The sequence below is a fragment of the Hymenobacter sedentarius genome, assembly GCF_001507645.1.
GTDB lineage: Bacteria > Bacteroidota > Bacteroidia > Cytophagales > Hymenobacteraceae > Hymenobacter > Hymenobacter sedentarius.
This window is the reverse complement of record NZ_CP013909.1, coordinates 3,845,153-3,902,823: the sequence shown is the minus strand read 5'-3', so window position 1 is coordinate 3,902,823 and position 57,671 is coordinate 3,845,153. Positions and strand designations below refer to the sequence as shown.

Sequence of the window (57,671 nt, the reverse complement as noted above, 5' to 3'; positions counted from 1 at the left end):
TCAACACTTTGCCGCCATCGGCGACTATGGCTACGCCAGTACGTCGGAGGCCGACGTGGCCCGGCTAGTAAAAAGCTGGAACCCCGATTTCATCATCACCCTGGGCGACAACAACTACGACCAGGGCGCGGCCAGCACCATCGATGCCAATATCGGGCAGTATTACCACGAGTTTATCGGCGCTTACAAGGGGGCGTATGGGAGCGGCTCGCCCACCAACCGCTTTTTTCCGGCCTTGGGCAACCACGACACCAGTGCCGGCGGCGGGGTGCCCTACACCGACTATTTTACCCTGCCCGGCAATGAGCGGTACTACAGCTTTGTGCGCGGCCAGGTGCAGTTCTTTGTGCTGAACAGCGAGCCCACCGAGGCCGACGGCACCAGCAGCACCTCCACGCAGGCCCTGTGGCTCAAGGCGGAGCAGGCAGCCTCTACGGCTCCGTGGAAGGTGGTGTACTTCCACGAGCCGCCGTATTCGTCGGGCTCGCACGGCAGCAACCTGGGCATGCGCTGGCCCTTTCAGGAGTGGGGCGCCTCGCTGGTGCTGGCCGGGCACGACCATCACTACGAGCGTCTGGTGGTGGGCGGGCTTACGTATTGCGTCAACGGGCTGGGCGGGCGCAGCATCTACGGTGTTACCAATGCCATCGGCGGCAGCATGGTGCGCTACAATGCCGACTACGGGGCGCAGCTGTTCGACGCCGGCCCCGACAGCCTCCGCGTGCGTTTCTACACCCGCACCGGGCTCCTAGTCGATTCCTTTACCCTCCGGCCCGGCCTGAGCGCCGAGCCGCGGCTGCTGGCCGTGTACCCGACGCCCTTTGAAGAAAACGCCCGGGTTGAGTTTTCGCTGCCCGGCGATGACGAGGTGGAAATCAGGCTGCTGAATGCCCTGGGCCAACAGGTGGCCGTGCTGCAGCAGGGCCGCTTGCGGGCCGGCCACCACGAGGTGGGCTACTCGCGGGGCGGCCTGGCGGCCGGCCTCTACTTTGTGCAGCTTCGAAGCGGCCATTATACGCCCGTGAGGCGCACGGTGGCCCGCTAACGCGGGAGCTCCGCCCGACGCTGGTGGCGAAAAAGCCCGAGCAGGCAAAGATTCTGGGGAGTTGCAGCAGCTGGCGCGCCCGCCCAGATGGTAGCAAGCTTTGCTAAAATATTTTGCTAAACGCGACAAGGATTTGGGCCGCAGATTTCTAACTTGGCATCCCTTTCCACCCATTTATCGGTCCTCATTCGCCTATGCTCCAGACTACTATCCTGCCACCCACGCCCGCGCTGAACCGGGCGGTTGCATCCCGCGTGCAAGCCATCGATGTGGTGCGGGGCCTGGTAATGATTATCATGGCCCTCGACCACGTGCGCGAGCTTTGGAGCCCGACCACGGTGCGGCCCGAAGACGTGGCCCACGCATCGGCGCTGCTGTTTTTTACGCGTTGGGTCACGCATTTCTGCGCGCCCACGTTCGTGTTTCTCTCGGGCACCAGCATCTTTCTCTACCAGGAAAAGCAGCCGGGCCGGGCCCAGGTAAGCCGGTTTCTGCTCACGCGCGGCCTGTGGCTGGTGGTGCTGGAGCTGGTGGTTATCAACTTCATGCTGCAGTGGGGCTACAATTTGCTTTTGCTGCAGGTTATCTGGGCCATTGGCTGGGGCATGGTGGTGCTGGCGGGCCTTATCTGGCTGCCGCGCGGGCTGCTGGCGGCGCTGGCGTTTGTCATCATTGCGGGGCACAACCTGCTACCCGTCATCCAGCCCGTCACTTCTACTAATGCGGTGTGGGCGCTGCTGCACAACACGCCGTTTGTGCTGCCGGTGCCGCCGCTGCCGCCCTTGCTGGTGGCGTATTCCATTGGGCCGTGGCTGGGCGTGATGCTAGCCGGCTACCTCATTGGGCCGTGGTTCCGGCGGCCGCTGCCGCAGCGCAAGCGGCTGTTGCGCCTGGCAGGGGCGGGGCTGCTGGTGCTGTTTGTGGCGCTGCGGGCCACCAATTGGTACGGCGACCCCAGCCCCTGGAGCGTGCAGCCGCGGGGCCTGGCCTACACGGTGCTGTCGTTTATCAACGTCACCAAATACCCGCCGTCGCTGCTGTTTCTGTGCCTCACGCTGGGGGTGGCGCTGCTCTTGCTGAGCGGCGTCGAAAGTGCTGCCAACCGGCTCAGCCAGGTGCTGCGCACCTTTGGGCAGGTGCCGTTTTTCTACTACCTGATGCACTTGCTGCTCATCAGCGGCGCGGCCTGGGTCTGGACCACCTTCGCGTTTGGCAAGCCCTTCAACTTCTCGTTTGCCTCCGTTAAGGATTGGCCAGCGGGGTACCAGCCCAGCCTGGCGCGGGCATACCTGGTGTGGGCCTCGGTGGTGGTGCTGCTCTACTTGCCGTGCCGGTGGTACCAGGGTTTCAAGCAGCGGCATTCCTACTGGTGGCTGTCGTACTTGTAAGCCCCACGTAGCGAGAACGGCTATTTCACTGGCGCGGTGCGCACGGTGCCCGTGGCTTTGTCTACCTCGAAGCGGGCGCTATTGGGCATCCGCTGGGCCCAGTCGGTGCGCGGCACCAGCACTTGCCACGTGGTTTCATTATCGTTTACGCGGGCCGAATCGAGCACGTAGCGCTTGGCATTGGGCTGGCTTTGGAGGTAGCGTCCCACGGCCGCCCGTGCCTCGGCCTGGGAAAGCGGCGCGGCCGGTTGCGTGGCGTCGGGTTGGGCTGAAACCGTGGTGGGCGGCGTTTGCTGGCAGCCGGCGAGGGCTATTACTAGCACGAGGGCGAAGGGCTTGTGCATGAACGTAGGGGAGGAGTACGGGCGAGGGCAACTGTAGCTAGGGCACCAGCAGGGCCTGGCTTTCCAGGACTTGGATGCCGCGGGCTTGCATGTCGGCGAGGGCCGCCTGAAAGCCTTCGGCGCTGATGGGCCGGGTGGCGTCGGTGATGAAATGGGTGGCAAAGCCTTCGGCCTGGGCATCGAGCGCCGAAAAGTACACGCAGAAGTCGCCGGCCAGCCCAACCAGATACACCTCGGTGGCGCCGCGGCCGCGCAGGTAGTCGGCCAGGCCGGTGGATTTGCGGTGGCCGTTGTCGTAAAACGCGCTGTAGGAATCAATCTCCAGCGCCATGCCCTTGCGGAAAATAGCCTCGATGCGCCGGGTGTCGAGGGCCGGGTGCAGGTCGGTGCCGGTGGTCTCCTGCACGCAGTGGTCGGGCCAGAGCGTCTGGGGCAGGCCGTGCAGCTCAATATGGTTGAACGGCTCGTGGCCGGCGTGGCTGCTGGCAAAGCTCTCGTGGCCCACCGGGTGCCAGTCCTGGCTGGCCACCACCAGATCAAAGAGCGGCTGTAGCGCGTTCACGAGCGGAATAATGGCGTCGCCATCGGGCACGGCCAAGCGGCCGCCGGGCACAAAATCGTTTTGAATGTCGATGAGCAGGAGGGCTTTCATGGGATGCGTGCTGGCCAGGGCCTGCTAAACTCAAGTATGGCGCGGCGGGTTACGTCTACGCGCTTACTCATTCATTAGCAATTAACCCGCACATGCCCGACCTTCATCATCAAACAGTGCTCGTTACCGGAGCTACCTCCGGCATTGGCAAAGTAACGGCCACCGAGCTTGCCAGCATGGGCGCCCACGTGGTGCTGCTGGCCCGCAACGCCGCGAAGGCCGAGGCCACGCAGCAGGAAATCAAAGCCGCCGCCGGGCACGACCACGTCGACGTGCTGCTGGCCGATTTGGCCGACCTGGAGCAGGTGCGCCGGGCCGCGGCCGAGTTCAACGCCCGCTACCCCCGGCTGGACGTGCTGGTGAACAACGCCGGGCTGATTTTTGGGGCCGAGCGCCAGCTTTCCGCCGATGGCAACGAGCTGGGCCTGGCCACCAACCACCTGGGGCCGTTCCTGCTCACGGCCTTGCTGCTCAAGAAGCTGCAGGCCAGCCCCGCCGCCCGCGTGGTAAATCTGGCCTCGCTGGCTCACAAATTTGCCAAGCCCAACCTGGCCGATATCCAATCGGCGCAGCACTACAGCGCCGCGCGGGTTTACGCCAACACCAAGCTCTACAACATCATGTTCACGCAGGAGCTGGCCCGCCGCCTGCGCGCCCACGGCATCGGCCACGTGACCACCAATGCCGTGCACCCCGGCGCGGTGGCCAGCAACTTCGGCGACAGCGCCGGCGGATGGCTGGGCAAGCTCACGCAGCTGGCCCGCCCGTTTATGCTCTCGGTGGAAAAAGGCGCCGAAACGAGCATTTTCCTGGCCTCGTCCCCCGAGGTAGCGAACGTGAGCGGCGGCTACTTTGCCAAGAAAAAAGCCGTGCCCGTGCAGCACCCCTTTAACACGCCCGAGCACGCCCGGCAGCTCTGGAAACTGAGCGAGCAGTTGACGGGTACGTCGGTTCTGGCGTAATTAGCTGTCGCAACTTGCTTGCCCAACCGCCATTGTCCGCCTATGTCTGCCACCGTTGACCTTGCCGCCTACACCGCCCGCATTGGCTACCAGGGCCCGCTCACGCACTCGCTCGACACGCTTGTGGGGCTGCACCTGGCGCAGGCGTTCAGCATCCCCTTCGAGAACCTCGACATTCACCTCAACCGCCCTATCGGCCTCGACCCGGCCAGCCTTATGCAGAAGCTAGTGCAGGAGAAACGCGGCGGCTACTGCTACGAGCTCAACGGCTTGTTTCGGCTGGTTCTGCAGCAGCTGGGCTTTCGGGTGACGTGCCTGGTGGGCCGCAACCTGCTGGCGGGCCCGCCGCTGCGGCCCCGCGCGCACCAGGTGCTGCTGGTGGAAGTAGCCGGGCAGCCCTGGCTGGTAGACCTGGGCTTTGGCACCAACGGCCTGATTGAGCCAATTCCCCTGGAAGCTGGCCCGGAGCACCGCCAGTTTTTCGATGCCTACCGCCTGCAAGCCGCGCCCCAGCACAACTTTCACCTGCAGCTGCACATGCAGGGCCAGTGGCAAAGCCTCTACACGTTTACGCTCGACGAGGCCCAGCCCAGCGACTACCAGATGATGAATTTCTATTATTCGCAGTCGCCAGATTCACCGTTTCGCAAGCAGCGCATCACCACCCTGGCCGCCCCGGATTTTCGTGCCAGCCTTGTCGATACCGAGCTGAAAATCCGGCGGCCCGATGGCTCCATTACCGCCACTACCCTGGCCGATGCAGGTGCCTACGCCCAGGCCCTGGAAACCCATTTTGGCATTCGTCTGCCCGCGCCATTGCCCGTTTAGCTCATATCGATAAGCGTCGGGTACTGCAGCCCCTAGGGGCGACATCTCGGTAGTAAGGAGGAAATAAAAAAGTTAAGCCCCAGCGGGGTGACACTCGTTGGACGAGTGCCGCCCCGCTGGGGCTTTAGAATTCAATGGAGCTGTGGTTTCTACCGATATGACGCCCTAACGGGTACGACCCCGCTGGGGCTAAGCCCCGTGCTACTTCGCGCTGCTGGGGTCAACCGTGTTCAGCACATCCGCCCAATCGGCTTCTGTTTTGGGGCTTTTCGCGGCGACGGCCGTTTTCAGGGCAGCGGCGAGGGTGGGGGCGGCGGCTTGCAGGGGCTTGAGGGCCAGCTTTACCGGCACCAGGCTGCCTGCGGCAGAGCGCAGGTAGTACACGGTTTTGTCTTCGATTTCGTCGTAGCGCTGGTCGGTGCTGTAGGCCCCCTGGTAGTTCGCTTTCTTCAGCGTCTTGATGTAGTGTTTTAGCAGGGAGTACTGGCCTTCGTGCAGCACTTCCACATAGTCGGTGCGGTGCTTTTCGAGTGGCGCATCCGAGAAGCGGCGAAACACGCGCTGCCGGGCGGGGCCAAAAGGCGTGGCGGGCTCCTGCAGCACAAAGCGCACCACCTGGCGGTCGTCGAGCTGAAGCGAATCCTTGGGCCGGGCTAACGTGCGCATCAGCAAGCGGTGGTCGAGCACGTCGTATTTGAGCGGCACTGGCGCCAGGGGCGTGTTGGTGTTCAGGGTGATAAGGGCAGGCAGCCAGCGGTTGTCGGCATAGGGCGAGCCCTTTAACCCATAGCTTTCGCCCCGGGGCAATACCGCAGGAGCACCGGCCACCAACGCGTTTAGGTTGGCTTGGGCCGCGACGCCACCCGATTGGCTACCCTGCTGCGCGTGAGCGGTAGCGCCAGTCAGCAAAAGGCCCAGCAGCGGTAATAGTCGAAAGTTCATGGGAATGAGAAACATCAGAAGTAGAAATGCAGGCTCAATTTATAGCTTTTTTTCTTGATTGGCCGCCGTTTTCCAGCTCCATGCAAGTACCAGGCCGTGGGCTTTAGCTACGCTGCTTTCTCAGCGGCGGGGTGCAGGGCACGCCACTCGTCTTCCAGGATGCCCATCTCAATGAGCGACCAGTATTCGTCGCCGTGCCGCACCACGTCGCGCAGCACACCTTCCTGCGTAAATCCGGCTTTCAGGTAGCAGTTGATGGCCGCGTGGTTGAAGTCGTATACACCGAGGCTGATGCGGTGCAGCTTCAGGTCCTCAAACCCAATGCGCAGCAAGGCCTTTACCATGCCCTGACAGATGCCCCGGCGGCGCTCCGTCGACTTTCCCACCAGCACGCGGGTGATGCGCCCGGCCCGGTCGCGCTGGCTGATGCCGCCCAGCGAGATATGGCCCACCGTAACGCCCGTTTTGGACTCCACGGCTTTGTAAATAAACACGTTGGGGTCGGTGAAGTTGTTGGCGTCTTCCACGTACCAGTTGAGGCTGGCTTGGGTGAGGGGAAACGAAAACATCGAGCCGCTCCACTCTTTCATAAGCCGTTCGTCGTCGACCCAAGCCATGAGTTCGCTGAAATCGGCCGGGGTGAAGGGTTCTAATTCAATCATAAAAAGCGCGTAGCGCGTAAGATTAGTTGCAGCAATAAGCCCGAAAGATAAGTCCCCGGCCGGGCTCCCCGCTCAACTCTCTGCCGCCGTTACTTGTTAGCGGCCAACTTCCACTTACCACCCTTTCCTTTCATGAACTTATCCAACAACACGGTTCTGCTCACCGGCGGCGCTTCCGGTATTGGGCTGGCCCTGGCCGCCCGCTTTTTGCAGGCCGGCAGCCAGGTTATTATCTGCGGCCGCCGGGCCGACAAACTCGCCGAAGCCCAGCAGCTCTACCCGGCCCTCATCACCCGCGAGTGCGACGTGGCCAACGTGGCCGAACGCGTAGAGCTGGTACGTTGGGCCACTGCCAACTACCCGCGCCTCAACGTGCTGGTAAACAATGCCGGTATTCAAAACCGCATTCAGCTGGCCGACAGCCCCGGGGACTGGGAGACCCTCCGCCAGGAAATCACCATCAATGTGGAGGCACCCATACACCTGGCCATGCTGCTCATTCCGCACCTGCGCGAGCAGCCCCAGGCCGCCATTATCAACGTCACGTCGGGCTTGTCGTTTGCGCCTGCGGCATTTGCGCCCATCTACAGCGCCACCAAGGCCGCGCTGCACTCGTTCACGCTGTCGTTGCGCCACCAGCTGCAGCCCACCGGTATTTCGGTGCTTGAAATTGTACCGCCGGCCGTCAATACCGACCTCGGCGGGCCCGGGCTACACACCTTCGGCGCGCCCGTCAACGAGTTTGCCGATTCCGTGATGGCGCGCCTGGCCGCTGGCGAGCACGAAGTAGGCTTTGGCACGTCGGAGCAAGCCCGCCTGGCCTCCCGCGCCGAATTGGACGAGCGGTTTCGGCTCATTAACAACCGATAAAATAGCGCAATCGTCTGTCATGCAGAGCGCAGCGTAGCATCTTCTCACGCCACAACGAATCGTTCAGCGGCGATAAGATGCTTCGCTGCGCTCTGCATGACAGACGATTTGCGTCCTTACGCCTCCAATTTCAGGGCTTGGCGGCTGCGCTCACGCACTTCAGCAGTGAGAGCCGGGTCGTTGGCTAGGTGCTTGCCGAAAGATGGTACCAACTGCCGGAATCGCGCCTGCCATTCAGGAGTGGAAGCCCGGTCGGGGAAGCACTTTTGCACCAAATCTAGCATGATGGCCACGGCGGTGCTAGCGCCCGGCGAAGCCCCAAGCAGCGCCGACATAGAGCCGTCTGCCGAGGTAACCATCTCGGTGCCGAATTCGAGCACGCCGCCCTTCTTTTTGTCCTTTTTGATGACCTGCACACGCTGGCCGGCCACTTCCAGCTGCCAGTCGTCGGGGTTGGCTTTGGGGTAATACTCGCGCAGGGCGGCGGTGCGCTCCTCAGGCGATTGCAGCACCTGCCCAATGAGGTAGCGGGTAAGGCCCAGGTTGCGCGCCCCGGCGTAGAGCAGTGGCCGGATGTTGCCCAGCTCAATGGAGCGGAACAAATCGGTGTAAGAGCCCTTCTTCAAGAACTTGGTGCTGAAGCCCGCGTAGGGCCCAAAGAGCAGCTCTTTGCGGCCGTTTATCTGGCGGGTGTCGAGGTGGGGCATCGACATGGGCGGCGAGCCCACGGCGGGCTTGCCGTACACCTTGGCTTCGTGCCGGGCAATCACGGCGGGGTTTTGGCACTTCAGCCACTGCCCGCTCACGGGAAAGCCGCCAAAGCCATTGGCCTCCGGAATATCGGTTTTTTCGAGCAGCGGTAGCGTGCCGCCGCCGGCCCCAATAAATACGAAGCGGGCCCGCACAATGCGGCTCTCGTCGGTAGCCAGGTTGCGCACCTTGATGCGCCAGATGCCGTCGTCTTTGCGGCGGAAGTCTTCCACTTCGTGGCCCAGGTTCAAATCTACCCCGGGCAGGCTCTTCAGGTAATTGGACAGGCAGCGGGTGAGGGAGCCAAAGTTGACATCGGTGCCGATGGGCATGCGCGTGGCGGCTACCGGCACGGTGGGGTCGCGGCCGTCCATCACCAGCGGTATCCAGGCGGCAATCTGGGCGGGGTCGTCGCTGAATTCCATGCCCTGGAAAAGAGGAGAGCCCAGCAGGGCCGTGTGGCGCTTGCGCAGGTATTCGACGTTGGCCGCGCCCCACACAAAGCTCATGTGCGGAATGGTGCGAATGAAGGAAGTGGGGTCGGGCAGCAGGCCGTCCTGCACCAGCGTGGCCCAAAACTGCTTGCTTAGCTCAAACTGCTCGGCAATTTTATCGGCCTTGCTGATGTCGATGGAGCCGTCGGGGCGCTCGGGGGTGTAGTTGAGCTCACAAAACGCCGAGTGGCCGGTGCCGGCATTGTTCCAGGCGTCGGAGCTTTCGGCTGCTACGGCGTCGAGGCGCTCGTAGCCGGCAATGGTTACGTTGGGGTCCAGGGCTTTGAGCAGCACGCCCAGCGTGGCGCTCATGATGCCCGCGCCGATAATGACGACATCGGTGACGGGTTTGGTGGGGTCTTGGTCCGTAGGAGTCATAGAAATGGAAATAGAAGGGCCGCAGGCAATACGAGCGATAACGGGCAAGGGCTGTTGGTTGACGAAAAAAACCGGCACACTACCTTGCAGCACCCATATCACTCCCCTCCTTAGCTAAGGAGGGGATGTTCGAACCGCAGGTTCGGACGGGGGTGGTTGGAGTCGTTGCACGATACCCGAACGATTCCAGCTCAACTCGTTCTGGCATCGTTCAACGCCCACAACCACCCCAGCTCAACTTAGCAGTTGAGCATCCCCTCCTTGGTAAGGAAGGGAGTTTTCGTTCTCTCGTTCTTCCTCCCATGCCCGACCTCGATTTGCCGCTGCTGCCCCTGCCCACACGCCCCGACCCGGCTAACACCGCGGCGCCCCGACTGCTCATTATTTACACCGGCGGCACGGTGGGCATGGCTGTGAATCGAAGCGGCGAGCTGGTGCCCATGCAGTTCGGGCGCCTCGACCACAAGATGCCCGAGCTGGCTCGCCTGCCTTTTCAGCTAGAATTGCTCAGCCTGCCCGCGCCCATCGACAGCAGCAACGTAACGCCCGGCGACTGGCTGTTTCTGGCTCAACTCATCGGCCGGCACTACGCCGATTTCGATGGCTTTGTGGTGCTGCACGGCACCGATACCATGGCGTATTCGGCCGCGGCCCTAAGCTATGTGCTCGAGCACCTGGGCAAGCCGGTGGTATTCACCGGAGCGCAGGTGCCGGTGGGGGCCAACCGCTCGGATGCCCAGCGCAACCTCGTGACGGCGCTGGAAATTGCGGCGGCCCGCCACCCCCGCGCCCACACCGTGCGCGTGCCGGAGGTGTGTGTGTTTTTCAACGACGTGCTCATTCGCGGCACCCGCGCCAAAAAAGTGGAGAGCCAGCAGTTTGCCGCGTTCAAAAGCGAAAACTACCCGCCGCTGGCCCGGGCCGGCATCAGCCTGGAGTTCGACGACAAAAGCATTCGCCTGCTGCCTGGCGCTCACCTGAAAGTGCACACCAACCTGGAAACCGGCGTCGCCGTCCTGCGCTTGTTTCCGGGCATCACCGAAGCCGTGGTAAGTGCTATTCTGGGCATCCCGGGCCTGCGGGGCTGCGTGCTCGAAACCTACGGCTCGGGCAACGCGCCCACGGCGCCGTGGTTTTTGAAATGCCTGGCCGATGCCCGCGCCCGCGGCGTGTGGCTGCTCAACGTGAGCCAGTGCGAAGAGGGCCGCGTGGTGCAGGGCAAGTACGAAACCAGCGCGCACTTCACCGAGCTGGGCATCGTGGGCGGCGACGATATCACGACCGAAGCCGCCGTGACGAAGCTCATGTTTGTGCTGGGGCTGGGGCTGGGGGAGGAGCGTACCCGGCAGCTGCTGGGCCAGGACCTGCGCGGCGAAATCACGCCCTGATTTTTAGCTGTCACTTGTTGGTTGTCAGTTGTCGGGCCGGGTGAAGCGCACAAAACTGGCAACTAACAACCAACAACTGCCAACTGCGCTCTATCTTTGCCCCATCAACCACCATCCTTGAGGGGTGTCCGAGTGGTCGAAGGAGCACGCCTGGAAAGTGTGTATGGCTCAAAAGGTCATCGTGGGTTCGAATCCCATCCCCTCAACAAAAAGCCCGTTTCCATTGTGGAGACGGGCTTTTTTATTGTGCTAATTAGGCAGCTCCCTTAAGTTGAGCTACTTGAATCACAGTTTCCGAATTCTTAGCTTGTACCCGTGCCAACGTCAGCTCTCCAGGCGCTTACCACTGGGTATATAGCTTGAGAATCTCATTGCTATGGGAGGGCACGGGACGAGCGCGGCCCAGTGCTGCCTAACCGACGACGAAACCCGCCAGAGAAGGGCCACGACTCCGTTCACTCGCAAGTCGCCCAATGTGGAGGTTACCGCGGAGCTCGGGCCAAGGTGCAAGCGCCCAAAACCCATTACCTTGCCCGCATATAAGCTCCAACCTGCGCCCTTCCTTATGGCCTCTTCCCCAACCTTGGCAACCGCTTCCGGTGCCATCGAAAAAGACAACAAGCGCATCACCACCGGCTGGACGTTCTACGACTGGGCCAACTCGGTGTATCCGCTGGTGATTACCAGCTCAATTTTCCCGATTTACTGGTCCAGCGTCATCAAGCAGATAACGCACACCGATAGCGGCCAGACCCCGGTCGACTTTCTGGGGATGAAGGTGCCCGGCTCGTCGCTGCTGAACTACGCCATCTCGGCTTCCTTTCTGCTGATTGCCCTCGTCAGCCCGTTTCTCACGTCGCTGGCCGACTTTTCGGGCCGCAAGAAGCTGTTCCTGCAAATCTTCTGCTACATCGGGGCCGCTTCGTGCGCGGGGCTGTTCTTCTTTTCGCCGGCCACGCTCACGCTCTCCACGTTCGTGTTTGTGGCGGCCACGGTGGGCTTCTCGGGCAGCATCGTGTTCTACAACTCCTACCTGCCCGAAATCAGCACCGAAGCGAAGTTCGACTCCCTCTCGGCCAAAGGCTTTTCGATGGGCTACATCGGGTCGGTCATTCTGCTGATTATCTGCCTGGTGATAAACCAGTTTCACGATAAAGTGGGCATCACCGGGGAGCGCGCCGCGCAGCTGTCGTTTCTGCTCACCGGCCTGTGGTGGGCTGGCTTCGCGCAGATTCCCTTCTTCACGCTGCCGCCCGACCGCGGCCGCCCCGCCGATGCGCCCGCTGCGGAAGGCGGTTGGGTGCTCAACGGTTTTCGTGAGCTGGGCAAGGTATGGAAACAGCTGGAGCAGCTGCCCAACGTCAAGAAATTCCTGCTAGCTTACTTCACCTACAACATGGGCGTGCAAACGGTGATGTACGTGGCCACCCTCTTTGGTACCGACGAGCTGCACCTCGAATCGGGCGCGCTGATTCTCACCATTCTGCTATTGCAGGTGGTGGCCATCGCGGGCGCTTACCTGTTTGCCAAGCTCTCCGAGCGCATCGGCAACACGCGGGCCCTGAGCTGGTCGGTGTTCATCTGGATGCTGATTTGCATTGCCGGCTACTTCGTGCAGGCCGGTTGGAGCTTCTACACGCTGGCGGCCATCATCGGCCTTACTATGGGAGCCATTCAGAGCCTGAGCCGCTCGACTTATTCGAAGATTATTCCCGAAAACACGCCCAACTCGGCTGCCTTTTTCAGCTTTTTCGACGTGACCGAGAAGCTGAGCATCGTCATCGGCACGGCCACGTTCGGCATCATCAACCAGATAATGGGCTCGATGCGCTACAGCCTGCTGGCCCTGATAGTATTCTTCATTCTGGGGCTGATTTTCCTGTTGCAGCTCCGCGGCAAAAAGCTGCGCGAAGACTCGCTGGGCCCCATTGTGCTGCCCGGCCCGCCGCCCGCCTCGGCGGCCGCCGAAATGGGCGTGCCCATGGCCCGTTAGCCATTGGTTTTGTGCTTACTTCGCAGCTCTTAGCCCAATTTCCAATACCTCATGCACACCTCTTCCATCCAGCAAAACATCCTCGCCGAGCTCGACCACGAACTGGCCCAAACCCGCAAAACACTCGAACGGGTGCCCTTCGACCAGGCCGACTACAAGCCCCACCCCAAGAGCATGTCGCTGTGGCAGCTAGCTACCCACGTTGTGAACCTGCTGGCCTTCAATACCCTGTTTGTACAGCTCGATTCGCGCGACTTCCTCGACCCCAACGCACCAAAGCCCGGTCCCACGCCCACCAGCCACGACGAGCTGCTCGCCCGCTTCGACGAGTACAGCGCCACCCTGCGTCAGGCCTTGCACGGGAGCGACGACGAAAAGCTGACGCATAATTTCAAGCTGCACCGCGGCGAGCACACCATCATGGAGATGCCCAAGGGCGCGGCAGTGCGCATCATGGGACTCAACCACAGCATACATCACCGCGGCCAGCTCACGGTGTATTTGCGGCTGCTGGATATTCCCGTTCCCGGCCTCTACGGGCCCAGCGCCGACGAGAAGTAGAACATTTGCTCATGTCATTACGAGCGCAGCGTGGCAATCCGTCCTGGTCTCAGCGACCAGCCTTTTAATGTAAAAAGCCCCGGCTCAAATGTGAGTCGGGACTTTTTAACTAAAGGGCGTTATCACTTCTCGGGGCTGGTCGCAGGGAGAGGAAAGATTGCCGCGCTGCGCTCGCAATGACAGGCGAGCCTCCAGGCAATGACCGGCGCCTACTTACGCTCAAATACCTGCTGGCCGCCAATCCAGGTTTGCAGCACCTTGGCATCGCGCAGCTGCTCGTTCGGGGCCGTCAGCAAATCGGTCCGCATCACCACGAAATCGGCCAGCATGCCGGGCTTGATTTGGCCCTTGCGCTTCTCTTCGAAGCCGGCGTGGGCGGCCCAGGTGGTCATGCCGCGCAGGGCGTCGGGGCGACTGATGGCGTTTTCCATCTGGAAGCCGCCTTTGGGGAAGTTTTTGGCATCCTGCCGGGCCACGGCCGAGTGGAAGCCATACAGCGGGTTGATGTCTTCCACGGGAAAGTCGGAGCCCAGGGCCAGCTGGCCGTATTGCTTCAGCAGCTCCCGGTAGGCGTAGGCCGTTTTGAGGCGGGCGGTGCCCAGGCGCTCGCCGGCCCAATACATGTCGGAAGTGGCGTGGGTGGGCTGCACCGAGGGCACGATGCCAAACTGCCCGAACTTGGGCATGTCGGCCGGGGTGATGACCTGGGCGTGCTCGATGCGCCAGCGGCGGTCTTTCTGGCCCTTCAGCGCCTCGCCGTAGATATTGAGGATAACCCGGTTGGCGGAGTCGCCGATGGCGTGGGTGTTCATCTGGAATTTCGACGCGGCCAGCTCCTTGGCCAGGGCGCGGTATTCCTTCACGGTGGAAAGCAAAAACCCTGTTTCCTTGGGCCGGTCGGCATAGGGTTCCACCAGGCAGGCCCCGCGGGAGCCCAGCGCCCCATCGGCGTACACCTTGAAGGAGTTTACCGTGAGTTGGTCGGTGAGAATTGGGCCGTTTTTCAGGTAATAAGCCCGGTTGGATGGGGTGGGGGCCATCATGGCGTAGAGCCGCAGCTTGAGCTTGCCCTGCTGCTGCAACGCGGCCATCTGGTCGATGTTGGCCTTGTCGAGGCCGGCATCGGCGAGGCTGGTGAGGCCCACGGCCAGGCAGTTTTGCTGGCCTTGCAGCAGCAGCTGGTTGGCTTCGGCCGCGGAGGGGGCTGGGATGTCTTTGCCGACCAGGCGGGTGGCGTTGTCGACAAGCAGGCCGGTGAGGCGGCCCTGGGCATCGCGCGTGATGGTGCCCCCGCTAATAGGCGTAGCGGCCGTAATGCCGGCCAGGTCCAGGGCCTTTTGGTTGACGAGGGCAGCGTGGCCATCGACGCGGGTGATAGCCACCGGCACATCGGGAAACAGCCGGTCCAGCGCGTCTTTGGTAGGGAACTGCTTGTTTGGCCAGTCGTTCTGATCCCAGCCGCGGCCTAAGAGCCAGGCCGCCTGCGGAAACTTCTGGCGGTGCGCTTGCAGCTTCTGCAGCACGTCTTCCCAGGAAGTGGTGCCCACCAGATTGGCGGAGCTCAGGCCCAGCGAATAGCGGTAGAAGTGGCAGTGCGCATCGTAGAAGCCGGGGTAGATAAATTGCCCCTTGGCATCAACTTCCTTCGTGGCGGCGTACCGGCCCTTTAGGTCATCGGAGCTGCCCACGGCCACAAACTTGCCGTCTTTCACCGCAAAAGCCTGGGCTTTGGAAAAGGTCGAATCAACGGTGTAAACCGTAGCGTTGGTAACGAGCAAATCCACGGGCTCGCGCTTGGCTTGGCAGCCAGCCAGGGCGCCCAGCGCAAGCACGGAAATGCCCGCTTTCTGCCGCAACAGATTGGTAAAGTTTCTCATGGGAAACTGAGTGTTTTGGAAATAAAAAAAACGTCATGCTGAGCGAAGCCAAAGCATCTCGCGTGCAATACTAATCTGAATTAGTTACGCGGTAAAGATGCTTCGGCTTCGCTCAGCATGACGTTCAGAGTTGAGCCAGCTTCAGACGAAGCCTTACTCGAAGCGCATGTGCTTCACCGACTCGCCCGAAAACTGCAGCTCCTGCAGCGACTCGATGCCGATTTGCAGGTGGCGCTTCACATAATCGGTAGTCACTTTTGAGTCCGACTCCGAGGTTTTCACGCCTTCGGGGGTCATGGGGTTGTCGCTCACCAGCAGCAGGGCGCCGTGGGGAATGTCGTTCATGAAGCCGACCACGAAAATGGTGGCGGTTTCCATGTCGACGGCCATGGCGCGCACCCGGCGCAAGTAGTCCTTAAACTCGGTGTCGTGTTCCCACACGCGGCGGTTGGTGGTGTACACGGTGCCGGTGAAGTAATCAAGCTCGTGCTTTTTAATCATCGACGACACGGCGCGCTGCAGGCGGAAGGAGGGCAGCGCCGGAATTTCCTTGGGCAGGTAGTCGTCGGAAGTACCGTCGCCGCGAATGGCCGCGATGGGCAGCACCAGGTCGCCAAGCTTGGTTTTTTTCAGCCCACCACACTTGCCCAGAAACAGCGCCGCCTTGGGCTTGATGGCCGAGAGCAGGTCCATCACCGTGGCGGCCATGGGCGAGCCCATGCCGAAGTTGATGATGGTGATGCCGTTGGCCGTGGCCGTTTGCATGGGCTTGTCGAGGCCCCGCACTTCACATTCGAACTGCTCGGCAAACATGTACACGTAGTTGCTGAAGTTGGTGAGCAGGATGTACTGCCCAAACTCATTCAGCGGCACGCCGGTGTAGCGCGGCAGCCAGTTGTTAACAATTTCTTCTTTGGTCTTCATAAGGAGTGACGGGGTGGTTGAGCGACTGAGTGAGGGGTGGAAGAAAGGACGCAAAACCCGAAGTCACTCAGTCGCTCAGCTACTCAGTCACTCGATTTGGCCCCGTACCTTTGGAGGTGATGCAAGCTCTGGACCTGCCGCCTTTCGACGCCAAACTTACGCAATCGGCCACGAACCAACCACTCATCTGGGACGGACTGCGGCGCAAGCACGTCGTGCTCACGCCCGAGGAATGGGTGCGCCAGCACGTCGTGCATTACCTCACCGGCCACCTGGGCTACCCGCGTGGCCTGCTGGCCCTGGAGCGCGGCCTGCGCTACAACCAGCGCCAGAAGCGCACCGACCTGCTGGCGCTGGATGCCGCCGGCCAGCCCCTGCTGCTGGTGGAGTGCAAAGCGCCAGCCGTGCCCATCACGGCCGCCGTGGCTCACCAAGCCACCACCTACAACCAAACCATTGGCGCCCCGCTGCTGCTGCTCACAAACGGCCTGGTGCACTACTGCTGGCGCGTGAACTTTGAGAAGCGCACCAACGAGCGCCTAGAGGAAATCCCGCCGTTTGCTGTGGCGGTGCGGCTGTAGTTTGCAGATTTTAGCTCAATTACTGTTTTCTGTGCTTTGATTTCGTGAGATGGTTCTTGAACTTGTTCTGGACAGTAGAGCGGATTAGCAGCAACAGTAAGCTCTGACGAGATGCTGTTTAGGAAACGATGATTCTGATTTACTACTTGTAAAAGTTATGACCCTGGAATATTCTTTTATTTAATTATAAATAGCTTGTGGAAAAACTGTTGTGTGGCTAAAGTGTGGTTGGAAAAGTCTGAAGAGCCAGTCGATTGCCTGGTGCGCACACTGAGGCTCCAATAGATTTGAAAACTTATATGCTAAAGCGCTGCCTTACTCCCCATCCCTCCATGAAAAAGTCCCTCTTGTTGCTGCCCTGGTGGGTGTTAATGGGCTGTCACAAGAAAGACCCAAATCCCGCGGAGCAACTGCCTGTGGCCTCCCAGACCGGAGCGAACACCTTCGGCTGCCTCGTCAACGGTCAGCCCTGGACCCCGAAGGGAAACAATGGCTCGTCCAACTACAGCGTGTCCTACGATAGAACGTACAAAAATGGCACCCTCAACGTGGGCACGTATCGCTACATTGGCACCGGCGCGAATGACTATCAACTCGTCGGCTTCTATGCGGATAGCATCCCCGCCCCGGGCACTTATTCCTTGGCTATTGTCAATCACCACGAAGGAATTTTCCTCGACAGAACTAAAACCTGCCAATTTCCCGGCAATGACGCTTATTACCGCAAAGGCAGCCTGACCATCACCCGCTTGGATGTGCAAGCCGGTATCATTTCGGGCACGTTCGCCTTTACCCTCTACAAGCCCGGCTGCGATTCTATTCGCGTGACCAGCGGACGCTTCGACAAGAAACTCTAAGCGGCAGCTGTGTCGCGTGCTTACTGGTCCAGGAAGGCGGTCCAGAAATTGAGCTAAAATTTGAGTCGACTGTTTCAATAATCCCCTTGGGCTGAACAACAAAAACGCCGACCGTGAATAACACAGTCGGCGTTTTGTTTGTGAGAGCTGCAGTTATTACTGTATCAGGCTGCTGTTAGCATGATACACTCCAGAGCGTAGTCAACCGTTCTGCTGGAGTTGAATTGTAAAGGCTTTGGAACAGCTTTTTAAGCCGTTGCTCAACTTTGTTAATTCCAGCCGCCACCCAAGGCCCGATACACATTGACCGTGGCATTGAGCTGCTGCATTTTGGTTTCGATAAGGTCAAACTTTGATTCCAGGGCGTCGCGCTGGGTGAACAGCACTTCGGTGTAATCGGCCCGGGCAGAGCGGAAGAGGCTGTTGGAAATTTCTACCGATTGATTCAGCGCGGCTACTTCCTTGGCTTTGGCATCGTAGCTTTTTGCCAGGTTGCCGATGCTGGCGAGCTGATTGGAAACCTCGACATAAGCATTCAGAACGGTCTTTTCGTACTTGTACACCGCCTGGGTTTGCTGGGCATTGGCGTTGTAATAGAAGGCCTTGATGCCGTTGCGGTTAAACAACGGCGCTACCAAATCGCCACCCAACGAATACAGCACGGATTCGGGAGTGGAGATGAGCAGAGCAGGGTTGAAAGCGGCCAGCCCCAGGCCACCGGTGAGGCGTAGCGACGGATAAAAGTTGGTACGGGCCACCTGCACGTCCAGCTTAGCGGCTACCAACAGCTGTTCGGCCTGCCGGATATCGGGGCGGTTGGTCAGCAATTGGGTGGGCATGCCGGCCGTGATTACGTTCGGCACCAAATCGTTGAACGACTCGTCGTTGCGCGCCACCGGCTGCGGGTACCGGCCAGCCAGGTAGTTGAGCTTATTCTCGGTCTCGACGATGCTTTGCTGGAGCTTGTATTGCAGGCTTTTGGTGTGCTGCACCTGGGCCTCAAAGCGTTTTACGGCCAGCTCCGTGGCGCGCGCCGATTCCTTCTGGAGCTTCACCAGCTCCAGCGCGTTGCTCTGAATGCCGATGTTCTGCTTCACAATGGCCAGCTGATTATCAAGCGCCAGCAGCTCATAATACGAGTTGGCAATCTCCGCAATCAGGTTCGTCATCATGAAGTTCTTGCCCTCCACCGAGGCCAGGTACCGCATGGCCGCGGCCTTCTTCGCGTTGCGCAGCTTGTGCCAGATATCGACCTCCCAGGTGGCAAAAGCGCCCAGCTGGAAGTTGGTGAGCGGGTCGGGCGTGCGGCGGTTTTCCTTGATGTCGACCTGCTCCTCGGTAGCGCCTTGCAGCGTGTAGCGGCCCACCTTCTCCACATCGGCCCGGCCCCCTATGCTCACGAAAGGCAAGTACTCGCCACTGCGAGCGCGGACTTCGTTGCGGGCAATTTCGATTTCCTGCAGCGTGATGTTCAGCTCCTGGTTGTTTTGCAGGGCTGTTTCAATCAGGCTTTTCAGGTTGGGGTCGGTGAAAAACTGCTTCCACTTCACCCGGGCCATGTTGGCGCTGTCCGGGCTGGCGGCGGTGGCCGTGGAATAGCTGGCCGGCGTGTTGCGGCTTTCGTTTTTCACCACCAGCTCCGGCGTTTTGCAGGCGCCCACGGCTAAGGCTAGGCCGGCGGCGCTTAGGCATTGATAAATGCGTTTCTTAAGCATAAGGCTCTGTTTCTTCAATTAGTACGCGAGGCTCAACACCTTCGAAAATCGGGGATTCGTTTTCGTCCCGAATCAATTTGTGGTCGCCGGCCAGGGTGCCGAAGAAGTAGTACAAGCCGGGGATGATGATAACCCCGAACACGGTGCCGAACAGCATGCCGCCGAGCGCCGAGGTACCGATAGTACGGTTGCCGATGGCACCGGCGCCGGTGGCCACCACCAGCGGAATCAGGCCGGCGATGAAGGCAAAGGAGGTCATCAGAATCGGGCGGAAACGCACCCGGGCGCCTTCAATGGCCGCATCGCGGACCGACATCCCTTCGGCGTGTTTCTGGGCGGCGAATTCCACAATCAGTACGGCGTTCTTGCCCAGCAAGCCCACCAGCATCACGAGGCCCACCTGCGCATAGATGTCATTGGCCAGGCCCATCATTTTGATGAACAGGAACGACCCGAAGACCCCGGCTATCAACGAGAATACCACGGCCAGCGGCAGCAGGAAGCTTTCGTACTGCGCCGCGAGCACCAGGTACACAAATAGCAGCACGACCAGGAAAATAACGGTGGCTTCGTTGCCGCGCGACACTTCGTCTTTCGACAGGCCGCCCCAGTCGATGTCGTAGCCGCGGGGCAGGGTCTTGGCGGCTTCCTGCACCGCTTTGATGGCCTCGCCGCTGCTGTAGCCAGCGGCGGCACCGCCCCGGATGGAGGCCGTGGTGTACATGTTGTAGCGGTTGATTTCGTTGGCGCCCTGGGACTTCACGATTTTCATGAAGGCCGAGAACGGCACCATTTCGCCTTTGTCGTTTTTCGCCCACATGTTCAGGATGTCCTGGGGCAGCTTGCGGTATTCCGGCGAAGCTTGCACGTACACCTTGAAAAAGCGCTGGTACTTGATGAAGCCCAGCTCGTACGTCGAGCCCACCATGATGGAAAGCGTGTTCATGGCGTTGCCGATGCTCACGCCTTTCTGCATGGCCAGCTCGTTGTCAATCTTGAGCTCGTACTGCGGGTAGTCGGCCGAGAAGAAGGTGAACAGGCCGGCCAGCTCCTTGCGCTTCTTGAGCTGGGTCATGAACTCCTCGTTCACCTTTTCCAGCGCCTTGTAGTCGCCCGTGTTGGTTTTGTCGAGCAGCTGGAGCTGGAATCCGCCCGCGGCGCCGTAGCCCGGTACTGCCGGTGGCTCGAAGAATTCGATGGTCGCACCCGGAATCTGCTTGGCCTTTTTCTCCAGCGCCCCGATGATGTCGGCGATGGATTCCTTGCGCTCCGACCACGGCTTGAGGTCAATCATACAAGTGCCCGCGTTGGAGCCGCGGCCTTCGGTCAATACTTCGTAGCCCGCCAGCGTGGAAATGTTGGCGATGCCGGGCACGTCTTTGGCCAGCTGCGAAAGGCGCTGAGACACGGCATTGGTTTGCTCCAGCGTGGTGCCGGGCGGCGTTTGCACAATGGCGTAAATCAGGCCCTGGTCTTCGCTGGGAATAAAGCCGGCCGGCAGCCGGGCTGTGACGGCCCAGATGCCCAGGCCAAACAAAAGCAGCATGGCGAAGGTGATGAGCCGGTTGGCCACAATCTTCTCCAGCAGGCCGGTGTAGCTGTTGGTGAGTTTTTCAAACCCGCGGTTGAACCAGTCGAAGAAGCGCTGCATGGGCGTTTTCTTCTTGGGCTGGCCGTGGTTGTTTTTCAGAATCATGGCGCAGAGCACCGGCGTCAGCGTGAGGGCAACGAGGCCGGAAATCACGATGGCCGTGGCCATGGTGATGGAGAACTGGCGGTAGAAAATGCCCACCGGGCCGCTCATGAACGACACCGGCACAAACACGGCCGTCATCATGATGGTGATGGCGATAATGGCCCCGCTGATTTCGCCCACCACCTTCTTCACGGCGTTGTAGGGCGAGAGGTGCTCTTCCTCCATTTTGGCGTGCACGGCTTCAATCACCACAATGGCGTTGTCGACCACAATACCAATCGAGAGCACCAATGCAAACAGCGTAATCATGTTGATGGTGAGGCCGAACGCCTGCATGGCCATAAACGAGCCGATGAGCGACACCGGCACGGCCAGCGCGGGAATCAGCGTCGAGCGCCAGTCGCCCAGGAACAGGTACACCACCAGCGCCACCAGAATAAAGGCGTCGCGCAGGGTGTGGATTACGTTCTCAATCGAAGCGTCGAGGAAGTTCGACACGTCGTAGCTGATTTTGTAATCCATGCCGGGCGGGAAGCTGGTTTTCTTCAGCTCCTCCAGCTTGGCTTTCACTTCTTTAATTACGTCGCTGGCGTTCGAGCCATAGGTCTGCTTCAGCACGATGGCCGCCGACGGGTACTGGTTGAGGTTGGAGTAGATGTCGTAGAACTCCGAGCCCAGCTCCACGTTGGCCACGTCGCGCAGGTGCAGGCTCTCGCCGTTGGCATTGGCCTTGAGGATGACGTTTTTATACTGCTCCACGTCGTTGAAGCGGCCGGTATAGCTCAACACGTACTCCAACGACTGCGCCTGCTGGCCGTCGGAGCGGCCGATGCGGCCCGGCGAGCCGATAACGCTCTGCTCGCCCAGGGCTTTCATGATGTCATCAACCGAGATGTTGTAGGCGCGCATCCGGTCGGGCTTGAGCCACACGCGCATGGCGTACTGCCGGCTGCCCAGAATGCTGGCCCGGCCGATACCGCTCAGGCGCTGCAGCTCGGGTATCATGTTCACCCCGGCGAAGTTGAACAGGTACTTCATGTCGGTGTTCTTGTCCTTGCTGTACAAGTTCACATACATCAGCATGTTGGGCACCACGCGGTTTACTACCACGCCTTCGCGCTGCACCAGCTCGGGCAAGCGGTTGAGCACCTGCGCAATGCGGGTGTTCACGTTCACCACAGCTTGGTCGGGGTCCGTGCCGAGGTTGAAGACAATCTGGATGTTGGCTTCGCCGGCGCTCACAGCGTCGGAGGTCATGTACTTCATGCCCGGCACGCCGTTCACGGCCTGTTCCAGCGGAATCAGCACCGACTCGGTGAGCACCTTGGCACTGGCGCCGGGGTACGCGGCCGCCACCATGACCATGGGTGGCGAAATCTCCGGAAACTGGGACGTAGGCAGTTTCATGATGGCCAGCCCGCCCATGAGCAGGATGACAATCGAAATAACAATGGCGAATACTGGCCTACGAATGAATTTACTAAACATATTCTGGCTGGTTTTTTATAGGAAAAGGTGCCGAAAGGGCTTGATGCTGAGCGCCGCGAACCAGAGGTCGGCGTAGCCAAACATCTCGCTCACGCCTTTTGTCATGCTGAGCCTGCGAAGCATCTTATCGCCGCAGAACAAGTCGTTGGGCCGTGATAAGATGCTTCCTGCGTCGGCATGACAGACGATTGGAGTACTGCCGTCCGCGAGATGCTTGGCTACGCCGACCTCTGGTCCGCGGCGCTCAGCATGACGGCCTGTTTCAGGATTACAAGACCTTACTCGCTGTACACTTTCAGGTGCGAGAGGACCGACTGCGGGGCCTTAAAGTCGAAGCTCACCTTGTCGCCGTCCTTCACCTTGCGCAGGCCTTCCAGCAGTATCTTCTCGGTGGCGGCCAGGCCGCTTTTGATGACGTACAGGTCGGGCATTTCCGAGGCGATGCCGATTTCCCGCTGGTGCACCACGTTTTTGTTGTCGACCACGTAGACGTATTTCTTCTCCAGAATTTCGAACGTGGCTTTCTGCGGAATTAGCAGGGCATTCTTCATGGGCACCGTCATGAGCACGCTGCCGGTTTCGCCGTTGCGCAACAGCCCGTCGGGGTTGGGGAAGGTGGCCCGGAAGGCGATGTTGCCGGTTTCGTTGTTGAAGTCAGCTTCGATGGTTTGCACCACGCCGGGCTGGTTGAATACCTCGTTGTTGGCCATCAGCAGCTTCACTTTCTGGGCGCTGTCGCTGGCTTTGGCGTGGGCTTTATAAGCCAGGTATTCGGCTTCCGGCACATTGTAGTACACCCACATTTTGCTGTTGTCGGAGAGCGTCGTCAGCAAGTCGCCCTCATCCACCAGGCTACCCAGTCGGCCCTGGAAATGGTCCATGATGCCGCTAAACGGGGCTTTCACGGTGGTGAACTGCAGGTGCGTCTGGGCCAGCGATACGTCGGCATTGGCCTTGTCGTATTTGGCCTGGGCCAGCGCCAGCTCGCTCTTGGAGACAATGTTCTTGTCGGCCAGCTTTTTGGTGTTGTCGTATTCCAGCCCCACGTAGTTGGCTTCGGCCTGCGACTTCTTCAGCTCGGCCTGGTACACCGTGGGCTTAATCTGAAACATGAGCTGCCCTTGCTTCACGTGTTGCCCCTCGTCGACAAAAATCTTTTCCAGGTACCCTTTCTCCAAGGCCCGCAGCTCAATCCGCTGGATGGAGTGAATCTGGGCGACGTACTCTTTGGTAACGGTCGTGTCTTTCTGCAAGGGGCTGGTGGCTACCAGCTTAATCTGCTCTTCAACTTCCTTTTTTTCTTCCGAGCAGCCGGTTGTGTAAACCAAAACACCGCAGCTCAGCAGCATGAACATTCTTTTCATAAGAACCTTGGGTAATAAAACAGGCAATAGGTTAGGCATAGGATATTTTATTCCGGGCAGGGGCTTGCCCGGTGAATGGCTTACCCGTGATGTATGGAGGGGCTTGGGCCAATTGGCTGGTTAGGCTAGCGGGCTGTTGATTGGGCTGGTGACTGACTGATGGGCATCGGTGCCGCGCTTCGCCATTCATCAACTTTCCAGGACTGACTAACTCGGATTCGTACATGCGTAGAAGTGGGCTTTGCTCAAGTAGCAACAAGCCAATAGTTGCCGGCAAAAGCGCCGGTGTCAATCCAAGCCGGGAAAGCAAATCGAGGGGTGGGAGTGCCGATGCTGCGCCGCTATTGCCGTGGGTTGACGGCACAAACCAAGGCGCCGTGGCATGAAGCGGATATGAAGCAATGCTTAAATGCATTCGATTTTTTCCTGCATCTATAGCTTCCAGTGAAAGCTTTTGCCTTGGATAGTGCTCGCCTTCAGCTGGCTAGGTCTGCCTTGGCAAACCTGCCGGGCCGACGAGCTTTTTTGAAAGGCGGTGCGTCGGCGTGCCTACCCGAAACGTTGGAGCCTGCGTCATCTTACTGTTGCACTTCTCTATTAGCTTGAAAGCACAAAGGTGCGGGGCCGTATTAACGTGGGGTTGGAATGAGATTAGAGTTTCTAATCTGGGCGATTCGCTTGCTTATTCCTCACAGCCAGAATTTAAACTCCGTGCCTTCCTCAACTACCGATTTGGCGGCAACGCCGCCGTGGAGCTCGGCCACGCGCTGCACCAGGCTCAGCCCCACGCCGTTGCCGCTAAAGCGGGTGCGCTCGGCCTCGGCCCGATACATCGGCTCGAAGATGTGTGGCAACGCATCGGCGCCGATGCCGGGGCCGGTGTCGCGCACGGTATAAATGCCGCCGCCTGGGCTGGCCGCCAGGCTCACCAGCACGGGGGAGCCGGCAAGCGAGTACTTGCAGGCATCGTCGAGCAGGTTGATGAGGGCCAGGGTGAGCAGCTCGGCTTGGGCCCGGGCCTGGCAGTCCTCCACGGCGTCGGCAGGTACAGCTCGATGGCAGTGGCGGGGTAGCGGCGCTGCACCGGCTTGAAGGCGTGGCCCGCAAACAGGTTGGCCAACGCGATAACCATCGCCAAGCACAATATAGTGGTAATAAGCAAGTTGTTGCGCAGGCGCTTTAGCGCCTCCTGGCCAAACTTGTCTTTGGTCGTTACCACCACTACGAACCGTTCGGTGCCGCTTGGTTGTACAGCGCTATGCCCTGCGCCAGCCCCTGGCTTAAGTGCACCCGCCCGGCCGTGCGTGCCCGCTCCAAAAAGCGGGGCGTGATAACCAGCTCAGAATTGGGCCGGCTGGCATACACCAGCTTGTTGGCTTCGTTGTAGATAGCCTCGTACTAATTTTGCTGAGTACGCCCCAAATGCCAAGTGAATTATCTATAAAAATCTATTGCAATTGTGTTAAAATCTATTTACTTTAGACTATTCAAATAAAAAAGTGGCTTCCCATTCTAGGCACGGAGGCTGCTGCTTGTGACCTCGAGCACTGCCCAGCTACATCGGGTAGTCTAGGCTGCGTTGCTGGGCTACGCGGTAGTACGGATTTCTGCATCTGGCATTGCCTGATTAAGGCAATGGGAGCCAGGGCTATGCCTAATGCTTTCCCACGAATCTACTTCGGTGGGCGTTTGGCGCAGCGTGGCGCCCCGTTGGGCTAGCACCGAGCGTAGTCAAGCATCAAAAGATAGGGTGCCTCACCAATGGCATTAAGGGCCGGGTGCGAATAATTTTTAACAGAACCTATAACCTCCAAAACCTAATTACTATGAGAAAGCTAACTCATTTAACCGTTTCACTAACCCGGATGGCGCTGCTCGTGGGGCTGGGATTTATTGCCCCTTCCTGCTCGCAGCAGGAAATAGCAGAGCCCAAGTTGCAAAGCGCAACTGAAGAAGCAGCTAAAGCCGACAAAACCAAAACGTTTTATGGGCCGGCAGTGCCACTGGGCCAGGGCGTAGGCCGGGCGTGGGTGATGGTAGATGCCACCGGGACCCCGCTGTCTATCGGGGTTGACTTATCGGCCAAGTCGGTGCTGAACCAGGGAACAACTCAGGTGGATTATGTTTTTCAACTTCCTAAGCAAGTGGCCGTGCCTCCCTTCGACCATATTGAGCTGGGCTGGAACCCGCAGGGGCACGAGCCGGAGCATGTGTATGACGTGCCCCATTTTGACCTGCATTTCTATATGATACCCTCTTCCGTGCAGGCTACCATCCCATTTCTGGCACCCCCGGCCATGGATGTGGCACTCGCACCAAAATACGTAGCTCCTGCTTACATACTAACCCCCGGCTTGGTGCCCAATATGGGCGCCCATTTAGTGGATGTCTTATCTGCTGAATTTCAGCCCGGCGGGGTTTTTACGAAGACCTTCATTTATGGAAGCTACAAGGGCAATCTGATTTTCCTGGAGCCCATGTTTACGCTTGCTTACCTGAGCGAGCAGAAAACGGAAACGACTCCCATCCGGCAGCCATCCGCATTTCAGCGAGCCGGTTATTATCCCACCAGCTACACCATCAGCTACGACGATTCACCGAAGCAATACCATATATCGCTGGATAACCTGACGTATCACCGAGCGAACTAAGCGGTTGAAGGAGAGCGGTCGGCTCAAGCAAGTGGGCTTAACCGAACTGTTTTGTTCCGCTTAACCCCTGAACTAAAAAGCCTGCTTTCATCAGAAAGCAGGCTTTTTGTGCGTGACTGTTCGCCGTGAAGCCCTTTGGCCTCTGGCTCGTTCAGCTCAATTATTTATACAGCCGGTTGTCGAGCAGTCCGTTGACGTAAAACTGCACGCAGGCGCGCAGCTCATCGCCGTATTGCTGCACCAGCGCCGGGTCGGGATTGGTCACGGGCTTGGTGGGAATAAAGTGGGTCTGGTAGGGGTAGATCCGCACGGCATTGGCGTTGGTGAGCTCCGTTACGAAATCCGAGTGCACGAGAAAGTAGGAGTCGCCGTCTCGGAAAATGGCCCGGCCGGGACTGGCCGCGTCGAACACCGAGGAGCCAAAGGGCAGCAGCAATTGCTGGTCCTGCCGCAGCCCCAGCACGTCGAGCACCGAAGCCGGCACGTCGGCCTGCTGGGAGATTCGGTGGGGGTTGGCGGCCGGCAGCGGGTGGCCGGGCCGGAAAAACAGCAGGGGCGTTTTGAAGTTGCCCAAGGGGTTTGCGTAGCCCTCCTGGTCGGATTGCGAAGTATGGTCGGCGGTGAGGATGAAGAGCGTGTGCCCGAACCAGGGCTGCTGGCGGGCCGCCCGGAAAAAGCGCCGCAACGCCAAATCCGTGTAGGCAATGGTGGGGTGAATGGGCAGCGTGCCGGCCGGAAACCTGTCCTTGTACGCCTCCGGCAACTTGAAGGGGTCGTGCGCGCTGAGCGTGAACAGGGTAGCAAAAAACGGCTGTTTGGTGGCCGCCAGCTGGCGGTTGAAATACTGCAGGTACGGCTCGTCGAAGATGCCCCAGTGCCCGTCGTAGTCGGGACTGCCGACGCCGCCGGGGTATTCGTTCAGGCCGTAGTAGTGCTGCATTCCGGCAATGCCAGCAAACATGTCGAAGCCCATGGTGCCGTTGGCGGCGCCGTGGTACATGGCCGTGGCGTAGCCGTGCCGGCCCAATATTTCGCCCAGCCCGTGCAGCTCGGCGGTCTGGAAGCTGGAGGTGATAAACGGCTCGTCCATGATGGAGGGCAGGCCCGAGAGTACCGCCGGCAGTGCTTCGATGGAGCGGCGGCCGTTGGCGTAGTTCTCGCGCATAAGCAGCGCGCTTGGTGCGGTGGCCAGGGAGTCGAAAAACGGAGTGTAGCCGCCTCGGCCGCCGTTTTCCACGCCGGTGTATTCGGAGCCGAAGCTTTCCAGCAGCAGCACCACTACGTTGTCGGGCGTGGGGGCCGTGGCCGGCCGCAATGGCAAAGCGGCCGCGCCCAGGGCGGGGCGCAGGGCCGCGGCGGTGGGGAAGAAGCTGATGCGCTCCATCGGCACTTCATCCACCGATTTGAGGACGGTGAACGTGCTGTTGAGGGCCAGGTGGCCCAGCACGGCGGGCTGCTGCTCGAAGGCCGAGCCGGTGCGCAGGGGCTTGAGCTGCCAGCCGCCGCGCAGGCCCAGCACCACCAGCCCAACTATTACCGCTCCTTCCAGGCCCCGCAGCAGCCACTGCCGCCGCGTAAGCTGCGGGGGCGTTGCGCTTGCTGGCTTGGGCATGGGGCACAGGCGCCACAGCAGATAAACGAGGGCGCCCAGCGGCAGCAGCAGGTACCAGTAGTGGCCCACTATCTGGCCGGCCTGGCGCTGAATGTCGCCCCCGATGGTGTGCCATTCGTTGCTGAGCCGCCGGCCAATAAACTTAAAATACTGCCAGTCGATGACGTTGAGCAGGAACCCGATGGCATTCAGGCCCACAAACAGCCCGCGCAGCCACTGCTGCCCGTACCGCGACGACACCGGCACCAGCAGCGAAAGCAGCACCAGCGGCAGGTTGAGCCACAGCAGCGCCGAAACGTCGAACCGCAGCCCGTGCACAAACGCCAGCAGTACCGCGCTGGCCTCGATGCCCCGGAAGGTGCCGAGGTTGAACAGATAAAATCCCAGCCGGAGCAGCGTGTACACCCCCAGCAGCAAAGCGAAGCGGCGCAACAGCAAACGGATGGCAGGCGATAGAAACATCAAGTAATAAGTCTTGGGATGCGCTATTATAAAAATGCTCGGTATGCGCTTAGAATACCATGCAGCACGCAGCTGCAGCATCTTCATGTAGGGCTTCGGTGATTAATTCGGTTGTCCGGCTGACGCAGGAAGCAGCTTATCACCGCTGAATGAATTGAGCTAACCTAATAAGACGCTTCGCTGCGCTCGGCATGACACAAGGCGCAAAAGAGCAGCTTTGGTTGCACAAAGCAGGAAGGACGTTTTAAATAGTTAAAAACCTTAAAAACGGCAGACAATACCTGAGTTTTGATTTTGTTCCCAATCAAAAAGCCCTCCCGACTTGCGCCGGGAAGGCTTTTTTTATCGTTTACGGGGTGCGCTAAGGCTAAACCGCTGCGGTTTCCAGTACGCTGTCGACGCTTACCAGGGGCAGGCCCCAGGCGTCGGCTACGCCTTTGTACACCACCTCGCCGTGCACCACGTTCAGGCCGAGGCGCAGGGCCTCGTCGCGGCGGCAGGCTTCCTGCCAGCCCAGGTTGGCCAGCTTCACAGCGTAGGGCAGGGTGGCGTTGGTCAGGGCCAGGGTGCTGGTGTAGGGCACCGCGCCGGGCATGTTGGCCACGCAGTAGTGCACCACGTCGTCGATGATGAAGGTCGGGTTTTCGTGGGTGGTGGGGTGGCAGGTTTCAATGCAGCCGCCCTGGTCCACGGCCACGTCGACCACCACGGTGCCGGGACGCATGGTCTTCAGCATGTCGCGGGTGATGAGGTGGGGGGCCTTGGCGCCGGGAATGAGCACCGCGCCCACAATCAGGTCCGACGTCTTGATGGCTTCGCGGATGTTGTACTCGTTCGAGTACTGCGTCACCACGTTCTTGGGCATGAAGTCGTCGAGCTCGCGCAGGCGGTTCAGGCTGATGTCCATGATGGTAACCTGGGCACCGAGGCCGGCAGCTACTTTGGCAGCTTGCGTACCTACTACGCCACCACCGAGCACCAGCACGTTGGCGGGCTTCACGCCGGGTACACCGCCCAGCAAGATGCCGCGGCCTTTCAGGGGCTTCTCCAGGTACTTGGCGCCTTCCTGCGGGGCCATGCGGCCGGCCACTTCGCTCATGGGAATGAGCAGGGGCAGGGCGCGATTGGACAGCTCCACTGTCTCGTAAGCAAGGCAGATGGCCTTGCGCTCAATCATGGCGTGGGTCAGCTCCTCGCCGCTGGCAAAGTGGAAGTAGGTGAACAGCAGCTGATTCTCCTTGATGAGGGGATACTCCTCAGCAATCGGCTCTTTTACTTTGATAATCATCTCCGCCTGCTCGTACACATCGGCGATGGTGGGGAGCAGCGTGGCGCCGGCCGTTTTGTACTCGTCGTCGGAGAAGCCGCTGCCTTCGCCGGCGGTGCTTTGCACGAGCAGCGTGTGGCCGTGCTTGCGCAATTCGGCAACGCCGGCAGGCGTGAGGCCCACGCGGTTTTCATTGTTTTTTATTTCCTTAGGAACGCCGATTATCATGAGTGGAGTGGTGGGAGTGGAGTGAATCAGGAGGTGAGAATTCTGAGCGCAAAGATAAGCGACCGCCACAGTAAGCCGGGCGTTGGTACTTACGAGCGATACGGAAAAAGGACTGTGGCCGGCGCTACTTCTCGGCTAGCAGCCCGGCCATGTCCAGGCGGTGGGTATACATCTGCACGCCGCCATCGGGGGCCATGGGCCACTGCTCGTGCGGCCGGTCCCAGTACAGCTCTACGCCGTTGCCATCGGGGTCGTCGAGGTACACCGCTTCCGACACGCCGTGGTCGGCCGCGCCGGTAATGGGGTAGTTGGCCGCCGCCAGGCGGCGCACCGCTTCTGCCAGGTCGGCCCGCGTGGGGTACAGTATGGCCGTGTGGTAGAGCCCGGCGCCTTCCTTGCGCGCCGGCGGCCCGCCCTTGCTGTGCCAGGTATTTAGCCCAATGTGGTGGTGGTAGCCGCCGGCCGAGATAAAGGCCACCTGGTCGCCGAAGCGCTGCATGACCTGAAACCCCAGGATGCCCTGGTAAAACGCCAGGGCTTTTTCCAGGTCGGTTACTTGCAGGTGGATGTGGCCGATGCGCGTCTGGGCGGGTACCACGTAGGGGGTACCCGTGGCGGGAGGGGCGCTGGTTGCGGTGTCGTTCATGAGGGTGAGTGGTTAGTTGAAGAATCGTGTACCAACATCATTCCAAAAACGAAGGCCCCGCCAAAACGGCAGGGCCTCCCAAAAAACAGGTGCACCAGAACCCGCAGCTTTACTTAAACGGGACGGCGGTGCCGCTCTCTTTCACCATGCTGTTGCCGCTAAGGTCGCGCACGATGGTGGCTTTCAGCGTCACTTTGGCGTCGCCGCTCACGTCGTTGGAGGTAATGGTAACGGCGTCGTTGACTTGGCCGAGCTGGCGCTGGCTGTACAGCAGCTCCACCACGGCGCTCTGGCCGGGGGCAATGGGGGCGGGAGTGGCTTTGTAGCCCACGCAGTAGCAGCTGGAGGTGAGCGCGCCCAGCACCAGCGGCGACTTACCGGTATTCTTCACCGTGAAGCGGGCAATGGGCTGCTGGCCGACCTCCATCTTGCCAAAGTCGTGGGTGCTTTTGTCGAGCACCAAGTGCGGCGACTGCGCCAGCTGGGCGGGCGTGAGGGTGGGCTTGATTTCGTCTTTGGTGAGCACCGAGCCTTTGATGCTGAGCACCTTGCTGGGCTCGACGGCATTGCTGGTCACGGTCACGGTTTTGTTGAACACGCCGGGCCGGCCCGCACTACTGTACATGGCCTTGATGATGCCCGTTTTGCCGGGCAGCACCGGAGTTTTGGTCCAGTCCGGGGTGGTGCAGCCGCAGCTGGCCTGCACGTTGGCAATAACCACCGGCTGATTGCCGGTGTTCTTGAACTTGAATTCGTAGGTTGCCATCGTGCCCTCGGCCACCTTGCCAAAGTCGTGGGTATCGGTTTCGAACTTCATCACGGCCTGGGCCCGGGCGGTGATGGCAAGTGCCAGTAGGCAGACGGTAAGTAGTTGTTTCATAATGATAAAAATTGAGCTGCCAACCGAGCACTAACGCAGCTTCGCGCTGCCGCCTTACGTTTAACAATCAAAACCAGGAATGGTGCGGCCTGGCTAGCAGCCAGTGCCCGGCCCGCCAAACCCTTAAACCCAAATATACGCCGAATCCCGCAGCACCACCCACCCAGCCGCAATTCCGTATTTTTGCCCCGCGGCTCCGGCCTGTTCGTCCTTCCTACTTTATCCCACCCCCTCCGTTCCCTACGCTATGCCCACTGCCGAAACCGCGTTGCCTGCGCTATCCGCACCTCTTTCTAAGGTCGATTTCCTGACCGATTACCGCCTGGCTTGGGAAAGTCGCCACGCTTCGTTAGCCGGCCGCAAGGAGGTTTTTATGGGCAAGGCCAAATTTGGTATTTTCGGCGATGGCAAGGAGGTGCCCCAGCTGGCCATGGCGCGCGCCTTCCAGAACGGCGACTTCCGCGCCGGCTACTACCGCGACCAGACCTTCATGGTGGCCATTGGCCAGCTCACCTGGGAGCAGTACTTTTCCCAGCTCTACGCCAACCCGGATGTAGAAGCCGAGCCCGCCACGGCCGGCCGCGCCATGAACGGCCACTTCGCCACCCGCATGCTGGACGAAGACGGCAACCTGACCGACCTCACCAAGACCAAGAATTCCTCGGCCGATGTGTCGCCCACGGCGTCGCAGATGCCGCGCCTGCTGGGCATGGCGTACGCCTCCAAGCTGTTCCGCCAAAACTCCGCGCTGCACGAATTCACCAATCTTTCTAATAACGGCAACGAGGTGGCCTTTGGCACCATCGGCAACGCCAGCACCTCGGAGGGCATGTTTTTCGAGGCGCTGAACGCGGCCGGCGTGCTGCAGGTGCCCATGCTCGTGAGCGTGTGGGACGACCATTACGGCATCTCGGTGCCGGCCGAGTACCAGACCACCAAGCAGAGCATTTCGGAAATAATGGCCGGCCTGCAGCGCGACGGCGAAGGCCAGCCGGGCTTTGAGATTTATGTGGTGCGCGGCTGGGACTACGCCGGCCTGGTGGATACCTACCAGCGCGCCGCTGCGGTGTGCCGCGAGCAGCACGTGCCCGTGCTCATCCACGTCACGGAGCTCACGCAGCCCCAGGGCCACAGCACCAGCGGCTCGCACGAGCGCTACAAGAGCAAGGAGCGCCTGCAATGGGAAGAAGCCCACGACTGCCTGCACAAGCTGCGCGAGTGGCTGCTGGCCGAAGGCCACGCCACCGAAGGCGAGCTCGACGAAATTGAAAAAGCCGCCGCTGCCACCATCAAAGTTGCGCGCACCGCTGCCTGGGCTGCCTTCTTCGACCCCATCAAAGCCGAGCGCGACGAAGCCGTGCTGCTGCTCGATAAGCTGGTGGCCGACACCGGCACCGAGAACACGCTGCACGAGATGGTGGAGCAGCTCAAGCTGAACCCCACGCCCATTCGGGCCGACATTGTGCGGACCATGCGCCGCATCCTGCGGCACGTGCGCCACGAAAAGCGCAGCTTCGGCCGCCGCAGCGTGCAGCGCCACCTCGAGCAGCTGCTGGCCGAAAACGCCGACCGTTACAATTCCAACCTGTTCAGCCAGAGTGAGTACGCCGTCGGCAATATCGAAGAAGTGCCCGCGGTCTTCGCGGCCAACGCCCCGGTGGTGGATGCCCGCGAAGTGCTACAGGCCTGCTTCGATGCCAACTTCCAGCGCGACCCCAGCATCTTCGCCATCGGCGAGGACGTGGGCAAGATTGGCGACGTGAACCAGGCGTTTGCGGGCCTGCAGGAGAAGTTTGGCGAACTGCGCGTGACCGATACCGGCATTCGGGAGTGCACCATTGTGGGGCAGGGGATAGGGGCGGCCTTGCGCGGCCTGCGGCCCATCACCGAAATCCAGTACCTGGACTACCTGCTCTACGCCATTCAGATTCTGAGCGACGACCTGGCCTGCCTGCAGTACCGCACCAAGGGCGGCCAGAAGGCCCCGCTTATTGTGCGCACCCGCGGGCACCGGCTCGAAGGCATCTGGCACTCGGGCTCGCCCATGGGCATGATTCTGGGCAGCATCCGGGGCATGCACGTGTGCGTGCCGCGCAACATGGTGCAGGCCGCCGGCTTCTACAATACGCTGCTGCGCAGCGACGAACCCGCCCTGGTGATTGAGTGCCTGAACGGCTACCGCCTCAAGGAGCGGATTCCGAGCAACGTGGGCGAATTTACCCTGCCGCTGGGCCGGCCCGAGGTGCTGCTAGCCGGCACCGACATCACGGTGGTTACCTACGGCTCCATGTGCCGCATTGTAATGGATGCTGCCAAGCAGCTGGCCGAGGTGGGCATTTCCGTCGAGGTTATCGACGTGCAAACCCTGCTGCCTTTCGATGTGGAGCACACCATTGTCGACAGCATCCAGCGTACGAATCGCGTGCTATTTGCCGACGAGGACGTGCCCGGCGGGGGCACGGCCTTTATGATGCAGCAAGTGGTGGACGAGCAAGGCGCCTACCGCTTCCTGGACGCGCAGCCGCGCTGCCTGGCCGCGCAGCCGCACCGCCCGGCCTACAGCTCCGACGGCGACTATTTCAGCAAGCCCAACGCCGAAGACGTATTCGATACGGTGTACGAGCTGATGAGCGAAGCCCAGCCCGAGCAGTTCCCCGAGATTTATTAAGCAGGAAATAAAAAAGTTGGGCCAGAATTACTGGCCCAACTTCACTTCCGATGTGGTGATTTTGTTGCTCTCGTGCAGGGCGCGGTCCATGATGCTGATTTCGAAACGAAATACTTGGCCGGGTTTAAACGCAGTGCCGTCGAGGGCGAGGGGGAGCTTGTAGCGCAGTACGCCCCGCAGCGGAGCGGGCTTGGCATCGGGGCCGTCAAGGCGCAGGTACCGGCCGTCGTACTCGCCCACAAACCCAAACGGGGGGGCGTTGACGAACTGCACAAACTTGCCCGAGGCGTCCTTCAAAAAAGGCTGAATGAAATAGTTAAAGCTGTAGCCGCGGTTGTTGTGGCCGCCAGACTTCGCATTAAATGGAGCGTTTTTGATGTCATCGTCGGACAGGCCCAGGTCGCCGTCGCCGTCTTTGAAATTGAGCGCAAACTTGAGCGTGTCAAAGGCTAGCTGCCCGTTGCCCGGGCGGTACTTGCCCACCTGGAGGTCTTTAAATTCAATTTCCGGCACAATGGGGTAGTTGGGGGCGTTGATGCAGCTGTTGAGGCCGGCACCGGTCAAGCCCACCAGGAGAGCCCCGCTCAGGGTACGAAACAGGTTCATAAGTACAGGAAGTGAAAAGACAGCAGCACAACGGCCGAAACGGCGCCAAAGTACATTGTTTCCAACGAATAGCTGGATTTGTTGGTTCGAATCTGGTTGCTAACCGTGCGGCCCGCCCATGAGTTTCCGCACCGACTTCCTGCAGCGCCTGCCGCTGCTCACGGCCGCTACTTTCGAGGCCGCGGCGCTGGACCTGTTTCGGTACCAGGCCACCCACTGCCCGCCCTACGCCGAATATTTAGCTCAACTGGGTCGTGCCCGGCCGGGGCATAATCCAGCAGCGGCCGTTTCCCGGATGGCGGATATCCCATTTCTGCCCATCGAGTTTTTCAAGACCCATGAGGTTCGCACCGACCCGGCCGCCTGGGAAACCCAGGAAGTGTTTCTAAGCAGCGGCACCACCCTGCAGCAGCGCAGCCGCCACCTCGTGCGCGACCCCGCCCTATACCGGGACAACGCCGCCCGCATCTTCGAGCAGCGCTACGGGCCACTCACGGGCTGGACGTTTCTGGCCCTGCTGCCCTCGTACCTGGAGCAAGGCAACTCGTCGCTGGTGGCGATGGTGGACGATTTTTCCCGGCGCTCGGGCCAGACCCAGGCGGCTTTTTTTCTACACGACCACACCGCGCTGCGCGCCGCTCTGGCCGAGGCCAAGCAGGTGCCCGGCCGCCGCGTGATGCTCATCGGCGTGAGTTATGCGCTACTTGACTTTGTGGCCGAAACCGGTGCTGCGCCGGAGCTGCAGGGCCTCACCGTGCTCGAAACCGGCGGCATGAAGGGCCGCCGCCGTGAAATGATTCGGGAAGAGCTGCACCAGGAGCTGCAGACTGCCTTTGGCCCGGCCGGCATTCATTCCGAGTACGGCATGACCGAACTGCTCAGCCAGGCTTACTCCCTGGGCAAAGGCCGCTTCCATTGCCCCGAAGTGATGCGCGTGCTGTTGCGCGACCCCTCCGACCCGTTCTCCGTAGCCGAGTTTCGCCCCGATGGCGCCATCAACGTCATCGACCTGGCCAACGTGGATTCCTGCGCCTTCATCGAAACCAAAGACCTGGCGCGCATGCACCCCGATGGTTCCTTTGAAGTCCTGGGCCGCATGGATAACTCCGACGTGCGCGGGTGCAATCAGATGGTGTGAACCTCACCCCCGGCCCCTCTCCAAAAGAGAGGGGAGCCTAACGGTAAGGCAATGAAAAGGCCCGGCTCAATTGAGCCGGGCCTTTTCATTTAGATTGAGATTGAGCTGAAACTTGGTGCCGTGGCTCCCCTCTCTTTTGGAGAGGGGCCGGGGGTGAGGTTCCGTAAGGGGCGAAGGCTATTTCCCCGCAAACGCCTTCGCGTCGGCTTCCGAAATCGTGTCGTCGCTCATAATCACCAGGCGCTCGACCACGTTGCGCAGCTCGCGGATGTTGCCGCGCCAGTCTAGGCCCTGCAGGTATTTGAGGGCGGCTTCGTCTATCTTCTTGGGCTTATTGCCGTAGTCGGCGGCGATGTCGTTGAGGAATTTCTGCACCAGCTCCGGGATGTCTTCGCGGCGCTCGTTGAGCGAGGGCACCTGGATGAGGATGACGGAGAGGCGGTGGTACAAGTCTTCGCGGAAGTTCTTGTCGGCGATTTCCTGCATCAGGTCCTTGTTGGTGGCGGCCAGCACGCGCACGTTCACCGGAATCTCTTTCTCGCCGCCCACGCGGGTGATTTTGTTTTCCTGCAGAGCGCGCAGCACCTTGGCCTGGGCCGAGAGGCTCATGTCGCCGATTTCATCCAGGAAGAGCGTGCCGCCGTCGGCCTGCTCAAACTTGCCGATGCGCTGCTTTACGGCCGAGGTGAAGGAGCCTTTTTCGTGGCCGAACAGCTCGCTTTCAATCAGCTCCGATGGGATGGCGGCACAGTTTACTTCCACCATGGGGCCGTTGGCCCGCTGGCTCATCTCGTGGAGCTGGCGCGCCACCATTTCTTTGCCTGCGCCGTTGGGGCCGGTGATGAGCACGCGGGCATCGGTGGGGGCCACCTTGGCAATGGCCTTGCGCACAGCCGCCAGTGCGGCCGAGGAGCCCACCATCTCCGAGCCTTTGGTGACGGAGAGCTTCTTTTTTAGGGTCTTGGTTTCGCTCACCAGCTTGGTGCGGTCGAGGGCGTTGCGCACCGTCACGAGCAGGCGGTTCAGGTCCGGCGGCTTGGACAGGAAGTCGTAGGCGCCTTTTTTGGTGGCTTCCACGGCGGTGTCGATGCTGCCGTGGGCCGATACCATGATGAAGGCGGCATCGGCGCCCATGGCCTGGGCTCGGGTCAGGACTTCGAGGCCGTCCATCTTGGGCATTTTGATGTCGCAGAGCACCACGTCGTACTTCTGCTGGATGAGCATGTCGAGGCCAGCGGGGCCGTCTTCGGCCTGGTCGACGGTGTAATTTTCGAACTCGAGGATTTCTTTGAGCGTGTGACGAATCGCGCGTTCGTCGTCGATGATGAGAATGCGGGGCATGGACATTGGGTAGGTAAGTCGGGGCCGAAAGTAACGAAAAGCAGCCCGACAAAGGCGGACCGTAGAATCGGGCGCCGTCGACATCTGCCATTATCTTCGCCTCATCGTCGGGCTGGCTACGGCTGACCTGGAAACCCCCAATGGCTTAATCGAGTTGGAGCATTTCCAGGAAGCACAGCAGGTGCCAGCTGCGGGCAAAGCCTTTATGCAGCTCAATTTCTGTTCGGCCGGTTCCCTAATCAGCCCAATTGCCACTCGCTACAGCAAAAATAAAACTTACTGAATTAGCTCAACTCATGAAAAACGCTCTATCCCGCGGCCTGCTGCTATCCACGGCCATTGTCGGGAGCCTTTCCTTGTACTCCCTGACCACCAAGGTCGCCGTAGTGACGGCGGACCCCGACAATGCGGGACTGAAGCTGCCGGCCGGTTTTGGCGCCCTGGTGGTGGCCGAAACCGGTGCGCGGGCCCGCCACCTGGCCGTGACGCCCCAAGGCAACATCTACGTGAAGCTGAACCGGCCCAACAAAGAGGGCAAAGGCATTCTGGTACTGCACGAAGGCCCCACCGGCAAAGCCACCGTGACCGGCGGCTTTGGCAGCTACGGCGGCACGGGCGTGTATGCCAACGCCGGCTATCTGTACGCTACTTCCGACGAGGAAGTGTTCCGCTACAAGCTCAACAGCAAAGGCGAGGTGACCAACCCCACGCAGCCCGAAAAAATCGTGACAGGCTTGATAAACCGGCACCAGCACGAGAGCAAATCCATCACCCTGGACAAGGAGGGCAACATTTACGTCAACATCGGGGCGTATTCCAACTCCTGCCAGGTGAAGGACCGGCAGAAAGGCTCGCTGGGCATGCCCAATTGCCCCATTCTGGATTCGGCCGGCGGAATCTGGCAGTTCCGCGCCGATAAGCTCAACCAGACCTACGGTACTGGCACCCGCTACGCCACCGGCCTGCGCAACGTGGTTGGGCTGGATTGGAACGCGCAAACCAATCAGCTCTATGTGATGCAGCACGGCCGCGACCAGCTCCACGACATCTTTCCGGAGCTCTACGACACCAAGCAATCGGCGGAGCTGCCAGCTGAGTGCCTGTACGCGCTGAAAAAAGGCGACAACGCCGGCTGGCCCTACATGTACTACGACAACACCCAGCACAAGCGCATGATGGCGCCCGAGTACGGCGGCGACGGCAAGAAAGTATCGCCCGGCAACTACATCGAGCCCGCCGCGGCCTACCCGGCCCACACCGCGCCCAACGCCTTGCTGTTCTACACCGGCACCATGTTTCCGGAGAAATACCGCAACGGCGCCTTCATCGCCTTCCACGGGTCCTGGAACCGCGCCCCCGAGCCGCAGAAAGGCTACTACGTGGTGTTCCAGCCGTTCAAAGACGGCAAGCCCTCCGGCGATTGGGAAGTGTTTGCGGATAATTTCGCCGGCTCGCCCGAGAAAGTGGCCACTGGCCGCGCCGACCACAAGCCCTGCGGCTTAGCCCAAGGCGCCGATGGCTCGCTCTATGTCTCCGACGACAAAAAGGGCACGATTTACCGCATTGTGTACAATAAGAAATAAGCGCGTTTGTGAAGAAGACCCTCGTTGGGCTGGCGCTGCTGGCCCTGGCCGGCGGCCCCGCCCTGGCCCAGAAAAAACCAGCTCCCAAAGCCAAAATCCCCGCTAAAAAAACGGCTACGGCAGGTGTGCCGGCCGCGTCCCTGCTCCAGGGCAAATCCATCTACACCCAATACTGCCTCACCTGCCACCAGGCCGACGGTGGGGGAGTAGACGGCCTGAACCCGCCGCTCACGAAAACCGACTACGTGCTGGGCGACAAAACCCGCCTGGTCCGCGTGCTGCTCAACGGCCTGCAAGGCGTGGACATCAACGGCGAGCCGTATAATAACGTGATGCCGTCGCAGGATTACCTAAACGACCAGCAAATGGCGGATGTGCTCACCTTCGTTCGCAACAGCTTTGGCAACAAAGCCAGCGCCGTGAAAGCTGCTGAGGTGAAAGCTGTGCGTGTTGCGAATAAGAAGTAGGATACTTTGCCTTGTCACACTTCCTGTCATGCAGAGCGCAGCGAAGCATCTTATCCCGACTGAACAAATCGTTTAGCCGTGAGAAGATGCTTTGCTGCGCTCTGCATGACAGGCGAATTAAGACAGACAACAAAAAGGCCGCCGCAACTTCCGTTGCGGCGGCCTTTTTGATGATTGGTGACGGGTCTATAAGCCGGGTTTTGTCCGCGCCCGAGGGCGCGTCCCCACCATTTATCTAGGCCAGTCCTTGCGGAAAGGCTCCATCAACCTACCCGCTGGCGCCGGACGAGCCGCCCGGTGCCGATGCGGCCGAAGCCGCGCCGGCGTACCAGCTTATTTGGTCTTTCAACCCCTGAGGTTTACCCAGCCGGGACGGTTACCCGCCCACTGGTGCGCTCTTACCGCACCTTTTCACCCTTACCACGAGTGACTGAGTGGCTGAATGACTGAGTGATTTTATTCGCTCAGCTACTCTGTCGCGCAGTCACCGTCTGGCGGTAGTTTTCTGTGGCACTGGCTGTCCTGGTTTGCATTATACGCGCCAGTCCTTCCCGTTAGGAAGCAGGGTGCTCTGCGTTGCCCGGACTTTCCTCGTCGCCATTCTTGCGTTTGGCGCCGCGGTGGGGCGACCCATCACTGCAGGCAAAGGTAGCCACCTGGTTTTAGGTTTTGGCCCACGCTACATTTTCAAGATTACTTTGGTTCTTATTTTCTATCACCTTTACAGTTGTAGAGCTGATAATCCAATGATAAGAAACCCTGAGCAGGTACCAGTACTCATAGCTGAGTTGACAAAACTTCTCAATAAATTTCATTCCATCGAGAAAAACTTAGCACTTAAACAGCAAGGGCCTGATGGAATAATACAATCGATAACAGTCACACTTGAAAATCTTCTTACCGCCGTTACCAATAATCAGGAAGTGAGTCCAAGGACGAGGGATGGATTAGACAAGTCCTGCACAGTTGCTATAAGACTGTTCGAAGGGTCTAGTATTGAAGACGATTTGTTCAGAATTAAGGAACTGCTGAAAAATTACGTACCAGTTCATCCTACTTCTCCTCCCACACATTATCCGTCGGAAAGCTATCTGGCACCAAGGTGCTTCCCAAGGTTACGCGCTTCACTGGTTGCTTGGTGGCGACAGGTATGGTGACGGACATAGCGCCCGTTTCCCAGACGCCGATTGTGCGGTGGAACTTCTGGGTGGAGTTGTCGGCGAAGGTCACGGTTAGGTCTACGGGGACGGGCTTGCTGCCTTTGGCTTGCACAACGATGTCGTAGCCGGGTGTGGTTTTATTCACGCTGGCGATGGCCAGGTCGGGGTAGCCACTGTCGAAAAACCAGCGCTGCCAGAACCAGTTGAGGTTGCGGCCGGCGCCGGCGTTCATGCTATTGAAGAAGTCGTAGGGCATGGGGTGCTTGCCGTTCCAGTTGCGGATGTAGGTATGCAGCGCCTTCGTAAACAGCTCGTCGCCGAGCAAATCCTTCACGTAGAGGTAGCCCATGCCGGGCTTGGGGTAGGAGTTGAGGAAGAACGGAATGCCGCTCTGCTGCGTGCTGAGCGTGACAATGGGTTGGTCGTTTTCGGTGGCGGCGTAGGTAGCGTAGCGGGCCACGCCGTAGTCGTCGTCCAGCTTGGGGTCGATAATCGACGACAGCAACCACTCGCCGATGGTAGCCCAACCCTCGTCCATCCAGCCGTACTTGGTTTCGTTGATGCCCATGTAGAAGGGGAACATCGTGTGGAAGATTTCGTGGTCGGTTAGCTCAATGGCGTCTTCGCGGGTGGCGGTGGGGTTGTCGTTCACCATCATGGGGTACTCCATCTGGTCGAGGCCGTCGAACACCGTTTCGTGGGCGTAGGGGAAGGGCCACTTCGGAAAGTTGTAGCTCATGGCCTCCACTGTCTTGCGGCTGAAGTCGATAACTTCTTCGTAATCCTTGTGCTTGGGATTGTACACGGCATCGACGCGGGTGCGGCGCTTGGTGGCGGGGTCTACCACCAGGCTGGTAGCTTGCCACACGTAGTGGTCGCTGGTCGCAAACACGAAATCGGTGACGTTGCGGGCCTCGAAGCGCCAGGTGTTCTGGGCGTTGGGCGCGGTGATGTCGCGCCGCTTCGCATCGTCGACCGTGATGATGGCGGCTACGGCATCCTTGCTCTCGGCGTCCTGCAGGCGCTGGGCGTACTTCTGGGTCAGGACCTGGGCGGCATTCTGGAGGTCGCCGGTGGCCCACACCACGAAGTCTTTGGGTACGGTAACGGCGGCTTTGAAATTGCAGAAGTCGTTGTAAAACTCTTGGTCGCCGGTGTAGGCCAGCCGGTTCCATCCGTCGATATCGTCGTACACGGCCACGCGGGGAAAGAAGTAGGCCACGAAAGCGGCTCCCGGCTCAACTTCGCCGGTGCGCTGGTGCGAGCCTTTGTTGAGGGTATAGGAGTAGGTGGCTTTCACCGTGGCCACTTTACGGGCACCGATGGCGCGGCGCAGGGGCACGGCCAGGTTGGTGTTTTCAACGGCCAGCTTCTTCACATCGAACACCTCGCCGTTGATGGTGAGGGCCGAAATGGTGATGCCCTCGTTCACGTCTTCGAGCTTGAAAGCCCGCGTACGGGGCGCCCCTTTCTGGTAGATGTTGGGGTAGAGCTTGAACCAAAGCTGCCGCAGCGAATCGGGGCTGTTGTTCTGGTAGCTGATGGCCACCTTGCCCGCCACGCGCCGGGTCACGGGGTTGAACGTGACGTTGAGGTCGTAGTCGGCGGTGTTTTGCCAGTAAGCGGGGCCAGGCAGGCCGGTTTCGGCGCGGGTGCCTTTGGTGTAGGTGGCTTGCAGATTGCGCGGGACGGGCAGTGGCTGTTGGGCCAAGGCCGCGAAGGTGAAAAGGAAAGAAGCGAACAGTAAGGGTAAGCGCATGGAACAGAACAAGAATTGCGAGTAGTGGGGAGTATGGTAGGTAAGTACCATTGATAAAAGAACGTCATGCTGAGCGCAGTCGAAGCATCTCTACCGCGAGAGTAAATAATTACTTCCCCGGTAGAGATGCTCCGACTGCGCTCAGCATGACGTTTGCAAGCACTTTTGGTAATGGTAAGCGCAGACCTGTAAAAAGCTACTTCAGCCGCACCAGCGTGGCGCCGAAGCCGAATTTCTCCTTGCGGGCGTCCTCGAAGAACTTGATGTCCTTGTTCCGGCTCAACTGGCGGTGGATTTCCTTGCGCAGCACGCCGTTGCCCATGCCGTGGATGAACACGATTTCGTGCATGTTGGTGGCCAGCGCGCGGCTCAGCGCATCCTCAAACGCATCGAGCTGAATGCGCAGAATGGCCGTATTCGACAGATCTTCTTTGTGGTTGGGCCGCAGGGCTTCCAGGTGCAGGTCGAACTCGTGGGGCGGGGCTACTACCGGTCCGGTGGGGGCGGGCGTGGCGGCTGCTACCACGGCGGCGGGCTTGGCGGGCGCATCGCCGGTGAGCTGGGCTTTGAGGGCGGCAGCATCTACGCCGGCGGGTTTGGCCGGAGCAGGCGCCGGGGCAGCGGGTGCTTCCTGCGTTAGCTGCTCAGGCTCAATGGCTGCGGCGGGCTTTTCATCTAGCTGAAACAGGTAGGCCTCTTTGCCGATAACGGGCGCGGGCCGGTTGCTCGAGTAGAACGTGCTGGCTTTGAAGGCCTGGCGCTTGGTGAGCAGCTCGTAGGCGGCGTCGCCGTTGAGGCGGTGGGGCAGCAGCTGAAAAATAACGGCCGGCCAGGTCTCAAAATCCTTCATGTGCAGGAAGGAGAGCGGCTTGGTCGTGGACTTGGGGCCGAGTTTGTCGGCGGCCAGGGCGCGGTAGGGGCGGGTGCTGGTTTCCTCGCCGTAGGTGTAGAGCACCTCGGCTTCGGTGTTGTTGATGAGCGTGACGCCCAGCAGCTCGGGCGACTGGTGCACCAGCGCCAGAAACACGCCTTTGGCGGCCGGGGCCTGCTTGGCGCCCGGGGCGGGCGTGTTGATTTTGGCCACTCCCGCGCCGCTGGAGGCCACGGCGGCGAGTGCCTCGGCCAGCGAGGGCTGAGCGGGCCGGGCCGCTACGGGCTTGGCGGCGCTTTTGTCTTTTTTGCTGGCGTTGGCGTTTTTGCCCGGCACCTGGCCCACGCGGTAATCGGGGGTGGTGCGGTCAAAGTTGTTGCCTTCTTCCTGGGCCACTACCACCACTTCGCGGCGCAGCACGGGTATGGTAAAATCGTTGTCGATGGCCACTTCCACCAGCTCGCTGTCGAGCAGGCGGGTTACAATACCTTCTTCGGTGCCGGTGAGCAGGCGCACTCTATCTCCTACGTTCATATTATCACTGATTTACGCTGGCTGGGGCTGTTGCTATGAAGCAAGAAACAGCGGCCGGGGCCAGTCGGGTTCTTCAAAAGTACGGTTAGAAGGGGTGGAACGGGTTTGCAAACGGATTTCGGCGGACGCTTCCTTACAGGTAGAGCCCGTGAAATTGAAAACCGTTGCGTCCATTGTATTCTAGGGCGGGGGCGGGCAGGTGGAAAATGCTGAGGGTGTAGAACACCCGCTTAAGCAGCACGCTGCGGGTGGGTATACGGCGCAAATCCACATCGAGCGACAAATACAGCTGGCGGTAGGGGCGCAGGCCCGCGGCGGCGTTGGTACCGTCGTCGTTATATACCATGTCTTCGCCGCCGTAGCCCACGGCCGGCTGCAGCCAGCGCGGCCAGCGGTTGCCGGGCTTCAGGAAGGCCCCCACGTCGGTGCAGAGCCAGTAGGTTTGGCCGTTGTAGTCCTTCAGCCAGCGCTCGGGCACGGTGCGGCCCAGCACGTTGGGCCGCTGCTGGGCGTAGCCGGTGAGGTGAAACGACCACTTCGGCATGATGCGGATGTCGTGCCAGGCCAGCTGTTGGGCCAGCAGGGCCGAGGAGCCCAGGAAATTGGCCGCCAGGTCGGTAGCTGAGGCACCGTAGGCCGGGTCGCGGCCGTCGAGCAGCTCGAGCGGGCTCTGGATGGCGAAGCCCACGAAGGAGCCGTACCAGATGGCTTTTTTTTCGCTCAGGCCAGCCCAACGCAGCATGTCGATGGCGCCGCGGCTTTCATGAAACGAACCCCAGAAGTGGCCGGCCTTGTCGAGCTGCTGCCACTCGGGCAGGTCGTTGAACCAATGCATCGGCACCCGCTCGCCGGTGTACCAGGAGGTGGTGAGACCGGTGTAAATGACGCTGTAGCCCACCGCCGAGCCGCCCAGCAGCAGGCGCAGGCGGCGCTTGCGCTGCGCCGCGGCATCTGCGGCAGCCTGCGACGGCCCAAGCAACGGCGCTGCGGCGGCTGCGCTGTCGGGGTGGGGGATAATCTGGGCATTTGCCTTCTCGGGCGCAGCTAACAAAAGCACAGCCACTAATCCAGCTAAATACCACAACCGCAATGGAACCAGAAAGCGAAGAAAAGGCGTCATGCGGGCAACAATAGAGGGCAAAGGTACGGCGGGCCCGACCGGCCGGGTACGCCGCCGCCGTATCTTGCCAGTCGTTTCACCGTAGAGCTTGCCAGCGCCCCAGCGCAAGCGGCTTTTCCTCCAGTTTTCCTATCCCACCAACCATTATCTAATGCAAACATTTCGACGCTTAACAACCCTGCTATTGGTACTGCTGGCCTGGACAGCCCAGGCCCAAGTGGTAACGACCCAGCCGGTTTTCTTTACTGAAACCACCCCGGTTACCATCAATTTCGACGCCAGCCAGGGCAACGCCGCCCTTAAGGATTTCACCGGCGACGTCTACATCTGGACCGGCACGGTGACCAACCTCAGCCCCAACAACACCTCGTGGCGCAACGTGAAAAGCCCCAGCTTCTCGGTGGCTGACCCGGCCGCACTGATGACCCGCGACGCCGCCAACCCCAACCTCTACCACATCACCTTCACGCCCCGCGCCTTTTACCCGGTGCCCGCCAGCGAAACCATCCTGCGGTTGGGCATGATTTTCAAAAACGCAAGCGGCTCCATCGTGGGCCGGGCGGCCAACGGCGGCGACATTTTTGTGGACGTGACCGCGGCCGGGCTCTCGGCCCGCATCACCAGCCCCGCCACCTCGGCCGGCGGCAATCCGCTGTTTGTCAACCTCAACGACCAGCTCACCATCACCGGATCGGCTTCGGCGGCCGCTACCCTGACCTTTAGCCTCAACGGCACCCAGGTAGCCCAACAGGCCAATGCCACCACGCTTACCACCACGGTTACGGCCGCACAAGCGGGCCGCAGCGTGGTGAAGTTTAAGGCTGACAACGGCAGCGCGCAGTCCACCGATTCGCTGGTGTTTGTGGTGCGGCCCCCGGTGGTCACGGCCGCGTTGCCGGCCGGAGCCAAGGACGGCATTACGTACCTGGCCGGCGGCACGTCGGTGATTCTCAACCTGACGGCTCCCAACAAGCAGTTTGCCTACGCCATTGGCGAGTTCAACAACTGGCAGCCCGACAACAGCAGCTACATGAAGCGCACGCCCGACGGCAACCGCTGGTGGGTGCAGATTGACGGCCTCACGCCCGGCCGCGAATACGCCTACCAGTACCTCGTGGATGGCACCCTGCGCGTGGCCGACCCGTATTCGGAGAAGATTCTGGACCCCAACGATGACCAGTACATTCCGGCCGCTACCTACCCCAACCTGAAGCCTTACCCGGTGGGCAAGACCACGGGCATCGTGTCGGTGCTGCAGTCCAACCAGGCGCCCTACGTGTGGAGCACCACCAACTTCCAGCGCCCCAGCCGCGCCGACCTCGTGATTTACGAGCTGCACCTGCGCGACTTCCTGGCCCGCCACGACTACCAGACCCTGCGCGATACGCTCAACTATATCAAGCGCCTGGGCATCAACGCCATTGAGCTGATGCCCATCAACGAGTTCGACGGCAACGACAACTGGGGCTACAGCCCCGATTTCTACTTCGCGCCCGACAAATACTACGGCACCAAGGAAGCCCTGAAGCAGTTCATCGACGAAGCCCACCGCCGTGGCATCGCCGTGATTCTCGACATGGTGCTCAACCACTCCACCGGCCAGAGCCCCATGGTGCAGCTGTACGAGAGCGGCGGCAAGCCGTCGGCCGATAACCCCTGGTTCAACCGCGACGCCACGCACCCCTACAACGTGTACAACGACATGAACCACGAGAGCCCGTTCACGCGGTATTTCTCGAAGCAGGTGATGTCGTTCTGGCTGCAGGAATACAAGATAGACGGCTACCGGTTCGACCTGGCCGGTGGCTTTTCGCAGAAAATCACCACTACCAGCACCTACCCTAACTACGACCAGTCGCGCATCGACATCTGGAAGGATTACTACCAGCACATGGTCAGCGTCGACCCCACGCTGTACCCGATTCTGGAGCATTTCCCCGACAATAGCGAAGGCAAGGCTCTGTCCGACGTCGGCTTCATGCTGTGGGGCAACGCCAACTACAACTACAACGAGGCCACCATGGGCTACCTGCCCGGCTCCAACTTCAGCTACGGCTACTACGGCAGCACCGCCCAGGGCGGCCGCGGCTGGAACCAGCCCAACCTGATTACCTACATGGAAAGCCACGACGAGGAGCGCCTGATGTACAAAAACCTCACCTTCGGCAACTCCTCGGGCACCTACACCACCCGCGACCTTAAGACCGCGCTGGCCCGCCAGGAGCTCGCCGCCGCGTTCTTCTTCACCGTGCCGGGCCCCAAAATGGTTTGGCAGTTTGGCGAGTTGGGCTACGACAAGTCCATCTTCATGTGCTCGAACGGCACGCTGCCCACGCCCTACCCGAACGACCAGTGCAAGCTCAGCGCCAAGCCCGCCGTATGGCCCTACTACCAGGACCCCAACCGCCGCAAGCTCTACGACGTGTACCGCAGCCTGATTGCGCTTAAGAAAAAGGAACCGGTGTTTGAAACGCCCACGTCCTACACCCAAAGCCTGGCCGGCGCTGCCAAGTCCATCCACCTCGCCGATGCCACGGTGAGCGTCACCATCATCGGCAACTTCGACGTGACGGCGACCACCATTGACCCCGCCTTCCAGACCACCGGCAAGTGGTACAACTACCTGAGCGGCGACAGCATCACGGTATCCAACGTGAATGCGCCCATTAGCCTGCAGCCCGGCGACTACGCCGTATACACCTCGCGCCGCATCCAGCGCAGCACCTTGCTGGCCACCCGCCCCGGCCAGGAAACGGCCAATGCCTTCCACCTGACCGCCGCCCCAAACCCCGCCAGCGGCACCACCACCGTGCAGTACGAGCTGCTCACCGGCGCGCCCGTGCAGCTCACGGTGCGCAACGTGCTGGGCCAAAGTGTACTAACCCTGCCCGTCGTTCGCGAAGCAGCCGGCGCTCACACCCGTGAGCTGCCGCTCGGCAAGCTTGCCCCGGGTGTCTACATCGTGCAGCTGCGGGCCGACAGCCGCCAGCAAATGCTGCGCCTGGTAGTCAACTAGCTCAACCCGCTGCCTCGGACAGCAAAAAGGCCCGCCGTACTACACGGCGGGCCTTTTCTATGAAGTAAGCAACCAAGCTTTTCAGCTCAATAATCCGGGTGTCAGCTTGGGCTGCTGCGGTTCAATATGGGCGTCAGAAGCAGTTCCTATTCGTGCTCGTGGTAAGTCACCAAGTCATCGATAGGCGAGCGGATAATCTTGCCGACTTCCATGCCGTGGCCGCGGGCCACCTGCGTCAGCACGTCGCGGAAGTTGTAGCCCACCGAGCCCACGCAGTTGAAGGTGTAGTCCTGGTAGCGGGGGTAGTGCAGCACCAGGTTCTGGAAGAACGTCTCGAAGCCATCGAGCACGATTTCGCGGCAGTAGCTCACGTTATTGTGGTCGTAGGCAAACTTGGCGAAGTTGGCCAGGTAGCGGTTGGGCAGGGGTTGGTTGTAGAGCCGGTCGAGGATGTCGTTGCGCGAGCCCAGCGAATACGTCTCGCGGAAAATTTCCTGCAGGCCATCGGGCAGCAGGCCGCGCAGGTAGTCGCGCAGCAGGCGCTTGCCAAAGAACGACCCCGAGCCCTCATCGCCCAGGAAGTAGCCGAGCGAATCCACGTTGTAGGTGATTTTCTGGCCATCGTAGAGGCAGGAATTGGTGCCGGTGCCCAGAATGGCAGCAAAACCTGGCTTGCGGCCCAGCAGCGCGCGGGCAGCGGCCAGCAGGTCTTCCGTCACCGTGGCCTTGGCTTGGGGGAACAGCTGCCGCAGCGCCGCCGCAATCACCTCGGCCTTGAGCGCCGACGACACGCCGGCGCCGTAGAAGTGCACTTCTGTTACCTTGTCGCGCTGGAGCGTATCGGGCAGGTTTTGGGTGAGTGATGCCGCAATCGCCGCCGTATCCACGAAATCGGGGTTGTAGCCTTCGGTGTTGAAGTAAACGCGGTTTTTGGTATCATCGAGCAGGCACCAGCTGCACTTGGTTGAGCCGCCGTCGGCAATCAGAATCATAAGCTATAGTTACGAGTGGGACAGTGGGGCGAAAGTAAGGCCCAGCTATGAAACCGGCAGCTAGATGGCTCGTATTGAAAATGCCCAGCCATTGCGAATGCAATGCGTAAAATTGAATTTCGCCGAACCCAGAAAATAATAAAACAATAATTCTGAGTGTTACTTTATAACATTTGAATGGTGCACCGGCGAATTATGCTGTATTTTGCACGCAAGAACCGCATCTGTATCGAATACCACTTTTCAACCCAAAAACCCACATGAAAAAACTGTTTACCCTTGCTGCGGCCGGACTTATGTCGGCCGCAACTTTTGGCGCTCACGCACAGGTCACCGTCGACGGAGTGCTGAACACCGCGGAGCTGACTTCGGGCAACTACGTCTTGGTTGGCAAGTACACCAATCCCCGCGGCTTTGGCGATGCCGGACTGCTTAGCTTATATGCCGCTAGCACCGCTACAAAGGTCTACTTCTTTGTGGGCGGCACGGTGGAGCCCAACGGCAACTCGTTTCAGCTCTTCCTGGACCTGCCCGCCACCACCGGCGTGCCCGTGGGAACGTCGTTGCCAGCAGGTGCCGCCGGTACCTCATTTGAGAAGATGGTAGCCAAAATGGACCTGCCCGTTGACCTCGCCCTGGCCTTGCGTAGCGACGGCACCGGCTATAAGATTGAAGGCGCTACCTACACGGCCACTGCGGTCACCAGCAAAAACCTGACCGGCACAACGCCCATTGCCGGCGACGGCACGGCCAGCATGCTGGCTACCGATGTTGCTTTTCCCATGCTGGCCACGGCCCGGGTTGCTTATAAAAACGCCACTGGTGGCAAGCTCTCAGCAAACCCCGGGGCTATTCCTGCCAATACCACCACCGACTATGGGGGAGCGGGAACCTACGGTTGGGAAATTGAGCTAGACCGGGCCGCAATTGGCGCCCTGGCAACCTCTACGCTGCAGGTATTCGTATTGCAGAACAATGGTGACGGCGGTTTCTTGTCCAGCGATTACATCCCGCAGGCCACCACTACCCCCACGGGCAACGGCAACCTGGGGGATGCGCCCACGGTAAACTTCGCGAACGTACCGGGCCGTCAGGCCGCCACCCTCTCGTTGACCGCTACGGGCACCGTACTCCCCACCAAGGCCGCCAACGAAGCATCGGTTGCCATTGGCGTATTCCCGAACCCTGCTTCTGGCTCAACCACGGTTTCGTACCGCGTTGAAACCGCGACTGCTCCGGTTCGTATCGAACTCAACGACCTCTTGGGCCGCACGGTTCGCGTGGTGGAGAGCGGCGTGAAAGGTGCAGGCGCGCAAAGCAAGCGCTTCGATACCGCCGACCTCGCCGCGGGCACTTACCTGGTGCGGGTGCAAGTAGGGGAGAAAGTAGCAGTTAGTAAAGTCGTACTGCGGTAGGCCGTTTGCGTAATAATTAACAAGCAGTAAAAAGCCCCATCGCACGAGCGATGGGGCTTTTTTGTGTTCTCTAGGACTTCATAAACAGAGGCCCTTGCTCTTAATGCAAGCTGTGCAGTTTGCTTGGCATTGGCAAACTATCTATTTAAATCGATAACGGGTGAGGGAGGTTAGCACGCTTTGCTTTAGCTCAAATTGAGTCTTCTCATAGGCTCAAACTAAAGCCATTGTTGGTTAGCCGCGGATTACTTCGCACAGGTAGGAATGTGATAGGCAACGGTACAGGACTTACTTAACTACCTAATGTCTCAATAAAAAAGCCCTGGCGAATCTCGCCAGGGCTTTTTTGTGTCAGCAAAAACATGCTAGGCTTTTATTCCCACACCGGTGTTCACGCCGTGCGAAAGAACAAAAAGCTGCTTGTTCTGGCTAATTGATAGAATACTTCATGTTATTCAAATCCAACTTAATGGTGTAGGTACCAGCTTTTGTAACGGTGATGTTGCTGCCGTCTTTTACTATAGTACCGCCCGTGCTGGAGCTGCTGCCATAGTTCAACGTCCAAGCGTTGTCGGCGCGGAATTTGAATTCGCCTGCATTCATCTGACGCGTAATATCGAAGGTTTTGGTGGTGCAGTTATAAGTCAACGGAACATCGGTGTTCCAGTCCACACCCGCCGGGCCGATGATGGACCATTTATTCGAGCCAGCCGGAGGCAGGCACACCGTGTAAGCCGTCGCCGTAAGCGGCACGGCATTGGAAACGAAGCTGTGAGCATCGGTGCCTGCTACTGCGGCCACGCGCGCATAGACAGGGGTAGCCGTGCCAGCAGTCACGCCCAGTGTAGTCAGTGCCGTGTTCAGGTCGCTCACGGTTACGGCTTTTGTGGTACCCGTACCGCCGTCGATTACGACCGGATAGCCAAAGCCATCAGCCGTTTTGGATAATTGCAGCTGGTAGGTAACGGCCGGGGTCTTGGTGTAAGCAGTACCGCTCAATGCCAGCTGTACAGGCGTCCAGGTGTAAGTGAGAGCGGTTTGGGTGCTGTTGGCCTGGGACAGCACCACCGAGTTGGTGGAGGCGGTAAGGGTTGGCGTAGCCGAAGGGGTGACGGTCACCTTGTCCTCGTCCTTTTCGCAGGATGCCAATGTTGCCACAGCAAACGCCATTGCGGCGACTTTGGTAAGCAAATTTTTCATAATGGTTTCTTGATTAAAATGGGGTACGCAGTCCGGATATACTCTCAACACCAACACTTTGGATTTAGTAAAAGTGTCGGTTTTCGAAGCCTTAACGTAGCAGGGCTGAAAGGTGGGCCGTTCTGCAAATGAAGTGAAAAAAGCGAAGGAGTTGAGCCAATACGTATTGGCTCAACTCCTTGCTTAACGCCTTAGTAACCCGGGTTTTGCTTCAAGTTCGGGTTGGCCGTGAGGTCAGCAGCCGGCAGGGGGAACAACCGGTACTTGGCGTCTACGCTCTTCCCGCTGGCAACGCCGCCTTTCCAGGGCCACAGGTACGTAGCGTCGGTGAACTTGCCGTAACGGATAAGGTCCGTGCGGCGGGTGCCTTCCCAATGCAGCTCGCGGGCGCGCTCGTCGAGGATGAAGTCGGTAGTCATCTGGGCATCGGTGATGTCCGCTACCGCGCTGGCGGTGGCGATGGGCAGGCCGAAGGCACGACGACGAATCTGGTTTACGTAGCCCAGGGCAGTGGCGCGGTCACCATTGCCGCGGGTAGCCGCCTCGGCGTAAATGAGCATCATGTCGGCCAAACGCAGCATGGGGAAGTCAATGCTGGAGAAGTTGCCCGGACCACCCTGCGGGGTGCCGGCCGAGGTAACGTTGCGATACTTCAGCACGCCAAGGCCTTGGGTAAACTGGCTGAGGTCATTGATGGTCAGCGTCTGGCCTTTGGTGTAGAAACGGCCGCGGCGGTCGCGAGCGGTGTCGCCACCGGCCAGGAAGAACTTGTCGAACAGGGCGCTGGTCGTGCGCACGCCGCCCCAGCCCGTGGTTTGGCCCACGAGGCGCTGCCACGCAGCGTCGGCACCGCTGGTAGAGCCGTTCACGAGGAACGTGGTGCCCCCGTAGCTCTGCACGCTGTTTGCGTCAAAAATAACGGGCCAGATGATTTCATTTTTGGCCGGGGCCAGGTTGTTGTCGGCCAGAAACAGGCGGCCGTAGGCCGAAGCCACGGGAGTAGCCGGGGTGGTGTTCAGCGTATAGCCCGCGTCAATTACGGCTTTGGCTTCGGCGGCGGCTTTGGCGTACTGGGGCGTGCCGGTGTATACCCCGGCGTTCAGGTAAAGGCGGGCCAGCATGCCGTGTGCGGCGGCTTGGTCTACGCGGCCGTACTCGTTGGTGCGGGGTGCGGCCAGGTCTTTGGTCAGGGCTAGCAGCTCGCTTTCCACGTAGCTGTACAACTCCTGGCGGGTGGCGTACTTGGGCAGCGGGCCACCCACGGGGTCATTTTCCGTCACGAAGGGGCCATTGCCGAACAGGTCGATAACGTGCGAGTAAGCCACGGCACGTAGGAACCGGGCCTCGGCCCGGAACAGCTTGCCTTGCTCCAACTCGCCGCCGCCCAGGCGGCTGCCGAGCTTGTCGTCGGTGGCTTCGCGGAGAAACTCGTTGCAAATAGCAATTTCGTAGTAGAGGCGGCTGTAGAAGCCCCGGGTCAGCGGGTCGCTGGCGTCCCAGTTCATCTTGTGCCACTCCTGCACGCCCGGGTCGTTCCAGGCAATTACGGCTTCGTCGGTGGTCAGCTCCTGGGCACTCCACCACTGGCGGATGTAGTCCGAAGTACCGGCGTCGATGCCCGAGATGTCACCCGAGCCGGGGCCCGAGGAACCGGTGAGCGCAAAGCCGCCGTAGAGCTTGGCAAGCACCTGCTTGTAGCCCGTCAGGCCAGTGTACACCTTGTCGGGCGTAAGCTCGTACTTCGGCGTCTGGTCCAGGTCTTTGGTGCAAGACGTGCTGAGGCTAACCAGGGCCGTGCTCAGCGTGAGGGCCGTAAGCCCCCGGGATAATACTTGTTTCATGAGAGGTGGGAATTAGATGCCGAGCGCGAGGCCGAGGGTGAAGGTGCGGGCACGCGGGTAAAAGTTGGTGTCGATGCCGCCGAATACTTCGGGGTCAACCCCTTTGTACTTGGTCACGAGGAAGGCATTCTGCACGTTGGCCGTTACGCGGAGCGACGAAGCGCCGAGCACCTTGCCCACGTTGTAGCCCAACGAGATGTTTTCGCAACGCAGGAACGAAGCATTCTGCACGTAATAATCCGAGAACAACTGCTGGCGGGTAAAGCCCGTGTTCTGAACGTCGGGGCTCAGGTTACTTACGAAAAGAGTGGAGCCTTGGGCGTTGGCATAGTTGCCAAAGTTTGCAGCGTTAGCATTGTACACGTAGTTGCCGAGGTTGCTGCGCAGGGTAAAGGCGGCAAACAGCTTCTTATACGTTACGTTCGAGCTAAAGCCCAGTGTAACGAGCGGGGCGGGCTGCTTGTAGAACGTGTAGTCGGCGTCGTTGATGATGCCGTCGCCATTCTTATCCACGTACAGGCCTTCTACGGGGCGGCCATTGGCGCCGTATACCTGCTGCGCGGTGAAGAAGGAATTGATGGGGTGGCCCACCGCCTGAATCTGGATGGTGTTGCCGGTACCGCCGCCAATGCCACCAACCTTGTAGCCCTGGAAGTTTTCAGCTTGCTGGCCCAGGTCGGTGATTTTGTTTTCGTTGTAGGCGCCGTTCAGGTTCACATCCCAGGTCAGGTCTTCGCTGCGCAGGATGCCGTAGTTCAGGCCTACTTCGATGCCGCGGTTACGCAAGGAGCCAATGTTGGCATCGAGCTGGTTGGTGAGGTTGGAGCCGGCCGAGAAGTTCACGCGGGCCAACAGGTCGCTGGCCGTGCGCTGGTACACGTCGACGGTAGCCGTGAGGCGGTTGTCGAGGAAGCCCAGGTCCAATCCGGCGTTGTAGGTGTTGGTGGTTTCCCAGGTCAGCACGGCGTTGTAGCCTTGGGGGCTGTAGCTAGGCACGGTGCCGCCGGTGTTGCCCAGCGGGTACGTGGTAGACGCACCGCTCAATACGTAGCGCGGCTGCGTGTCATAGTACCCATTGCCGAGGTCCTGCTGGCCGGTGCGGCCGTAGCCGGCGCGCAGCTTCAACTCGGAAAACAGGTTGTTGTCTTTCAGGAAATCCTCGTTCTTAACACGCCAGGCCAGGCCCAGGGCCGGGAACCAGCCACTACGGTAGCCCTCACGGAAACGCGAGGTCCGGTCATTGCGGAGGGTGGCGGTTACCAGATACTTGTCCTTCACGTTCATCGTGGCGCGGCCGAAGTAGGAAAGCATCACGAGCTTGCCATAGTAGCGAGGCAGGAGCAGGGTATCAGCCTTGTTTACTTTGGTGGTGCGGTTGAACCGGTAGTCCAGGAAGTTGGGGCCCTGGTACTGGAAGGTCTGGTAGGCGTAGCCGCCCTGCACGTCAACCTTGGTGCCGCCGAGCTGCTTGCCGTAAGCCAGGTAGGCTTCGAGCAAATGCATGTCCTTGTCCTGAGCGTACTGGGTGTAGCGGCCGTTCAGGCCAGCGTTGGTAGCAGCGGCTGGAGCGCTGTTATAGTTGCCGAAGTCGATGGGCTGAATGGTTTTGCTACCGCGTCCGCGCGAGGCGTCGAGGCCCAGGTTGAGGTTGGCACGCAGCCCATCAATGCCGTGGACTTTGTAGTCGAGCTGCACGTTGCCGATGAGGCGCTTCACTGTGCTGTTATCGTTGGTATTGTTGAGCGCGGCCACCGGGTTGCCGGGCGCGTTGCCCAGCGGCTGGCCTACCGAATTGGTGAACTGGTAGTAGCCGCCATAGCGCGAAAAGCGCCCTTCGCTCGACGTAATCGGCTGCGTGGGGTCATACAGCGCGGCGTTGGCCACGGTGCCGTAGTCCACAAAGCGGTTGTCTACCACCGTGCCTTTGGCATTGATGTCGATGCGCAAGTGTTTATCAAGCAGAGTGGGCGTCAGGCTTACGGAGCCCGAGTTACGCTTCAGGTTGTTGGTGATGACGATGCCTTCCTGGTAGAGGTTGCCGTACGACACGCGGAACGGCACTTTGGCCACGCTGCCAGTGAGGCTAACGGTATTGTCGTAGGTGCCAGCCGTGCGGAAAATCTCATTCTGCCAGTTGGTATTGGCTGTGCCAAGCGTAGCATACTGGGAGGGCGCGCCATTTTGTTGAATCAGGCTGCGGAACTGGTCAGCGCTCAGCGGCTCGTAGCGGCGCGCCACAGTCGAAACGCCAACTTGGGAATTCAGTTCAACGTGCAGCTTTTCGCCTTGCAGCCCGCGCTTGGTAGTGATAAGGATAACACCGCCCGAAGCCCGGTTGCCGTAAATAGCAGTAGCCGAGGCGTCTTTCAACACCGTGAAGGTCTCGATGTCGTTGGGGTTAATCAGCGAGAGTGGGTTAGAAGCACCGCTAATACCTTCCTTGTCTACCGGCACGCCGTCAATTACATACAGCGGGTCGCTGTTGGCGTTGAGCGAGGAGTTGCCGCGGATGCGGATGGTAGTGCCAGTGCCCGGGGCACCGCCGACCGTGGTGATGGCAACACCGGCCACCTTGCCCTGAATGAGCTGCTCGGGGTTGGTTACCTGGCCCTGCACAAACTGCTTGGAGTCGACCGTAGCCACGGCGCCGGTCACGTCCTGGCGGCGCTGGGTGCCATAACCTACTACCACGGCTTCGGAAAGCTGAGTGGTATTTTCAGTCATCTTGGCCGAAATCTCGGAGTTGGCGCCGGCAGTCACCGTCACTGGCAGGCGAACAGCATTGTAGCCTACAAACGAAATAACCACGGTGTGGGGACCCGCCGGTACGTTCTGAATGCTGTAAGTGCCGTCGACAGCCGACGAGCTGCCCAGGGAAGTCCCTTCGATAAGCACGGTTGCACCCGGAATGCCTTCGTTCTTACTGTCGGTAACCCGGCCGCTTACGGAGCCAGTTTGGGCAAAGGCTCCCGAAGGGAATCCAAAGCCCGCGAACAATAGCAGAAACAATAGTTTCGCTAGATAATGGTGTTTCATAGGAAACGGTAATTTGGTGAAAAATGTGAGTGGTGGGAAAAAATAAAAAAGTTTTCGGAAAGAGGGCGCAAGTTACCCTATAAATGGCATTATAGCAGCTTGTAGGTGGCTTTTTCAAGCTGCTATTTCCTAGCTATATAGGGCGGTGGGAGTTTGTTCAGGGCCATTCTCCAGTAGCTAAATTGCTGGGCATAATTTACACATTTTTATGCGACAAAATGCTTGTAAATAGGAAGTTAAGTACGTTAACGGAGTGGCTTTTCTTGCCGCAGCCCCCCTGCAAACGATTAGGATTGCAAAGGGTTGGGACTGCAGTTGGCGGGGGCGCCGGAGGGTGGCGCCCATTTCAGCTCAAGTTTTCTGCTTACTGACTTCGCCTAAATCCTGATTGATAGTACGGCGGCCTTTTCAGCCGAGAGCAGAACTCGTCCTAGCACCGGCCTATTTCGAGCGAGCGCAGGGCAGAAGGCAAACGGCAGGAGCAAGGAGGCGAAACTCCCCTTGAACTGATGCCACAGCGGCGTCGGCCACCCAGGCGAATGCCCGGTAAGTGCCTGTCCGATAGAATTTCAGTGGCTGGTGCTACCGCTTTAGCTCAACTCTTTCTGGTTGAGCCCCGTAACAGGCCAAGCTATATTGGCTTATTGCTGAAACCAGCTCAACTTTTCCACTTCAACGAACCTGCCTGCACTTATGAAAACGAACAAGCTGCTTGTCTTAACTGCTTTGCTGGCCACCGGTGCCTATTCAGCTAGTGCTCAATCCAGCACCACTACCACCACCAAGCAAACCACGACCACCACGCCCGCACCTACCACCGTGCCAGCAACCCCGGTACAGAGCGCAACCGCGCCCGCCACCACCGTGCCGGCAACGACGAACACCGTCGAGTCGACCACAACGACCGTGACCCCGGCGCCCACTGCAGCCCCCACGCAAACCGTGCCCGCCAACACCAAGGTGAAGGACAAGCCAAGAAAGACCAAAATCAAGCCCAAGCACTAAGTAGGGGGTTGTTTTTAATAATTACAAAAGCCCGGCCGCTAGCATATGCGGCCGGGCTTTTGTTGTTTTTAGGGCTGCTAAAACGGCACATTTCGGGTGGTCGCCGGCCCATCGGTGTCGGGCCGTAATGGAGGAGCTACTGGTGCCAGCCCCAATGGTACTGCCGCATTGTGGCAGGTGCGCCAGCGGCCTTGCAAGGCCAATGTCTGCTCGTTACATTTGGCTTTTCCTTAGAAGATGAAAAAGCCCCATCTGCTGATACTTTTGCTGCTGGCCAGCGGCGCGACCACTGCCGCGGCCCAGTCCCATGCCGGCGCGCGCAAATCTTCTCCAAAAGAGAAAGGCACCTCGACAAAAGGGAAGAGCAAGCAGCTGCCCGCATATGGCCCAGTTACAGCCGCGCGGACCGGCGAA

The 57,671-nt window shown here is 60.0% G+C and carries 43 protein-coding genes, 1 tRNA gene and 1 other RNA gene (2 of these 45 running past the window's edge); 20 read left to right on the top strand and 25 right to left on the bottom strand.

The window, feature by feature from the left end; all coding sequences use genetic code 11:
• A protein-coding gene (locus AUC43_RS16090; protein WP_068195949.1) for a metallophosphoesterase crosses the window boundary here: on the top strand, nt 1-1,045 show its 3' portion. 26 nt of this gene lie to the left of the window's left edge; the window shows 1,045 of its 1,071 coding nt (coding positions 27-1,071); the start codon falls outside the window, past its left edge; its stop codon occupies nt 1,043-1,045.
• Between the two features lie 194 nt (nt 1,046-1,239).
• Nucleotides 1,240-2,433 (top strand): acetyltransferase domain-containing protein, encoded by a 1,194-nt coding sequence (locus tag AUC43_RS16085; RefSeq protein WP_068195945.1) that lies wholly within the window; start codon nt 1,240-1,242, stop codon nt 2,431-2,433.
• Nucleotides 2,434-2,453: 20 nt separating this feature from the next.
• On the opposite strand, the gene AUC43_RS16080 is transcribed toward AUC43_RS16085, so the two are convergent.
• Nucleotides 2,454-2,777 (bottom strand): hypothetical protein, encoded by a 324-nt coding sequence (locus AUC43_RS16080; protein ID WP_068195941.1) that lies wholly within the window; start codon nt 2,775-2,777, stop codon nt 2,454-2,456.
• A gap of 37 nt (nt 2,778-2,814) precedes the next feature.
• A complete protein-coding gene (gene pncA / locus AUC43_RS16075; protein ID WP_068195939.1) occupies nt 2,815-3,429 on the bottom strand; it encodes a bifunctional nicotinamidase/pyrazinamidase in 615 nt (204 codons plus the stop codon).
• A gap of 116 nt (nt 3,430-3,545) precedes the next feature.
• Between pncA and AUC43_RS16070 the strand changes: the two genes are divergently transcribed.
• Nucleotides 3,546-4,391 carry an SDR family NAD(P)-dependent oxidoreductase gene (locus AUC43_RS16070; protein WP_199243460.1) on the top strand — a complete coding sequence of 282 codons (846 nt, stop codon included), beginning with the start codon at nt 3,546-3,548 and terminating at the stop codon, nt 4,389-4,391.
• Nucleotides 4,392-4,433: 42 nt separating this feature from the next.
• Entirely contained in the window at nt 4,434-5,219 is a 786-nt protein-coding gene (locus AUC43_RS16065) for an arylamine N-acetyltransferase family protein (protein ID WP_068195933.1), read from the top strand.
• A gap of 201 nt (nt 5,220-5,420) precedes the next feature.
• Here the strand turns inward: AUC43_RS16065 and AUC43_RS16060 are convergent, their stop codons facing one another.
• A complete protein-coding gene (locus AUC43_RS16060) occupies nt 5,421-6,176 on the bottom strand; it encodes a hypothetical protein (protein WP_068195926.1) in 756 nt (251 codons plus the stop codon).
• A gap of 92 nt (nt 6,177-6,268) precedes the next feature.
• Nucleotides 6,269-6,823 (bottom strand): GNAT family N-acetyltransferase, encoded by a 555-nt coding sequence (locus AUC43_RS16055; protein WP_068195922.1) that lies wholly within the window; start codon nt 6,821-6,823, stop codon nt 6,269-6,271.
• 132 nt (nt 6,824-6,955) lie between these two features.
• On the opposite strand from AUC43_RS16055, the gene AUC43_RS16050 reads away from it, so the two are divergent.
• Complete coding sequence (locus AUC43_RS16050; protein WP_068195921.1) at nt 6,956-7,693, top strand: SDR family oxidoreductase; 738 nt, start codon at nt 6,956-6,958, stop codon at nt 7,691-7,693.
• A 116-nt stretch (nt 7,694-7,809) separates the two neighbouring features.
• On the opposite strand, the gene AUC43_RS16045 is transcribed toward AUC43_RS16050, so the two are convergent.
• Nucleotides 7,810-9,345, bottom strand: coding sequence for a malate:quinone oxidoreductase (locus tag AUC43_RS16045; RefSeq protein WP_417999860.1), 1,536 nt, complete (start codon nt 9,343-9,345; stop codon nt 7,810-7,812).
• A gap of 272 nt (nt 9,346-9,617) precedes the next feature.
• Here AUC43_RS16045 and AUC43_RS16040 point away from each other — a divergent pair, with 272 nt between their 5' ends.
• The 4 genes from AUC43_RS16040 (at nt 9,618) to AUC43_RS16025 (ending at nt 13,257) form a co-directional block, all read left to right on the top strand.
• Entirely contained in the window at nt 9,618-10,703 is a 1,086-nt protein-coding gene (locus tag AUC43_RS16040; RefSeq protein ID WP_068195915.1) for an asparaginase, read from the top strand.
• 118 nt (nt 10,704-10,821) lie between these two features.
• Nucleotides 10,822-10,909, top strand: a tRNA-Ser gene (locus AUC43_RS16035).
• 359 nt (nt 10,910-11,268) lie between these two features.
• On the top strand, nt 11,269-12,696 hold the full coding sequence (locus AUC43_RS16030; protein WP_068195912.1) for an MFS transporter: 1,428 nt from the start codon (nt 11,269-11,271) through the stop codon (nt 12,694-12,696).
• 51 nt (nt 12,697-12,747) lie between these two features.
• Entirely contained in the window at nt 12,748-13,257 is a 510-nt protein-coding gene (locus tag AUC43_RS16025) for a DinB family protein (protein ID WP_068195909.1), read from the top strand.
• Nucleotides 13,258-13,466: 209 nt separating this feature from the next.
• On the opposite strand, the gene AUC43_RS16020 is transcribed toward AUC43_RS16025, so the two are convergent.
• Both AUC43_RS16020 and AUC43_RS16015 read right to left on the bottom strand, forming a co-directional pair.
• Nucleotides 13,467-15,134, bottom strand: a complete 1,668-nt coding sequence (locus tag AUC43_RS16020; RefSeq protein ID WP_068195907.1) for an amidohydrolase — start codon at nt 15,132-15,134, stop codon at nt 13,467-13,469.
• Between the two features lie 153 nt (nt 15,135-15,287).
• Complete coding sequence (locus AUC43_RS16015; RefSeq protein ID WP_068195905.1) at nt 15,288-16,058, bottom strand: AMP nucleosidase; 771 nt, start codon at nt 16,056-16,058, stop codon at nt 15,288-15,290.
• Between the two features lie 119 nt (nt 16,059-16,177).
• Here AUC43_RS16015 and AUC43_RS16010 point away from each other — a divergent pair, with 119 nt between their 5' ends.
• Together AUC43_RS16010 and AUC43_RS16005 are read left to right on the top strand one after the other, a co-directional pair.
• Nucleotides 16,178-16,639, top strand: a complete 462-nt coding sequence (locus AUC43_RS16010) for a type I restriction enzyme HsdR N-terminal domain-containing protein (RefSeq protein ID WP_068195902.1) — start codon at nt 16,178-16,180, stop codon at nt 16,637-16,639.
• Between the two features lie 332 nt (nt 16,640-16,971).
• Complete coding sequence (locus tag AUC43_RS16005) at nt 16,972-17,496, top strand: Riean_0653 family protein (RefSeq protein WP_068195899.1); 525 nt, start codon at nt 16,972-16,974, stop codon at nt 17,494-17,496.
• Nucleotides 17,497-17,765: 269 nt separating this feature from the next.
• On the opposite strand, the gene AUC43_RS16000 is transcribed toward AUC43_RS16005, so the two are convergent.
• From AUC43_RS16000 to AUC43_RS15985, 4 genes are all read right to left on the bottom strand, one after another.
• Nucleotides 17,766-19,211 (bottom strand): TolC family protein, encoded by a 1,446-nt coding sequence (locus tag AUC43_RS16000; protein WP_068195896.1) that lies wholly within the window; start codon nt 19,209-19,211, stop codon nt 17,766-17,768.
• Nucleotides 19,204-22,395, bottom strand: a complete 3,192-nt coding sequence (locus AUC43_RS15995; RefSeq protein WP_068195894.1) for an efflux RND transporter permease subunit — start codon at nt 22,393-22,395, stop codon at nt 19,204-19,206. Before AUC43_RS15995 ends, AUC43_RS16000 begins: the two co-directional genes overlap by 8 nt.
• 278 nt (nt 22,396-22,673) lie before the next feature.
• Entirely contained in the window at nt 22,674-23,759 is a 1,086-nt protein-coding gene (locus tag AUC43_RS15990) for an efflux RND transporter periplasmic adaptor subunit (protein WP_068195891.1), read from the bottom strand.
• A 689-nt stretch (nt 23,760-24,448) separates the two neighbouring features.
• Entirely contained in the window at nt 24,449-24,793 is a 345-nt protein-coding gene (locus AUC43_RS15985) for a sensor histidine kinase (RefSeq protein ID WP_068195888.1), read from the bottom strand.
• 792 nt (nt 24,794-25,585) lie between these two features.
• Between AUC43_RS15985 and AUC43_RS15980 the strand changes: the two genes are divergently transcribed.
• A complete protein-coding gene (locus AUC43_RS15980; protein ID WP_157781127.1) occupies nt 25,586-26,410 on the top strand; it encodes a DUF5602 domain-containing protein in 825 nt (274 codons plus the stop codon).
• Between the two features lie 160 nt (nt 26,411-26,570).
• Here AUC43_RS15980 and AUC43_RS15975 read toward each other — a convergent pair whose 3' ends face one another.
• The 4 genes from AUC43_RS15975 to AUC43_RS15960 form a co-directional block, all read right to left on the bottom strand.
• Nucleotides 26,571-28,484: an LTA synthase family protein gene (locus AUC43_RS15975; RefSeq protein ID WP_157781126.1), complete on the bottom strand. Its 1,914-nt coding sequence runs from the start codon at nt 28,482-28,484 to the stop codon at nt 26,571-26,573.
• Nucleotides 28,485-28,851: 367 nt separating this feature from the next.
• On the bottom strand, nt 28,852-29,979 hold the full coding sequence (gene ald / locus AUC43_RS15970) for an alanine dehydrogenase (protein WP_068195878.1): 1,128 nt from the start codon (nt 29,977-29,979) through the stop codon (nt 28,852-28,854).
• A 124-nt stretch (nt 29,980-30,103) separates the two neighbouring features.
• Nucleotides 30,104-30,625, bottom strand: a complete 522-nt coding sequence (locus AUC43_RS15965; protein WP_068195875.1) for a VOC family protein — start codon at nt 30,623-30,625, stop codon at nt 30,104-30,106.
• Between the two features lie 109 nt (nt 30,626-30,734).
• Nucleotides 30,735-31,505: a DUF1573 domain-containing protein gene (locus tag AUC43_RS15960; protein ID WP_068195870.1), complete on the bottom strand. Its 771-nt coding sequence runs from the start codon at nt 31,503-31,505 to the stop codon at nt 30,735-30,737.
• Between the two features lie 247 nt (nt 31,506-31,752).
• On the opposite strand from AUC43_RS15960, the gene AUC43_RS15955 reads away from it, so the two are divergent.
• The gene (locus AUC43_RS15955; RefSeq protein ID WP_068195867.1) at nt 31,753-34,173 is read left to right on the top strand and encodes an alpha-ketoacid dehydrogenase subunit alpha/beta; all 2,421 of its coding nucleotides are present in this window, start codon (nt 31,753-31,755) and stop codon (nt 34,171-34,173) included.
• A 27-nt stretch (nt 34,174-34,200) separates the two neighbouring features.
• Here AUC43_RS15955 and AUC43_RS15950 read toward each other — a convergent pair whose 3' ends face one another.
• Nucleotides 34,201-34,779, bottom strand: a complete 579-nt coding sequence (locus AUC43_RS15950; RefSeq protein ID WP_068195865.1) for a hypothetical protein — start codon at nt 34,777-34,779, stop codon at nt 34,201-34,203.
• 118 nt (nt 34,780-34,897) lie between these two features.
• Here AUC43_RS15950 and AUC43_RS15945 point away from each other — a divergent pair, with 118 nt between their 5' ends.
• Nucleotides 34,898-35,917 (top strand): acyl transferase, encoded by a 1,020-nt coding sequence (locus AUC43_RS15945; RefSeq protein WP_068195861.1) that lies wholly within the window; start codon nt 34,898-34,900, stop codon nt 35,915-35,917.
• Between the two features lie 177 nt (nt 35,918-36,094).
• Here AUC43_RS15945 and AUC43_RS15940 read toward each other — a convergent pair whose 3' ends face one another.
• Complete coding sequence (locus AUC43_RS15940) at nt 36,095-37,258, bottom strand: sigma-54-dependent transcriptional regulator (RefSeq protein ID WP_068198758.1); 1,164 nt, start codon at nt 37,256-37,258, stop codon at nt 36,095-36,097.
• Between the two features lie 296 nt (nt 37,259-37,554).
• Here AUC43_RS15940 and AUC43_RS15935 point away from each other — a divergent pair, with 296 nt between their 5' ends.
• Both AUC43_RS15935 and AUC43_RS15930 read left to right on the top strand, forming a co-directional pair.
• Nucleotides 37,555-38,841: a PQQ-dependent sugar dehydrogenase gene (locus AUC43_RS15935; RefSeq protein WP_068195857.1), complete on the top strand. Its 1,287-nt coding sequence runs from the start codon at nt 37,555-37,557 to the stop codon at nt 38,839-38,841.
• Nucleotides 38,842-38,849: 8 nt separating this feature from the next.
• Nucleotides 38,850-39,308, top strand: coding sequence for a c-type cytochrome (locus AUC43_RS15930; RefSeq protein WP_068195854.1), 459 nt, complete (start codon nt 38,850-38,852; stop codon nt 39,306-39,308).
• A 173-nt stretch (nt 39,309-39,481) separates the two neighbouring features.
• Here the strand turns inward: AUC43_RS15930 and rnpB are convergent.
• The 4 genes from rnpB to AUC43_RS15910 form a co-directional block, all read right to left on the bottom strand.
• Nucleotides 39,482-39,945: RNase P RNA component class A (gene rnpB / locus AUC43_RS15925), an RNA gene on the bottom strand.
• Nucleotides 39,946-40,361: 416 nt separating this feature from the next.
• Nucleotides 40,362-42,227, bottom strand: a complete 1,866-nt coding sequence (locus AUC43_RS15920) for a M1 family metallopeptidase (RefSeq protein WP_068195850.1) — start codon at nt 42,225-42,227, stop codon at nt 40,362-40,364.
• A 196-nt stretch (nt 42,228-42,423) separates the two neighbouring features.
• Nucleotides 42,424-43,632 carry a Smr/MutS family protein gene (locus tag AUC43_RS15915; RefSeq protein ID WP_082685133.1) on the bottom strand — a complete coding sequence of 403 codons (1,209 nt, stop codon included), beginning with the start codon at nt 43,630-43,632 and terminating at the stop codon, nt 42,424-42,426.
• A 133-nt stretch (nt 43,633-43,765) separates the two neighbouring features.
• On the bottom strand, nt 43,766-44,689 hold the full coding sequence (locus tag AUC43_RS15910; protein ID WP_233254030.1) for a DUF2279 domain-containing protein: 924 nt from the start codon (nt 44,687-44,689) through the stop codon (nt 43,766-43,768).
• 214 nt (nt 44,690-44,903) lie between these two features.
• On the opposite strand from AUC43_RS15910, the gene AUC43_RS15905 reads away from it, so the two are divergent.
• Entirely contained in the window at nt 44,904-47,768 is a 2,865-nt protein-coding gene (locus tag AUC43_RS15905; protein ID WP_071885945.1) for a DUF4961 domain-containing protein, read from the top strand.
• A gap of 146 nt (nt 47,769-47,914) precedes the next feature.
• On the opposite strand, the gene AUC43_RS15900 is transcribed toward AUC43_RS15905, so the two are convergent.
• Entirely contained in the window at nt 47,915-48,760 is an 846-nt protein-coding gene (locus tag AUC43_RS15900) for an N-acetylglucosamine kinase (protein ID WP_068195841.1), read from the bottom strand.
• A 260-nt stretch (nt 48,761-49,020) separates the two neighbouring features.
• Here AUC43_RS15900 and AUC43_RS15895 point away from each other — a divergent pair, with 260 nt between their 5' ends.
• Nucleotides 49,021-50,175, top strand: a complete 1,155-nt coding sequence (locus AUC43_RS15895) for a T9SS type A sorting domain-containing protein (RefSeq protein WP_082685131.1) — start codon at nt 49,021-49,023, stop codon at nt 50,173-50,175.
• Between the two features lie 429 nt (nt 50,176-50,604).
• Here the strand turns inward: AUC43_RS15895 and AUC43_RS15890 are convergent, their stop codons facing one another.
• The 3 genes from AUC43_RS15890 to AUC43_RS15880 all read right to left on the bottom strand — a co-directional run bounded on the left by AUC43_RS15890 (nt 50,605) and on the right by AUC43_RS15880 (nt 56,252).
• Nucleotides 50,605-51,375: a SusE domain-containing protein gene (locus AUC43_RS15890; RefSeq protein ID WP_068195833.1), complete on the bottom strand. Its 771-nt coding sequence runs from the start codon at nt 51,373-51,375 to the stop codon at nt 50,605-50,607.
• Between the two features lie 191 nt (nt 51,376-51,566).
• The gene (locus AUC43_RS15885; protein WP_068195830.1) at nt 51,567-53,216 is read right to left on the bottom strand and encodes a RagB/SusD family nutrient uptake outer membrane protein; all 1,650 of its coding nucleotides are present in this window, start codon (nt 53,214-53,216) and stop codon (nt 51,567-51,569) included.
• Nucleotides 53,217-53,228: 12 nt separating this feature from the next.
• Complete coding sequence (locus AUC43_RS15880) at nt 53,229-56,252, bottom strand: SusC/RagA family TonB-linked outer membrane protein (protein ID WP_071885944.1); 3,024 nt, start codon at nt 56,250-56,252, stop codon at nt 53,229-53,231.
• 693 nt (nt 56,253-56,945) lie between these two features.
• On the opposite strand from AUC43_RS15880, the gene AUC43_RS15875 reads away from it, so the two are divergent.
• Nucleotides 56,946-57,257: a hypothetical protein gene (locus AUC43_RS15875; protein WP_068195823.1), complete on the top strand. Its 312-nt coding sequence runs from the start codon at nt 56,946-56,948 to the stop codon at nt 57,255-57,257.
• A gap of 237 nt (nt 57,258-57,494) precedes the next feature.
• Nucleotides 57,495-57,671, top strand: partial view of a hypothetical protein gene (locus AUC43_RS15870; RefSeq protein WP_068195820.1) — the 5' end (the start) only. The gene runs 516 nt beyond the window's last position; 177 of the gene's 693 nt are visible here — the first part of the coding sequence; the start codon lies at nt 57,495-57,497; its stop codon lies beyond the right edge, outside the window.

Excerpts from the sequence above, each read along its gene's own strand:
- AUC43_RS15975 (WP_157781126.1), bottom strand. The coding sequence starts at position 28,484 with ATGTTTCTATCGCCTGCCATCCGTTTGCTGTTGCGCCGCTTCGCTTTG.
- AUC43_RS15935 (WP_068195857.1), top strand. The coding sequence starts at position 37,555 with ATGAAAAACGCTCTATCCCGCGGCCTGCTGCTATCCACGGCCATTGTC.
- AUC43_RS16055 (WP_068195922.1), bottom strand. The coding sequence starts at position 6,823 with ATGATTGAATTAGAACCCTTCACCCCGGCCGATTTCAGCGAACTCATG.
- AUC43_RS16060 (WP_068195926.1), bottom strand. The coding sequence starts at position 6,176 with ATGTTTCTCATTCCCATGAACTTTCGACTATTACCGCTGCTGGGCCTT.
- AUC43_RS15905 (WP_071885945.1), top strand. The coding sequence starts at position 44,904 with ATGCAAACATTTCGACGCTTAACAACCCTGCTATTGGTACTGCTGGCC.
- AUC43_RS15945 (WP_068195861.1), top strand. The coding sequence starts at position 34,898 with ATGAGTTTCCGCACCGACTTCCTGCAGCGCCTGCCGCTGCTCACGGCC.
- AUC43_RS15895 (WP_082685131.1), top strand. The coding sequence starts at position 49,021 with ATGAAAAAACTGTTTACCCTTGCTGCGGCCGGACTTATGTCGGCCGCA.
- AUC43_RS15995 (WP_068195894.1), bottom strand. The coding sequence starts at position 22,395 with ATGTTTAGTAAATTCATTCGTAGGCCAGTATTCGCCATTGTTATTTCG.
- AUC43_RS16050 (WP_068195921.1), top strand. The coding sequence starts at position 6,956 with ATGAACTTATCCAACAACACGGTTCTGCTCACCGGCGGCGCTTCCGGT.
- AUC43_RS15965 (WP_068195875.1), bottom strand. The coding sequence starts at position 30,625 with ATGAACGACACCGCAACCAGCGCCCCTCCCGCCACGGGTACCCCCTAC.
- AUC43_RS15880 (WP_071885944.1), bottom strand. The coding sequence starts at position 56,252 with ATGAAACACCATTATCTAGCGAAACTATTGTTTCTGCTATTGTTCGCG.
- AUC43_RS15990 (WP_068195891.1), bottom strand. The coding sequence starts at position 23,759 with ATGAAAAGAATGTTCATGCTGCTGAGCTGCGGTGTTTTGGTTTACACA.
- AUC43_RS15900 (WP_068195841.1), bottom strand. The coding sequence starts at position 48,760 with ATGATTCTGATTGCCGACGGCGGCTCAACCAAGTGCAGCTGGTGCCTG.
- ald (WP_068195878.1), bottom strand. The coding sequence starts at position 29,979 with ATGATAATCGGCGTTCCTAAGGAAATAAAAAACAATGAAAACCGCGTG.
- AUC43_RS16000 (WP_068195896.1), bottom strand. The coding sequence starts at position 19,211 with ATGCTTAAGAAACGCATTTATCAATGCCTAAGCGCCGCCGGCCTAGCC.
- AUC43_RS16020 (WP_068195907.1), bottom strand. The coding sequence starts at position 15,134 with ATGAGAAACTTTACCAATCTGTTGCGGCAGAAAGCGGGCATTTCCGTG.
- AUC43_RS16010 (WP_068195902.1), top strand. The coding sequence starts at position 16,178 with ATGCAAGCTCTGGACCTGCCGCCTTTCGACGCCAAACTTACGCAATCG.
- AUC43_RS15915 (WP_082685133.1), bottom strand. The coding sequence starts at position 43,632 with ATGAACGTAGGAGATAGAGTGCGCCTGCTCACCGGCACCGAAGAAGGT.
- AUC43_RS16025 (WP_068195909.1), top strand. The coding sequence starts at position 12,748 with ATGCACACCTCTTCCATCCAGCAAAACATCCTCGCCGAGCTCGACCAC.
- AUC43_RS15950 (WP_068195865.1), bottom strand. The coding sequence starts at position 34,779 with ATGAACCTGTTTCGTACCCTGAGCGGGGCTCTCCTGGTGGGCTTGACC.
- AUC43_RS15955 (WP_068195867.1), top strand. The coding sequence starts at position 31,753 with ATGCCCACTGCCGAAACCGCGTTGCCTGCGCTATCCGCACCTCTTTCT.
- AUC43_RS15980 (WP_157781127.1), top strand. The coding sequence starts at position 25,586 with ATGAGAAAGCTAACTCATTTAACCGTTTCACTAACCCGGATGGCGCTG.
- AUC43_RS15885 (WP_068195830.1), bottom strand. The coding sequence starts at position 53,216 with ATGAAACAAGTATTATCCCGGGGGCTTACGGCCCTCACGCTGAGCACG.
- AUC43_RS16080 (WP_068195941.1), bottom strand. The coding sequence starts at position 2,777 with ATGCACAAGCCCTTCGCCCTCGTGCTAGTAATAGCCCTCGCCGGCTGC.
- AUC43_RS15920 (WP_068195850.1), bottom strand. The coding sequence starts at position 42,227 with ATGCGCTTACCCTTACTGTTCGCTTCTTTCCTTTTCACCTTCGCGGCC.
- AUC43_RS16005 (WP_068195899.1), top strand. The coding sequence starts at position 16,972 with ATGAAAAAGTCCCTCTTGTTGCTGCCCTGGTGGGTGTTAATGGGCTGT.
- AUC43_RS16030 (WP_068195912.1), top strand. The coding sequence starts at position 11,269 with ATGGCCTCTTCCCCAACCTTGGCAACCGCTTCCGGTGCCATCGAAAAA.
- AUC43_RS15890 (WP_068195833.1), bottom strand. The coding sequence starts at position 51,375 with ATGAAAAATTTGCTTACCAAAGTCGCCGCAATGGCGTTTGCTGTGGCA.
- AUC43_RS15875 (WP_068195823.1), top strand. The coding sequence starts at position 56,946 with ATGAAAACGAACAAGCTGCTTGTCTTAACTGCTTTGCTGGCCACCGGT.
- AUC43_RS15960 (WP_068195870.1), bottom strand. The coding sequence starts at position 31,505 with ATGAAACAACTACTTACCGTCTGCCTACTGGCACTTGCCATCACCGCC.
- pncA (WP_068195939.1), bottom strand. The coding sequence starts at position 3,429 with ATGAAAGCCCTCCTGCTCATCGACATTCAAAACGATTTTGTGCCCGGC.
- AUC43_RS16065 (WP_068195933.1), top strand. The coding sequence starts at position 4,434 with ATGTCTGCCACCGTTGACCTTGCCGCCTACACCGCCCGCATTGGCTAC.
- AUC43_RS16015 (WP_068195905.1), bottom strand. The coding sequence starts at position 16,058 with ATGAAGACCAAAGAAGAAATTGTTAACAACTGGCTGCCGCGCTACACC.
- AUC43_RS15940 (WP_068198758.1), bottom strand. The coding sequence starts at position 37,258 with ATGCCCCGCATTCTCATCATCGACGACGAACGCGCGATTCGTCACACG.
- AUC43_RS16040 (WP_068195915.1), top strand. The coding sequence starts at position 9,618 with ATGCCCGACCTCGATTTGCCGCTGCTGCCCCTGCCCACACGCCCCGAC.
- AUC43_RS16085 (WP_068195945.1), top strand. The coding sequence starts at position 1,240 with ATGCTCCAGACTACTATCCTGCCACCCACGCCCGCGCTGAACCGGGCG.